Source organism: Streptomyces longispororuber (assembly GCF_024448165.1).
Classification (GTDB): Bacteria; Actinomycetota; Actinomycetes; order Streptomycetales; family Streptomycetaceae; genus Streptomyces; species Streptomyces longispororuber_A.
On the sequence record NZ_JAMOLN010000066.1, the window covers coordinates 1 to 43,381 of the forward strand.

A 43,381-nucleotide genomic window follows, 5' to 3' on the forward strand; every position below is an offset into this window, starting at 1 on the left:
TGCGCGGTCCGCCAGCCAGTACGTCTCGGGGTGCATGCCCCAGACCAGGACGCGGTCGTCCGGGGCCGTGCGGGCATGGACCGCTGCCGCGACGTGCCGGGCGTGGCCGAGCTCGGGGCGGGGAGCGAGCAGGCCCCAGGCCAGGAAGAGGGCGCAGGCGCAGGCCGAGGCGAGCAGGGCGTCCAGCAGGCGTTCGCGCGGCAGGATCTGCAGCGACGCCGTGGCCAACAGGGCCAGGGGCGGGATGAGTTGGAGGTAGTAGTGGCCGAAGAAGTGGAAGCCGGCCAGGACCGCGACCGCTGACGCGCCCAGCCACAGCCAGAGTTCGGCCGATCCGGTGCGGGCCAGCCGCAGCACCCGCACGATCGGCGGCAGGATGCCCGCGCAGGCCACCGCGAGGATCGCCGCGTTCGTCAACCCCCTCACCAGTACGTGGAGTTCGGAGCCGGTGAAGGAGGCGTAGGCGCCGGAGCCCGTCACCGTCCAGAACAGGAAGCCCGCCGGGTTCGTGGCGAGTGCCGCCGCGAGGACCGGCAGCGCCACCCCAACCGCGCACCGCAGCACGTCCGTTCGCGGTGCTCCGCCGCGCCACAGCAGCCAGGCGACGGGGAGCAGCACCGCTCCCCCGGTCTGCTTGGCCAGGAACGCCCCGGCGACCGCGACCCCGCACCACCCCCAGCGGCGCCGGTCCGCGCACCACAGCGCCGCCGCGGTCCACGGCAGCATGAACACCTCGAACGTCGCGGCCTGCGCGTCCTCCGGGTTGAGCCCGACGGAGGCCAGGAGGTACAGGACCCCGGCGGTGCGGCCGGCCGCGTCGGTCCAGCGGCGGCGGGCGATCGAGGCGAGCAGGACGGCGGTGCCGAGCTGCGCGGCGATCGCGGCCACCCGCAGCGGGGTGAGCGAGCCGGAGCCGAAGACCGCGAACGCGGCCTCGTACAGCCAGGGCACGAGCGGTGGCTTGCGGTCGACGACGGTCTCGTAGAGCGTGCCGCCGTGCGCCAACATCCGTGCCTGGACGGCGAGATAGCCCTCGTCCGGGTTCCACAGCGGGTGGGCGAAGGACGGGACGCGCGTCAGGCAGGCGAGCAGGGCGAGGAGCGGGACGAGGCGGCGCCAGTAGTGCGGGGCGGGCGGTCTGCGGGCCGAGGCGCTACGGCGGTTCCCGGATACGTACGGTAGTGACGGCGGTGCCTCGGTGAGCATGGGCGTCAAACTATCCGGCCCCGCAGTTCCCGTCGAAGCGGGACATACGGGGCCGGGTGAAAGCCGGGTGACAGCGGTGACGATTACCGGGAGTTGCCCCGTGCGGCGGCCGCCGCGCGGCTGTGGCCACGCCCGTACACGAAGTAGATGACGACGCCGACGACCATCCAGATCGCGAACCGCAGCCAGGTCTCCACCGACAGGTTGAGCATCAGCCAGACCGAGCAGGCCACGGAGGCGACGGGCAGGACCGGCACCCACGGCGCCTTGAAGCCGCGCGGCAGCTCGGGGCGGGTGCGGCGCAGGATCATGACGCCGAGCGCGACGACGACGAACGCGAAGAGCGTGCCGATGTTGACCAGCTTGGAGAGTTCCTCCAGGGAGATGAAGCCGGCGACCAGCGCGGTGAGGACGCCCAGGATGATCGTGGAGCGGTACGGCGTGCGGAACCGGGGGTGCACGGCGCTGAACACCGGCGGCAGCAGTCCGTCGCGGCTCATCGCGAAGAAGACCCGGCTCTGGCCGAGCAGCAGGATCATGCAGACGACGGTCAGGCCGACGACCGCGCCGAACGAGATGACGCCCGCCCAGAAGGGGTGGCCGACGGACTTGAAGGCCTCGGCGAGCGGGGCGCTCGGGTCGAGGTCCTTGTAGTTCTCCATGCCGGTGACGACGACCGCGACGGCGCAGTACAGCACGGTGCAGATGGCGAGGGAGCCGAGGATGCCGCGGGGGACGTCCTTCTGCGGGTTGCGGGTCTCCTCGGCGGCGGTGGCGACGACGTCGAAGCCGATGTAGGCGAAGAAGACGACGGCCGCGGCGGTGAAGATGCCCATCACGCCGAAGCTGGACGGGGTGAAGCCCGCGATGGCTTCGAGGAGAGTCCTGCTCAGGCCCGAGCCGCCCTCGGTCGGCTTGCTCGGCGGGATGAACGGGGAGTAGTTGGAGCCGTTGATGAAGAAGGCGCCGACCGCGATCACGATGAGGACGACGGTGACCTTGATCGCGACCACCACGGAGGTGACCCAGGCCGACAGCTTCATGCCGATGACGACGACCGTCATCACGGCGAGCACCAGCAGGAACGCGGCGATGTTGAAGCTGAAGCCGCTCTGTCCCGAGCCGGGGCCCTGCAGCGCCGCGGGCAGCGGGACGCCCCAGCTGTCGAGCAGCGACTGGACGTAGCCCGCCCAGCCGACGGCGACCGTGGCGCAGCCCAGGGCGAGTTCCAGGATCAGGTCCCAGCCGATGATCCAGGCGGGGAACTCGCCCAGCGAGGCGAAGGCGAAGGTGTACGCGGATCCGGCGACCGGCACCGTCGACGCGAACTCCGCGTAGCACAGGGCGGCGAGCGCGCACACGACGGCGGCGACGGCGAAGGAGAGGGTGACGGCCGGGCCCGCGTACTCGGTGGCGGCCGTACCGGTGATGACGAAGATGCCGGAGCCGATGACGACGCCGACGCCGAAGACCGTCAGGTCGAGGGCCGAGAGGGACTTCTTGAGCCGGTGCTCCGGCTCCTCGGTGTCCTTGATGGACTGCTCGATGGACTTGGTCCGGAACAGGCCGTTGCGGCTCCGTCCCTGGCCCGTGTCTGGCTGGGTGGTCACCGGCATACCTCCGTTGGCTTCGTCGTCCTCGACATGATCGAGACGAGTAGCCTCCGGCGTGCCGGTCAGTCCTGCAGGTTCACGCGAATGGGGCCGGTCGGACCCACCCGTTGGGTGAGTCCGGCCCCCCTCTCAGTCGCGGGCCGACTCCATCTCCTGGGCCGCGGAGCGCTCCAGGCGGCCGTCCAGCTTCGCCACCAGGCCGGTGACCTGGCGGGCGATGTCGGGGGACGTCAGACCGATCTCCGCCATGACCTCCTTGCGGGAGGCGTGGTCGAGGAAGCGCGGCGGGATGCCGAAGTCGCGCAGCGGGACGTCGACGCCCGCGTCGCGCAGGGCCTGGGCGATCGCCGAACCGACGCCGCCCACCCGGGAGTTGTCCTCGACCGTCACGACGACGCGGTGGCGCTCGGCGAGCGGGGCCATCGCCTCGTCGACCGGCTTGACCCAGCGGGGGTCGACGACGGTCGTGGTGATGCCCTGCTTGTCCAGCAGGTCGGCGATCTCCAGGCACATCGGCGCGAGGGCGCCGACCGAGACCAGGAGGACGTCCGGAGTGTCCGTGCCCGGCTCACGGAGCACGTCCATGCCGCCGACGGTGCCGACCGCCTCGACGGCGGGGCCGACGGCGCCCTTGGAGTAGCGGACGACGGTCGGGGCGTCGTCGACCTGCACGGCCTCGCGCAGCTGGGCGCGGACCTGGTCGGCGTCGCGCGGGGCGGCGATCCGGATGCCGGGGACGACCTGGAGGATCGACATGTCCCACATGCCGTTGTGCGAGGCGCCGTCGGTGCCGGTGACGCCGGCCCGGTCCAGGACGAAGGTGACGCCGCACTTGTGCAGGGCCACGTCCATCAGGAGCTGGTCGAAGGCGCGGTTGAGGAACGTCGCGTAGACGGCGAAGACCGGGTGCAGGCCGCCGGCGGCCAGGCCCGCGGCCGACGTGGCGCCGTGCTGCTCGGCGATGCCGACGTCGTAGACGCGCTCGGGGAAGGCGTCGGCGAACTTCTTCAGGCCGACCGGCTGCAGCATGGCCGCCGTGATGGCGACGATGTCCTCGCGCTCCTTGCCCAGCTGGACCATCTCGTCGCCGAAGACGGAGGTCCAGTCGGCGCCGGACGCCTTGATCGGCAGGCCGGTGTCGGGGTGGATCGGACCGATGCCGTGGAAGCGGTCGGCCTCGTCCTGGAGGGCCGGGGTGTAGCCGCGGCCCTTCTCGGTGAGGCAGTGCACGATGACCGGGCCGCCGAACCGCTTGGCGCGGGTCAGCGCGGACTCCAGGGCCTCGATGTCGTGGCCGTCGATCGGGCCGACGTACTTCAGGCCGAGGTCCTCGAACATGCCCTGCGGCGCGATGAAGTCCTTGAGGCCCTTCTTGGCGCCGTGCAGCGTCTCGTAGAGGGGCTTGCCGACGACCGGGGTGCGCTCCAGGAGGTCCTTGCCGCGGGCCAGGAAGCGCTCGTAGCCGTCGGTGGTGCGCAGGGTCGCCAGGTGGTTGGCGAGGCCGCCGATCGTGGGCGCGTACGAGCGCTCGTTGTCGTTGACCACGATGACCAGGGGGCGGTCCTTGGCGGCGGCGATGTTGTTCAGCGCCTCCCAGGCCATGCCGCCGGTGAGGGCGCCGTCACCGATGACCGCGACGACGTGGTCGTCCCGGTCCTGGATCTCGTTCGCCTTCGCCAGGCCGTCGGCCCAGCCGAGGACGGTGGAGGCGTGCGAGTTCTCGATCACGTCATGGTCGGACTCGGCCTGCGAGGGGTAGCCGGACAGGCCGCCCTTCATCTTCAGCCGGGAGAAGTCCTGGCGGCCGGTGAGCAGCTTGTGCACGTAGGACTGGTGGCCGGTGTCCCACAGGACCTTGTCCTTGGGCGACTCGAAGACGCGGTGCAGGGCGATCGTCAGCTCGACGACGCCCAGGTTGGGGCCGAGGTGGCCGCCGGTCTTGGAAACGGCGTCGACAAGGAAGGTCCGGATCTCTCCTGCCAGCTGGTCCAGCTGCTCCAGGCTGAGCCGGTCCAGATCGCGCGGTCCCGTGATGCGGGTCAGCAGCGGCACCCGTGCCTCCTTGCAGTAGAGCTGTGAGTAGCTGGTTGAGCTGTTCGAGCTTGCCGGGCTCGTCGAGTCTAATGTTCCGCCGCCGCGAGCGGCGGGCGGGCCGGGCGTTCGGAGCATGACTGTGCCCGGCGTCACCGTTGACGCCGGGCACAGTCAGTCCAGGTGGCCCCGGTCAGAAGCGGTCAGGTGGCGCTGGGCGCGGTCAGGCGCGGCCGGCCGACTTCTGGGTCTTGCGGGTGATCGAGTCGATGACGACCGTGGCGAGCAGCACACCGCCGGTGATCATGTACTGGATCGGGGTGGCGATGCCCTGGAGGGCGAGGCCGTACTGGATCGACGTGATGACCAGCACACCGAGCAGCGCGTTCCAGGTGCGGCCCCGGCCGCCGAAGAGGCTCGTGCCGCCGATGACGGCCGCCGCGATGACGTTCATCAGGAGGTCGCCGGCGCCGGCGCTCTGGTTGGCCGCCGCGATCTTGGAGGCCCAGAAGAGGCCGCCGACCGCCGCGAACAGACCCGCGACGGCGAAGACCGAGACGCGGACCGCGGTGACGTTGATACCGGCACGGCGGGACGCCTCGACGCTGCCGCCGAGCGCGAAGATCTTGCGGCCGTACGAGGTGCGGCGCAGCACGAAGTCGCTGCCGACCAGGACGATCGCGAAGAGCAGCACCGCGAGCGGCAGGCCCTTGTACTGGTTGAAGATGACCGCGACGCCGAAGACGGCGATGGCCAGCAGCACCGTGCGCATGACGATGTCGCTCAGCGGGCGGGACGGGATGCCGGCGGCCTCGCGGCGGCGGTTGCCGAGGAAGGTCGGCACGAAGTAGCCGAGGATCGCGACGACGGCCAGGGCGTACGCGGCGGCGACGTCGGAGAAGTAGTAGCTGGTCAGCTTGCCGACCACGCCGTCGCTGTCGATGTTGATCGTGCCGTTGGAGCCCAGGATCTGGAGCATGAAGCCGTTCCAGAACAGCAGGCCCGCCAGGGTCACGGCGAACGCGGGCGCGCCGATCCGGGCGAAGAAGAAGCCGTGCAGGGCGCCGATGACCGCGCCGGCGGCGAGCGAGGCCAGGACGGCGACCCACTCGTTGACGCCGTGCGTGACGCTGAGTACCGCGGTGATGGCGGAGGAGACGCCGGAGACGGAGCCGACCGACAGGTCGATCTCGCCGAGCAGCAGCACGAAGATGATGCCGACCGACATCATGCCCGTGGCCACCATGGCGACGAAGATGTTGTTCAGGTTCTCCGCGCCCAGGAACGCCGAGTTGAGGCTCTGGAAGATCGCGCAGATGACGATCAGGCCGATGACGACGGGGATGGCCCCGAGGTCGCCGCCCTTGATCTTGCGCTTGAACTCGCTCACGTACCCCGCGAAGCCCTGCTCGCGGACGAGGAGCCGGGGGTCGACGGCGGTCACGGACGCGCCCGCCGCGGCGGGGGCGGCGTCGACGGCGGTCTGCGGCTTGTCGGTCTTTTCGATGCTCACTTCTGAGCCTCCGCGTTGGTGCGCGCCGCACGACGGGTCACGGCGTTGTCCGTGGCACCGGTGATGGCGGAGATGATCTCTTCCTGGGAGGTCGTCTTGACCTCGAACACGCCGTTGTTGCGGCCGAGGCGCAGCACGGCGACCTTGTCGGCGACGGCCTTCACATCGGCCATGTTGTGGCTGATGAGGATGACCGCGTGCCCGCGCTCGCGCAGCCGCTCGACGAGGTCGAGGACCTGTGCGGTCTGCTCGACGCCGAGGGCCGCGGTGGGCTCGTCGAGGATGACCAGCTTGGGCTCGCCGAGCATGGAGCGGGCGATGGCCACGACCTGGCGCTGACCGCCGGAGAGCGAGGCGATCGGGATGCGCACGCTGGGGATGCGGATCGACAGGGTCTCGAGCAGCTGGCGCGAGCGACGCTCCATCTCGACCTCGTCGAGGACGCCGCGCCGCTTGATCTCGCGGCCCAGGAACAGGTTGCCGACGACATCGATGTTGTCGCACAGCGCGAGGTCCTGGTAGACGGTCGCGATGCCCAGGTTCTGGGCGTCGTGCGGCTTGTTGACCGCGACGGCCTTGCCGTCCCACTCGATGACACCGTCATCGATGGGGTGCACGCCGGCGATCGTCTTGACGAGCGTGGACTTTCCGGCGCCGTTGTCGCCGACCAGGGCGACCACCTCACCAGCGTGGACTTCAAGCTCTACGTCGGTGAGCGCCTGCACGGCACCGAATCGCTTGGAGACCCCGCGCAACGCCAGCACGGGCGTAGCGGACACGTGAACCATCTCCTTCGCCGCCAAAGGCCTGACCCGGCGGGAGGTTGAACAGAGAGAAGACTGAGGGGGGTGTTCCGTCCGGCGCCCCGCCGTTGAGCTTGCGGGGCTGTCGGCGGCGGGGCGCCGGACGTGCTTACACAGGAGCGCTACCGGAGGCGGTGCGCAAGTCCCGTGCGGGAGAGGGGAGTTGCCCCTGGAGGTGTTACTTCAGACCGATCTTGTCGCAGGCCGCCTTGTACTTGCCGGCGCAGATCTCGTCGAGGGTGTAGTAACCCTCCTTGACGACCGTGTCCTTGATGTTGTCCTGGGTCAGGGAGACGACCGGGACGATGACCGCGGGGATGGCCTTGTCGGTGTCGCTGTCGACGGTGCCCGTGGCGATGGAGCTGTCGAGCTTGCCGGTCTTGGCGATCGAGACGGCCATCTTGGCGACGGTCTCGGCCTCCTGCGGGTACGACTTGAACACGCTCATGTTCTGGTCGCCGGTGACGATGCGCTGCACGCCGGCGAGCTCGGCGTCCTGGCCGGTGACCGGCGGGATCTTGCTCAGGCCCGCGCTCTTGAGCGCGGTGATGATGCCGCCCGCCATGCCGTCGTTGGCGGAGTAGACGCCCTTGATCTTGTCCTTGCCGATCGCCGAGATCGCGGCCTCCATGTTGGAGTTGGCGTTCTCCGGCTTCCACTCCTTGGTGTCGTAGGACTTGGCGATGTCCACCTTGCCCTTGAGGACGGAGAGGGCGCCCTTCTTGAAGTCGGCGGCGTTCGGGTCGGTGATCGCGCCGTTCATCATGACGATCTTGCTGCTGGCCTTGGCGTCCGAGCCCATGGCCTTCAGCAGGGCCTCACCCTGCGTCTTGCCGACCTCCTGGTTGTCGAAGGAGGTGTAGGCGGCGATCGGGCCCTGCGCGAGGCGGTCGTACGCGACGACCGGGATGCCCGCGTCCTTGGCCTTCTTCACACCGCTGGCGACGGCCTTGTAGTCGACCGCGTCCAGGATCAGCACGTCGACCTTCTTGGTGATCATCGTGTCGATCTGCTGCGACTGGAGGGTCGCGTCCTGCTTGGCGTTGAGGTACTCGACCTTGCCCTTGCCGTTGGTCAGCGTGGATATCTGCTTCGAGATGATCGGCTTGTCGAACTTCTCGTAGCGGGCGGTCTGGTTCTCCGGCAGCAGCAGGCCGACGGTGATCGCGTCGCCCTTCTTCGCGGAGCTCTCCTTGTCGCCGCCCTTGTCGCCGGACTCCTTGGCGGAGCCGCAGGCGGCGAGCGAGACAGCCATACCGGTGGCACAGAACGCAATGGCGGCACGACGCATACGCGTGTTCACTTCACAAACCTCCCTGACGAGGCCGCGTCGTTGCGGCCGAGGTGGCTGGAAGTCAACTCGGCCGCAACCCCAGCGTCAAGGAGTAAATCCTTAACGAGATGGCAACGGTGTCATGCGTTCTCTAAGTGAAGGCAGGTGTAGGAGCGGGAACAGATCCGTCCAAAAGGGTCGAATCGCCCATCTCGCTGAGGGCCAGGGCGAGCGCCCCGAGCACCTCGGCGCGGCCGCCCAACGCCCCTGGAAGGACGGAGAGTTGACGGGCGGCACTGGGGATCGCGTAACGGCTCACGGACTCCCTGATGGGCCCCAGGACCAGCTCTCCGGCCTCCGCCAGATCACCCCCGAGGACGACCCGGCTGGGGTTCAGCAAGTTGCACAGGTTCGCGACGCCGGAGCCGATGTGCCGGCCCACGTCCGCGATCACCCTGCGGCAGCCCGGATCGCCGTCCCTGGCGAGCCGCACGACGCCCTCCATGGTCAGATCGGTGCCGTGGGAGGACTGGAGCAGGGGCAGGACGTACCGGGCCGCCGTGAAGGTCTCCAGGCAGCCGCGGTTGCCGCAGCGGCACACAGGGCCCGATTCGTCGAGGGTGATGTGCCCGATCTCCCCCGCCGTGCCGCCCGGGCCCCGGTAGATCTTCCCCGAGATCACCAGACCGGCGCCGACACCGCTGGCGACCTTGATGTACGCGAGGTCCTTGACGCCCCGCCCGCTGCCCCAGACGAGCTCGCCGAGCGCGCCCAGGTTCGCGTCGTTGTCGACGTGCACGGGGACGCCCAGGCGGCGGCCGAGCTCCTCGGCGGGCTTGGTGCCGGTCCAGCCCGGCAGGATCGACGTCGACCCGAGGGTGCCGCTCTCCACGTCGATGGGCCCCGGCACGCCGAGCCCCACGCCCGCGACCTTGGACCGGTCGACCCCGGTGGCCGCGACGAGGCGCTCGACCAGCTCCTCCGCCCGGTCGAAGCCCTGCGCGGCGCTCGCGTCCACGTCGAGCGGCTCGGACTCCTCGGCGAGCACCTGGTGCGCCAGGTTGCCGATCGCCACCCGCAGGTGGGTGTGGCCGAAGTCGACGCCGATCACGATGCCGGCGTCGCCGCTCAGCGACACGCTGCGGGCCCGGCGGCCACCGGCCGAGGTGGGCGTGACCTCGACGGTCCCGCCGTCCTTGAGCTCCCGGACGATGTTGGAGACCGTCGCCGCGGACAGGCCCGTCGTCCTCGCGATCTCCGCCTGCGTGAGCGAACCGGCGAGCCGCACGGCGCGTACGACCCGCTCCAGATTGGCCCGGTGCAGCGACGACTGCGACCCCGGAGTCTCCATTGACCCACCCTTATCCGTGGTCCGCGTCACCCAGGGTGACCGAACCTTGTACAAGTTATGAACTCCAAACTCCGCCGAACCGCCCAGTGGCGTCAAGCCCTTGACAGAAATCGGTTCCAGGCCGTGTCCAGCCGGGACTACCGGCGGTACGCACAGGGGTCCGGCCCCGGAGAGAGTGCTCTCCGGGGCCGGACCCCTGTGCGCAACGGGTGAAGCAGCGACTACGCGCCGACGGGCGTCAGCGGAAGGTGCCCTGCGACACCGAGCCCGCGATCCGGCGCTGGAAGATGACGTAGACGACCAGCACGGGCACGACCGTGACCACGATCGCCGCGAACAGTGCGCCGTAGTCGATGTCGTAGACCTGCGAGGACGCGTAGGCGGCCATTCCCTGCGTCAGCACCCATTTGTCCTGGTCCGTGTTGAGCGCCACCGGCAGCAGGAACTGGTTCCACAGCCCCAGGAAATTGAAGATCGCCACGGCCGCCATGCCCGGCCGCGCCATCGGCAGCATCACCTGGAAGAACGCCCGCCAGTCCCCGGCGCCGTCGATCAACGCGGCCTCGTAGACGTCGTGCGGCAGTGACCGGAAGAACGAATAGAGGAAGAACATCGTGAACGGCAGCGCGAACGCGACATAGGTCAGGATCAGTCCCGGACGCGTGTTCAGCAGCCCGAAGTTCTGCAGCTGGAAGAAGAGCGGCACGATCGCCAGGAAGACGGGGAAGGTCAGCCCGGCGAGCATCACGTAGTAGATGAGCCGGCGCCCGGGGAATTCGAACCGGGCCAGGATGTAGGCGCACATCGCGCCCAGCAGCATCACCAGGAACAGCGCGGAGACAACGACGATCACCGAATTCAGGAAGTACTTCCCGATGTTCGCGTCGGTCCACGCGTTCGCGTAGTTCTCGACCCGCCAGTGATCCGGCAGCGCGAAAGGCGACGACAGGATCTCGCTGGTCGACTTGAACGACGAGACCAGCACCCACAGCATGGGCACCAGCACGATCACGGACCACAGGATCAGCATGGTGTGCGCGATCGCCGCGAACCTGCGGTCGCTGCTCGCGACGGCGCGCGTCAGCTTCCGGTCCCTCGCCGGCTTGCGGTCACTGGCCGACTCACGGTCGGCGGCTATGGCGCTCACCGGGCACCTCCCATGGCTCCGGCACGCCGAGCCTTCGCCCCGCGTGCCTTCTTCTTGCCGTCGTTCTCGCCGCCGCCCGTCAGCCGGTTGACGAGGAACACCAGCGCCGCGAACACCAGGGTGACGACGGCGAGGACGACGCCCATCGCGGTGGCGTAGCCGAACTGCTGCTTGGCGAAAGCGACGTTGAACAGCCGCTGACTGATCGTCAGGGTGCCGTTGTTCGGTCCGCCGTTCGGCAGCATCGCCTGTACGTAGACGAACGAGTCCAGTGCGGCGATGCCCAGGTAGATGTACGCCGTCTGCACGCTGTCCCGGATCGCCGGCAGGGTGATCGAGATCGTCGTCCGGAACCGGCCGGCTCCGTCGATCTTGGCCGCCTCGTACAGCTCGCCGGGAACTCCCTTGATCGCGGCGATGAAGAGCACCGCGTAGAACCCGACGAGCCCCCAGACGATGACGAACATCAAGGCGGGCATCGCGCTCGCCGACTCGCCCAGCCAGGAGTCGAGACCGAGCTTGGGGAGCAGGCTCTTGAGCAGGCCGGCGTTCGGGTCGTACATCTGCGCCCAGATCAGGCCGACGATGATCGCCGGCACGACGTAGGGGAAGAACGAGATGATCCGGTAGAACGACGCTCCCTTGATGCCCCGGACGGGGCCCTTGCTGGGCCCGCCCAGGGTGATGGCCACCGCGACCCCGAGGGCGAGCGTCAACGTCACCAGCGGCACGCAGACCGCCAGCAGCGCGACGTTGCGCAGCGCCTTCAGGAAGACGTCGTCCTGGAACATCTTGGTGAAGTTGTCGAAGCCGATGAAGTTGTAGTCCGGACTGAAGCCGCGCCAGTCGGTCATCGCCCAGAAGATCGCCTGCCCGAAGGGGATCAGGACGAAGGTCACGAAGATGGCCAGCGGAATGCCGAGGAACGCGAGGAAGAACGTCACCCGGTCGAAGGTGAGCTTGCGGCGCCGGGGCCGCCCGCCGCGAGCGGCCGGCACGGGCCGGCTGCTCGCGGTGTCGGAGATGGTGGTCGTGTCTTTCATCGCAGTGCTAGCTGACCTTGATCTTGTCGACGGAGTCGTCTTCCCGGATCTTGTCGGAGATCTTCTGCAGGGCCGAGGTCAGGGCCTTGGCGTCGATGTCACCGGCGAGGAACGAGTTCCACGGCACCAGCATGTCGGTGTTCATGCCGTAGGCGGAGACGAAGTTCCAGGTGAAGATGTTCTCGCCGGCGTCGGCGAGCATCTTCGACTGCGAGACCAGCGCGGAGGATCCGTAACCGTCGGCGGGCACGGTGTCCTTGACGATGGTCGGGGCCAGCTTCGTCTTGGAGAAGTTGGCGGCCGCGTCCTTGGACAGCATCGCCCGCAGGACTTCCTTGCCGCCGGCCGGGTTCTTGCCCTGCTTGGGCACGATGAACGGCTCGCCCGCGGCCGCGTGCACGGCCTCGTAGGGCATCTTCGGCTTGGCGCTGAGCGTCATCTCCGGGATGCCGGTCATCTGGAAGTCTTCCTTGGTGGCCTTCTTCATCTCGTTCTCGATCCAGCCACCGGTCGGGTAGAGCAGCGCCTTCTGGTCGTTGCTCCAGATCGCCTGCGCCTTCTGGAACTGGGTGCCGGAGCCACCGGGGACGAACATCTTCTCCTTGACCATGGTCTCCATGATCTTGAGGATGCCCTGGATGGCCGGGTGCGACCAGGAGTCCTTCTCCAGGTTCTCGAGGGCGATGCGGACCTCGTCGCCGCCCTCCTTGATCGCTCCGCCGATGAGCAGCGTCTGGTAGTAGGTCGCCGCTTCCTTGCCGTGGACGAAGAGGTACTTGCCCTTCTTCTTCGCCTTCTGGCCGAGGTCGAGCGCCTCGTCCCAGGTCTTCGGCGGGGTCCAGCCGTTCTTCTCGAACAGGGTCTTGGAGTACCAGACGCCGTAGACCGTCATCACGTAGTTCAGCGCGACGAACTTGTCCTTGAACGTACCGGGGTCCTTGACGCCGGCGTAGACCGTGTCGGCGATCTTCTTGCCCTCGTAGTTCTGGGCCTCGAAGACGTCGTCGAGCTCCTCGAGCTGGTCGAGAATGCCGAGGAAGCCGATCTGGTCCTCACCGGAGTTGTCGATGAGGTCCGGCGGGTTGCCGCCGACGAAGCGGGGCTGGAGCTCGGGGGCGATGTCGACGACCGGCTTGACCTTCACCGTGACGCCCTTGACCTGCTTGCCCATGACCTGGTTGGCGTAGTCGACGTAGTCGGTGCCGTAACCGCCGTCGAAGATGGCCGCGTCGACCTTGGAGTTCGCGGCGACACCGAACGGGTTCTTGGCGCTCGTCTTGCCCTTGGGGGTGTCGCTGTTGCTGTCCTTGCTGGAGGGAGAGCCACACGCAACCGCGAACGAGCCCATGGCTGCCGTTGCGATCGCCCCGCGCAGGAGCGTCCGCCTGTCAAGAGAGCCGGCACGAATGGTCATCTCTGCATCCTCACTGATCGATTGGATCTGTACGGGTGTGCTGCGTGGTCGGCTGCCGGGCCTGGCTGGCCCCGTGCGTGCCGCACTTCTCGTGGAGCGCGTCCTGGTGCGGGTCTCCGCCTGAGATGTCGGCGGAGTTGCACACCGGGGCGTTTCGCCGTCGTCTCGGTGCCGATCGGCGGCACCGAGGGTGATCAGCTGAGCGATGCAGGAAAAGCAGTCGCCGCGGCCGGAGCGCCGGTGGCGCTCCGCTTGATCGGGTCGCGATGGCCTACGCCGGGTGTGGATCCCATGCTCAAGTCCTCGCCTTCTCCAGGACTCAGGCGGTGAACCGGATCCTCCCCGGCACCGCGGTGATGTGCTGTGTCGTGCCCCGCAGAGGGGAACGAAGGTGGAGCGGTGAAGCTGAATGGAGCTGTGGTGGAGCGAGTGGAGCCGAATGACGCTGCGTGGTGCGAATGACCGGGATCGCGGAGGGGACACGGATACGGGGACGCATGCTCCGCCCCCTGCCGATTTCCCCCGTCCCCCGTGCCCGACCTCGGCTTGCGTACGTTCCGGGCCGGACGCCGACAGGTATAGTCCACTCCCTGTGAGCTGGGCAAGATCGAATGCAGGTTTGGGTGTCGGTCTTTTCCGAGTTGAGACCTCCCGGAAATAAGCCGCACCACGGGCGATGTTGATCTTCCCAACTCCAGTGCCTACAAAGGGTGGAGAGTTATACGGGGGAACCGCCCCGGATTTTCCGTTCAGTTGTTGAAGGGTTCCGGGGACTCTTCCGGACACCGGCGGCAAATCCGGCGAAGCGCGGAGAGCCGGGCGTCCCACCCCGGCAGCGTGCGCGGACCCGCGCACTCCGGGGGCTCGCGGACGCTCCTCCAACACCCTTGACACCACCGGTCACTTACAGCCCTACTGGACCCTGTAATGCGAACTGACAACGTTGTCTGATTCTTGGCCGCGGGAGGGTGCACACCCATGCAAGGCTCGATGCAGGGAAGATCCAGCCGACACAGATACGGACTCGGCACCACCGCGGCCCTGGGGGCGGCCGCGCTGGTGCTCACGGCGGCGGGCCAGGGACCCGCGGTCGCCAAGACCGACCGGAAGGCGGGCGCGGAAAGGGAGTTCAGCTCCTCCTTCGAAGCGGGCCAGCCCGCACCGGACTGGCTCAACACCGTCGACACCGCCCCGGACGGCGGCAAGCGGTCGAGCGGCGTCGACGGCGGCTACACCGGCGGCATCCCGGGGAACGTCAACGGGCACGTCACCGACGTCCGCGCCAGCGACGAGAACACCGGCGGCGGCGAGACCAAGGAGAACCTCCTCGACGGCGAGTCCAGCACCAAGTGGCTGGCCTTCACACCGACCGCCTGGGTCGAGTACGACCTCGACGGCCCCGTCGAGATCGCCCAGTACGCGCTGACGTCGGCCAACGACCACGCCGAGCGCGACCCGAAGGACTGGACCCTCAAGGGCTCGACGGACGGCAAGGAGTGGACGACGCTCGACAGCCGCTCCGGCGAGACGTTCGGCGAGCGGTTCCAGACGAAGACGTACGAGATCAAGAGCCCGGCCGCGTACAGCCACTTCCGGATCGAGTTCACGGCGAACAACGGCGCGGACGACGCCACGCAGCTCGCCGACTTCCAGCTGTCGACCGGCGACGAGCAGGCGCCCGCGCCCGAGGACATGCTGTCGCTCGTGGACAAGGGACCGAGCGGCTCGCCGACGGCCAAGGCGGGCGCGGGCTTCACCGGCGTCCGCGCGCTGCGCTACGCCGGTACGCACAAGGCGGACGGGCGCGCCTACTCGTACAACAAGGTCTTCGACGTCGACGTGGCGGTCGCGAAGGACACCGAGCTGTCGTACAAGGTCTTCCCGCAGATGGCGGACGGCGACCGCGACTACGACGCCACGAACGTCTCCGTGGACCTCGCCTTCACCGACGGCACGTACCTGAGCGACCTGAAGGCCGTCGACTCCCACGGCGGGCTGCTGACCCCGCAGGGCCAGGGCGCCGCCAAGCGGCTGTACGTGAACCAGTGGAACGCGGTGGAGTCCGGGATCGGTTCGGTCGCGGCCGGCAAGACGGTCGACCGGATCCTCGTCGCGTACGACTCCCCGAAGGGCCCGGCGAAGTTCCGCGGCTGGCTCGACGACATCAGCCTCGCCAAGGCCGCACCGGCGCGCCCCAAGGCGCACTTGAGCGACTACGCGTCGACGACGCGCGGCACGAACTCCAGCGGCGGCTTCTCGCGCGGCAACACCTTCCCGGCGACGGCCGTCCCGCACGGCTTCAACTTCTGGACGCCGGTGACCAACGCGGGCTCGCTGAGCTGGCTGTACGACTACGCGCGCGACAACAACAAGGACAACCTGCCCACCATGGAGGCGCTGGCCGCGAGCCACGAGCCGAGTCCGTGGATGGGTGACCGCCAGACGTTCCAGATGATGCCGTCGGCGACGACGGGCGACGCGGTGGACACCTCGCGCGCCGGCCGCGCGCTGCCGTTCCGGCACGAGAACGAGACGGACCGCCCGTACTACTACGGCGTGAAGTTCGAGAACGGCGTGCGGGCCGAGATGACGCCCACCGACCACGCGGCCGCGCTGCGCTTCACCTACCCCGGTGACGACGCGAGCGTGATCTTCGACAACGTCTCCGAGCAGGGCGGTCTCACGCTCGACAAGGAGACCGGTGTCGTCACCGGCTACTCCGACGTGAAGTCGGGCCTGTCGACGGGCGCCACCCGGCTGTTCGTCTACGGCGTCTTCGACAAGCCGGTGAAGGAGGCCGAGTCCTCCGGTGTGAAGGGCCACTTCTCGTTCGACGCGGGCAAGGACCGCACGGTCACCCTGCGCCTGGCGACGTCCCTCATCGGCCTCGACCAGGCCAAGGACAACCTGGCGCAGGAGCTGCCGCGCAGCCGCTCCTTCACGGACGTCCGGGACGCGGCGCGCGCCCAGTGGGACACGCTGATGAAGAAGGTGGAGGTCGAGGGCGCGACGGAGGACCAGCGCACGACGCTGTACTCGTCGCTGTACCGCCTGTACCTGTACCCCAACTCCGGTTTCGAGAAGGTCCGTTCGGCCGACGGCAAGGGCACGTACAAGTACGCGTCGCCGTTCTCGCCGATGCCGGGTCCCGACACCCCGACGCACACCGGCGCGAAGATCGTCGAGGGCAAGCCGTACGTCAACAACGGCTTCTGGGACACGTACCGGACGACCTGGCCCGCGTACTCGCTCCTGACGCCGAAGAAGGCCGGTGAGCTGGTCGACGGGTTCGTGCAGCAGTACCGGGACGGCGGCTGGATCTCCCGCTGGTCCTCGCCGGGCTACGCGGACCTGATGACGGGCACGTCGTCGGACGTGGCGTTCGCCGACGCGTACGTGAAGGGCGTGGACGACTTCGACGTGGAGTCCGCGTACAAGGCGGCGGTCAAGAACGCGACGGTGGTCCCGCCGCAGTCGGGCGTCGGCCGCAAGGGCATGGAGACCTCGCCCTTCCTCGGCTACACGTCGACGGACACGCACGAGGGCCTGTCCTGGGCCCTTGAGGGATACCTGAACGACTACGGCATCGCGCAGATGGGCCAGGCGCTCTACAAGAAGACCGGCAAGAAGCAGTACAAGGAGGAGTCGGAGTACTTCCTCAACCGTGCCCGTGACTACGTCAACATGTTCGACGACAAGGCGGCCGGTACGGGCTTCTTCCAGGGCAAGGACGCGAAGGGCGACTGGCGCGTGAAGTCGGCCGACTTCGACCCGCGCATCTGGGGCTACGACTACACGGAGACCAACGCCTGGGGCTACGCCTTCACCGCCCCGCAGGACAGCCGTGGCCTCGCCAACCTGTACGGCGGCAAGGACGGCCTGGCCAAGAAGCTGGACACGTTCTTCTCGACGCCCGAGACGGCGACGAGCGAGGTGGCCGGTTCGTACGGTGGCGTCATCCACGAGATGACGGAGGCGCGGGACGTACGGATGGGCATGTACGGCCACTCGAACCAGGTCGCGCACCACATCACGTACATGTACGACGCGGCGGGCCAGCCGTGGAAGACGCAGGAGAAGGTCCGCGAGGTGCTGTCGCGCCTGTACACGGGCAGCGAGATCGGCCAGGGCTACCACGGCGACGAGGACAACGGCGAGCAGTCGGCCTGGTACCTGTTCTCCTCGATGGGCTTCTACCCGCTCGTCATGGGCAGCGGCGAGTACGCCATCGGCTCCCCGCAGTTCACGAAGGTGACGCTGCACCTGGAGAACGGCAAGGACCTGGTGGTCAAGGCGCCGAAGAACAGCGCCAAGAACATCTACGTCCAGGGCGTGAAGGTCAACGGCCGCACGTGGTCGAAGACGTCGCTCCCCCACTCGGTCGTCGCCAAGGGCGGGGTCATCGAGTTCGCGATGGGCGACAAGCCGTCGAAGTGGGGCACGGGCAAGGACGCGGCGCCGACGTCCATCACGAAGGACGACAAGGTGCCGTCGCCGCGCAAGGACGCGATCACGGGCTCCGGCCCGCTGTTCGACAACTCCTCGGCGACGAGCGCGAGTCCGTCGGAGCCGGTGGACCTGCCGGTCGGTGCGGACGGCGCGAAGGCCGTCCAGTACACGCTGACGTCGGCCGAGGCCGCGAAGGCGCCGACGGGCTGGAAGCTGGAGGCGTCGGACGACGGTTCGACGTGGCAGACGCTCGACGAGCGGTCCGGCGAGTCCTTCACGTGGAACCAGCAGACCAGGGCCTTCTCGGTCCCGTCCCCCGGTTCGTACCGGCACTACCGGCTGGTGTTCGCGGGCGGGGCGGCGACGGTGGCGGAGGTGGAGCTGCTGTCGTGATCCGCACCTGAGGGTGAAGTGACCGGCGGGCGTGGAGAGTTCACGCCCGCCCGTCGCGCGTCCGGGCGCGGTGGCGGGCCACTTCCGCGTCCTGCCAGGCCCGCGCTGGGGCCTGAACTTGTTGCGGCCCATGATCTGGGCGCCGATGTTCCGGTGGACTCATCGCACCGGCAGCACCCGGATCACCCCGTCGGCGTACGGGTGGGGCCAGGGGATCCCGGCACCCGACTCCAGCGCGTCGAGCCCGGCCAGCGCGTCGGACGCGGTCTTGCAGCGGGGGTGCCGCGCGGCGAAGGCCGTGACGCGGGGCCGGAGCACGGGGAGCCAGTCGGCGACCAGGTGCGGGTCGCCGTCGTACCACCAGGTGAACTCCAGCTCGCCCCGCAGCAGTTCGACGGTTCAGCCGGCCGCGAGGCGGACCAGTCCGGCGTCGGCCTCGGGGCCGGTGAGGCCCTGGAGGTGGTCGAGCCAGGGGTCCAGGGATCCCGTCACCTGGGCCATTCCCTCGATCAGTCCGGTGCACCGCCCGTGCGGGCCGCCGTCGGTCACCGCGAGGGTCAGCAGGGCACGGAAGGCCCGCTCGACCGCGCCGCGCTCGGCCACGGGCCAGTCCGCGAGGCGGGCGCCGTCGGGGCCGAGGCGGCCGATCTCGTACGAGGGGTCGGTGCCGTCCCCGTCCGGGCCCCACAGGCGCAGCGCACGGGGCACGAAGCGGCGCCACAGGACGGGGTACTGGTCGTCCTCCCAGTGGCTCGCCGGCTCGCGCATGAAGTGGCCGAGGAGGTCGTCGGAGACCCGGGCCGGGGCGCCGCCGAGCAGGACCAGCTCGGACTCGGGAGTGCAGTGCGTACAGCCGTCGACCGGGCGGTCGAGCGCGGGCGGGTCGGCGAAGGCGGCGTCGACGCCGGCGAGCGCCTGGCGCCACGTCACGTACGGGTCGAGCACGAGTGAGGCGGGCATACCGTGACCCCCGGGGACTCCGCGCGGCCGGCACCGGCGAAGAGCGCGACTCTACCGGCGGCCGGGATCCACCTCACATCCCTTGCGTCCGCGCGTCGTCGGCCTCGGGGCGCAGCAGCCACGCCACCGTGGCGCCGAGCACCAGGCACACTCCCGCGAGCCCCTGGAGCAGCCCGTGGAACGCCGTGTCGTAGGCGTGCCCCGCGCCGACCAGGCTCGCCATCACCGAGCCGTACACGGCGACCGCGACGGCTTCGCTGCCCAACCGGAGCGTGTTCACGAACCCGGCGGCCATGCCCGCCTGTCCGGGCGGGACGAGGGCGAGGGCCTGGCCGTCGACGAGGCCGGCCGACAGGCCCATCCCGGCGCCGGTGACGAGCATCGGCAGGGCGACGACGGCCACGGCCGCGTGCGGCGAGAAGAGGAGGAGGCCGAGGTCGCCGGCGACCAGACAGCCGAGGCTCGCGAGGATCAGCGCCCGGGCGGACACGCCGCGCCGGACGAGGCGCGCGGCCGCCACCGGTGCGACCAGGACCGGCAGGGTGAGCAGCAGCATGAGCCGGCCGGCCGCCGAGCTGTCGCGGCCGGTGACGGCGGTGAGGTAGCTGGGCAGGTACGTGAGGAGCGTGACGAAGCCGGCCGAGGCCGCGACCGGGACGAGGGCGAGCCCGACGAAGCGGCGCCGCCGCAGCAGGCCGAGGTCGAGGACCGGGTGCGGGCTGCGCCGCTCGACGCGGACGAACCCGACGAGTGCGGCCACGGCCCCCGCGAACAGCGCGAGCACCCCGACGCTCCCCCAGCCCCACTGGGAGCCCTGCACGATGCCCGTGGTCAGCAGCACCGCCGCCGCGACGAGGACGAGGCTGCCCGGTACGTCGATGCGCGCCGCGCCCCGTGCGGTGGCGGGCAGCGCGCGTGCGGCCGTCGGCAGCGCGAGCAGGGCGAGGACCAGGGCGGCGGCGTGCAGTGCGAACACCCAGCGCCAGCCGACCGACGCCACCAGCTGGCCCGCGAAGGTCGGGCCGAGCGAGACGCCGACGCCGGCGACGGTGCCGAAGAGCGCGAACGCCCGGGCCCGCGCGTGCCCTTCGTAGGCCGTGGAGAGGATCGCGGCGCCGGCCGAGAAGATCGCGGCGCCGCCGATCCCGGCGAGCGCGCGGGCGGCGTCGAGGACGTACGCGTTCCCCGCGAGGGCGCTCGCGGTGGCCGCCGCCGCGAACAGGGCGGCGCCCGCCGCGAAGACCCGCACCCGTCCCACGATGTCGGCGACGGAGCCCCAGACGAGGGTGCAGCAGGCGAAGGCGACGTTGAAGGCGTTCACCACCCACTGGAGCGCGGCGCCCGACGCGTGCAGATCGGCGCCGATGCCGGGCAGTGCGACGGCCGTGCCGGAGATCGACATGGGGACGACGAGGACGGCGAGGAGGACGACGGCGAGGGCGAGCCCCGGGCGCCGGCCACCTTCAACGGACTTATCAGGATGGGCAGTTGTGGTGGACATGCGTGAGGGACCCCCGATGCGGTCAGGCAGGCACGTACAGGTTCGCAATCGATCGAACCTTGGGACCCGACTGTCACACGGTCGCGAGGTACGATGCAAGTAGAACCTATGGAGAACCTGCGCAGCGGCTGCGACGAGAGGCGGAACCCCGTGCCGGACGAGGAAGGCCACCCCACACCCGAGGAGATGGACCTGCGCACGGTCCTGCACGCCCTCTCCGACCCCCACCGCTACCGGGTGATCGCCCGCTTCCTGCGCGAGCCCGACGGCACCGAACGCACCTGCGCCTCCTTCCAGTTGCCGGTGTCGAAGTCGACGACCTCGCACCACTTCAAGGTGATGCGCGAGGCGGGCCTGCTCCGCATGGTCGACCACGGCAACAGCCGCACGGCGGTACTGCGCCGCGCCGAACTGGACGCGCGCTTTCCCGGGCTCCTCGATCTGGTGAGCAAGGGCTGACCACGGCTACGATGCCCTTCCCGTGCGCGGGGAAGCACCTGGTCAGGAGTGGCCGATGTCGCCCGTACCGCCGCGCACCTGGACGTGCTGACCGGTACGGAGCAGTGCGGTTGGGCGTTCCGGGTCTCCTACGTCAACGCCGGGCAGCGGCGGACCAGGACCGTCCGCGACGACGCGTTCCACACCCCGGGGCTGCCGGCCACGCCGCAGCAGCTGATCGAGTTCCGGAGAACGTCGGCTGACGCACGAGGGCCGCATCCCCGGCACTGGGGATGCGGCCCTCGAACTGTCCTGCCCTGCCGCTTACTTGCGGATCAGGTTGCGCAGCACGTACTGCATGATGCCGCCGTTGCGGTAGTAGTCCGCCTCACCGGGGGTGTCGATGCGGACGACCGCGTCGAACTCGACGCCCGTGTCGGTGGTGACCTTCACCGTGGCCGGGGTGCGGCCCTCGTTCAGCTCGGTGACGCCGGAGATCGCGAAGGTCTCCTCACCGGTCAGGCCGAGCGAGTCGGCCGACTGGCCCGCCGGGAACTGCAGCGGCAGGACGCCCATGCCGATGAGGTTCGAGCGGTGGATGCGCTCGTACGACTCGGTGATGACGGCCTTGACGCCGAGGAGCGCGGTGCCCTTGGCGGCCCAGTCGCGGGACGAGCCGGAGCCGTACTCCTTGCCGCCGAGGATGACCAGCGGGGTGCCCTGCGCCTGGTAGTTCTGCGAGGCGTCGTAGATGAACGAGACCGGCGCGTCGGCCTGGGTGAAGTCGCGGGTGTAGCCGCCCTCGGTGCCCGGCGCGATCTGGTTGCGCAGGCGGATGTTGGCGAAGGTGCCGCGGATCATGACCTCGTGGTTGCCACGGCGCGAGCCGTAGGAGTTGAAGTCACGACGCTCGACGCCGTGCTCGCTCAGGTACTTGCCGGCCGGGGTGTCGGCCTTGATCGCACCGGCGGGCGAGATGTGGTCGGTGGTGACCGAGTCGCCGAGCTTGGCGAGCACGCGGGCGCCCTCGAAGTCGACGACCGGGGTCGTCTCCATCGTCATGCCCTCGAAGTACGGGGGCTTGCGGACGTAGGTCGACTCGCTGTCCCACTCGAAGGTGTTGCCGGTGGGGACGGAGAGGGCCTGCCACTGGGCGTCGCCGGCGAACACGTCCTCGTAGGACTTCGAGAACATGTCCTCGCCGATGGAGTTGGCGACGACGTCGTTGACCTCGGCCTCCGTCGGCCAGATGTCGGCCAGGAAGACGGGCTTGCCGTCCTGGTCGACGCCGAGGGCGTCCTTGGTGATGTCCACCTTCATCGAACCGGCGATGGCGTACGCGACGACCAGCGGCGGGGAGGCGAGGTAGTTCATCTTGACGTCGGGGTTGATGCGGCCCTCGAAGTTCCGGTTGCCGGAGAGGACCGACGTCACGGCCAGGTCGTGGTCGTTGACGGCCTTCGAGACCTCCTCGGGCAGCGGGCCCGAGTTGCCGATGCAGGTGGTGCAGCCGTAGCCGACGAGGTTGAAGCCGACCTTGTCGAGGTACGGGGTCAGACCCGACTTGTCGAAGTAGTCGGTGACGACCTTCGAGCCCGGGGCGAGGGTGGTCTTGACCCACGGCTTGCGGGTCAGGCCCTTCTCGACGGCCTTCTTCGCCACGAGGGCCGCGGCCACCATCACGTACGGGTTCGAGGTGTTGGTGCAGGAGGTGATCGCTGCGACCGTGACGGCGCCGTGGTCGATCTCGTAGGTCGAGCCGTCGGGGGCGGTCACGGTGACCGGGTTCGACGGGGTGCCGTTGGAGACGGCCGGGGCGTCGGAGGCCGGGAAGGACTCCTTGCCCGCCTCGGAGTCGTCCGAGACGTAGTTGCGCACGTCCTGGGCGAACTGCTGGGCGGCGTTCGCGAGGACGATGCGGTCCTGCGGGCGCTTCGGGCCGGCGATCGACGGGACGACCGTGGAGAGGTCGAGCTCCAGCTTCTCGGAGAAGTCGGGCTCGGCGGCCGGGTCCAGCCAGAGGCCCTGCTCCTTGGCGTACGCCTCGACGAGCGCGACCTGCTGGGCGTCACGGCCGGTCAGACGCAGGTAGTTCAGGGTCTCGTCGTCGATCGGGAAGATCGCGGCGGTGGAGCCGAACTCCGGCGACATGTTGCCGATGGTGGCGCGGTTGGCGAGCGAGGTGGCGGCGACGCCCTCGCCGTAGAACTCGACGAACTTGCCGACGACGCCGTGCTTGCGCAGCATCTCGGTGATCGTGAGGACCAGGTCGGTGGCGGTGGTGCCGGCCGGGAGCTCGCCGGTCAGCTTGAAGCCGACGACGCGCGGGATCAGCATGGAGACCGGCTGGCCGAGCATGGCGGCCTCGGCCTCGATGCCGCCGACGCCCCAGCCCAGGACGCCCAGGCCGTTGACCATCGTGGTGTGCGAGTCGGTGCCGACCAGGGTGTCCGGGTAGGCCTGGCCGTTACGGACCATGACCGTGCGGGCCAGCTTCTCGATGTTGACCTGGTGCACGATGCCGGTGCCCGGCGGGACGACCTTGAAGTCGTCGAACGCGGTCTGGCCCCAGCGCAGGAACTGGTAGCGCTCCTTGTTGCGACCGTACTCCAGGTCGACGTTCTGCTTGAACGCGTCCGAGGTGCCGAACTTGTCGGCGATGACGGAGTGGTCGATGACCATCTCGGCCGGGGACAGCGGGTTGATCTTCGCCGGGTCGCCGCCGAGGGCCTTGACGGCCTCACGCATGGTGGCGAGGTCGACGACGCAGGGCACGCCGGTGAAGTCCTGCATGATCACGCGGGCCGGCGTGAACTGGATCTCCTGCGAGGGCTGCGCCTGCGAGTCCCAGTTGCCGAGCGCACGGATGTGGTCGGCGGTGATGTTCGCGCCGTCCTCGGTGCGGAGCAGGTTCTCAAGGAGAACCTTCAGGCTGTAGGGAAGGCGCGCGGAGCCCTCGACCTTGTCCAGCTTGAAGATCTCGTAGGACTCGTCGCCCACGCTCAGCGTGCTACGGGCGTCGAAGCTGTTCGCCGACACGACAGTCTCCTTCATATATGTGCGCGTTCCACCACATCCTGCCGCCACGCCACGTTGCCGATCTGCTGAGGTAAGGCTAAGTTAGGTAACCCTTACCGCCAGATCGACGGTGCCGTGAGGCCGCGGTGCGCCTCGGCAGATATCTCGATGTCGAGATAACTCTAGTACATGGCTCGGCGCTGCCGTCGAGCCCCTCCCTGGCGTTCCCGCTCCCCCCATGGTCGTACGGTGCCCCCGGGACGGCGAGGCGACAGGCGGTCCGATAGCGTCCCGCAATGGCCAGTGACCTTCGTCTCACCGTGCTCGGCAGCGCCACCCCGTACCCCGAGGCCGGGAATCCCTGCTCCGGGTACCTCGTCAGCGGCGGCGGAACCCGGGTGTGGGTGGATGCCGGGAGCGGGACGCTCGGGGCGCTGCAGCGGCACGTCCGGCTCGACGAGATCGACGCGATCTGGGTGTCGCACCTGCACGCCGACCACACCGCCGACCTGCTCACCGCGTACTACGGACTGCTCTACGCGGACGTCCGGCTCGACGCGCCCCTCCCCCTGTACGCGCCGCCCGGCACCGCCGACCGGCTGGCCGGCTTCCTCACCAACGGGGAGCGGCGCAGTCCGGTCGAGGAGGCGTTCGCCGTGCGGGAGCTCGACGACGGGCACCGGGTACGGGTCGGGGCGCTGGACCTGACCTCGCGCGAGGTGGCCCACGGCATGCCCGCGTTCGCGCTGCGCGTCGAGCACGGGGGCCGCTCCCTCGTGTACTCCGGGGACACCGCGCCCTGCGCCGGCCTCACCGAACTCGCCGCCGGGTGCGGCACGTTGCTGTGCGAGGCGGACGGCGACGCCGGGGACGGCGTGCACCACTCGCCGGAGGACGCCGGGGACACCGCCGCCGCGGCGGACGTGCGGCGCCTCGTCGTGACCCACGTGGGGCGTGCGGTGGCGCCCGGGGACGCCGTGACGCGGGCGGCCGCACGGTTCGCGGGGCCGGTGGCGTACGCGGCGCCGGGCGCCGTGTTCCCGGTGGACGAGGGCGCGGCGCGCGACTGATCGGGGCGGGCCGGGGTACGCGTACGGCACCGAACGGAAGGGAGCCCCCATGCCGCTCACGTTCCGCAAGAGCTTCCGGATCCTGCCGGGAGTCCGCCTCAACATCAACCGGCGGTCCTGGTCCGTCACGACGGGCGGTCGGCACGGCCCGCGCCGGACGCACAGCAGCACCGGACGCCGCACGACCTCGATGGACCTGCCGGGCCCCTTCGGCTGGCGGCGCACCCGCAGCACCCGGCGTCACTGAAACCCCGTCAAGGTCCGTCACCCGTACGGACCCCACGGAATGCGTCATCTCATATCTGAGATAGCCTGCCGCTATGGCAGACGACTACCTCGTACGCATCGGCAAGCTCATCCGCGACGCCCGCCAGCACCGGGGCTGGACGCAGACGCAGCTTGCCGAGGCGCTCGGCACCAGCCAGAGCGCCGTCAACCGCATCGAGCGCGGCAACCAAAACATCAGCCTTGAGATGATCGCCCGAATTGGCGAAGCCCTGGACAGTGAGATCGTGTCGCTCGGGTACGCGGGTCCGATGCATCTGCGGGTGGTCGGCGGACGCCGGCTGTCCGGCTCGATCGACGTCAAGACGAGCAAGAACGCGTGTGTGGCGCTGCTGTGCGCGTCGCTGCTCAACAAGGGCCGTACGGTGCTCCGCCGGGTGGCCCGCATCGAGGAGGTCTACCGCCTTCTGGAGGTACTGAACTCCATCGGCGTGCGCACCCGCTGGGTGAACGACGGGGTGGACCTGGAGATCGTCCCGCCCGCCAAGCTGGACATGGGCGCCATCGACGCGGACGCGGCCCGCCGCACCCGCTCGATCATCATGTTCCTCGGCCCGCTGCTGCACCGCATGGACCGCTTCAAGCTGCCGTACGCGGGCGGCTGCGACCTCGGCACGCGCACGATCGAGCCGCACATGATCGCGCTGCGCCGCTTCGGTCTCGACATCACGGCGACCGAGGGGCTCTACCACGCCGAGGTGCAGCCGGACATCGCGCCGGACCGCCCGATCGTACTGACCGAGCGCGGCGACACCGTGACGGAGAACGCGCTGCTCGCGGCCGCCCGGCACGACGGCACGACGATCATCCGCAACGCGTCGTCGAACTACATGGTCCAGGACCTGTGCTTCTTCCTGGAGGCGCTCGGTGTCCGGGTCGACGGCATCGGCACCACGACGCTGACCGTGCACGGCGTGCCACACATCGACGTCGACGTGGACTACTCGCCGTCCGAGGACCCGGTCGAGGCGATGAGCCTGCTGGCCGCGGCCGTCGTCACGGAGTCCGAACTCACCGTCAAGCGCGTGCCGATCGAGTTCCTGGAGATCGAGCTGGCCGTGCTGGAGGAGATGGGGCTCGACCACGACCGTTCGGCGGAGTACTTCGCCGACAACGGCCGCACCCGGCTCATCGACCTCACCGTGCGCCCCTCCAAGCTGGAGGCGCCGATCGACAAGATCCACCCGATGCCGTTCCCGGGCCTGAACATCGACAACGTCCCGTTCTTCGCGGCGATCGCGGCGGCGGCCCAGGGCAAGACCCTCATCCACGACTGGGTCTACGACAACCGGGCGATCTACCTGACCGACCTCAACCGCCTCGGCGGCCGCCTCCAGCTCCTCGACCCGCACCGGGTGCTGGTCGAGGGGCCGACCCGCTGGCGGGCCGCCGAGATGATGTGCCCGCCCGCGCTGCGGCCCGCCGTGGTCGTGCTCCTCGCGATGATGGCCGCCGAGGGCACCTCGGTGCTGCGCAACGTGTACGTCATCAACCGCGGTTACGAGGACCTGGCGGAGCGGCTCAACTCCGTGGGCGCACAGATCGAGACGTTCCGGGACATCTGACCGGGCCGATACCGCAGGCGCCGCCGGGCCCCGGCGGCGCCTGCGGTCACTTGATGTCGCGCTGCTTCGGGACGACGACGCCGAACCGGTCCTGGATCGTGGCGAGCGCCGCCTCGTGGACCTGGCGTGCCGGGATGCCGCGCGGATTGCCGTTCACCGGCAGCGGCCGGGTCGCGGAGGCGTCGCCGACCACGGTCGGCCGGTAGCCCGCGTAGACCGCGCCCTCGGTGGTGAACAGGGTGCACATGTGGGTCATGAAGCCGGCGATGATGACGTTCTTGCGGCCGGTCTTCTTGAGTTCCGCGTCGAGGTCCGTCTCGTGGAACCCGTTCGGGACGGCCTTCTCGACGACGGCCTCGCCCTTGGCGGGCTTGAGGTCCGGAATGATCTGTCCGGCCTTCGACGTGAGGTCGTAGCCCTTCTCGACGATGTGCACGACCGGCGTGTGCGCCTTGCGGGCCCGGTCGAGGAGCGTCTTCGTCTCCTTCACCGCGGCGCGCCAGCCGGTGAGTTCCATCGGGCCGCCGGTGTAGACGTTCTGGTAGTCGACGAGGACCAGCGTCGCGTCGGACAGCTTCGCCGGGGTCTCGTCCAGCTTCATGAGCTGACGCAGCGTCGTCGTGTCCTTCGCGTGGTTCTTCGCCCCGCCCTTCGCGTGGCTCCCGGTGCGCGTGGCCGCCTGGGAGTCGCCGCCGCAGCCCGCGACCGTGGCGGCGAGCAGGGCGGCCGTGCCGAGCGCGACAGCCGAGCGGGTCAGCTTCCCCATCAGACGATCTCCTTCTGCGACGCGACGACGACCCCGTACAGATCGGCGACGGTGGCCAGGGCGCTGCGGTGCACCTGGTCGGCGGGGACGTCGTCGCCCGCGACCGGGAGCGAGCGGGTCGCGCAGGCGTCGGCGACGACGGTCGGGCGGTTGCCGTTCAGGAACGCGCCCTGCGCCGTGAACGCCACGCACATGTGGGTCATCCAGCCCGCGACGACGACGTCCTGGCCCTCCGTGAGGTGCGTCGCCAGGTCGGTGCCGACGAACGCGTTGGGGACCTGCTTCACGACGACCGGTTCGCCGTCGAGGGGCGCGACCTTCGGATGGATCGCGCCGATCTCCGCGCGGATGTCGTACGGGGTGCCCTCGCCGCCGTCGTTGACGACGTGCACGACCTTCGTGCCCTGCGCACGGGCCCGCTCCAGGAGCAGCGCCGCGGCGTCGAGGGACTCCGCCCAGCCGTCGAGTTCCATGACGCCGCGCGTGTAGGTGTTCTGGAAGTCGATCAGGATCAGCGTCGAGCCGGCCAGCTTCGCGGGCGTCGGGTCGAAGCCGTTGAGCTCGCGCAGCGTGGTCCTGGACATGGGTGTACCTGCCTTCGGGAGAGGTGGGAGAGGCGCGGCCCGCGCCGTCCGCCGGGCCACGTCCACCACGCTAGGACCGCACCCGGATGTCGGCAATGACGTCTAACATGCAGATACCGACATGCCGCCGACAGGGCGGTCCGACCGACCGGAGGGCCCGTGCAGAGCGCGAAGGACACCGTGAAGGACACCGCGAAGGGCACCGCCGGGCGCCTCATCGTGATCGTGCTCTTCGACGGCGTCGACCTGCTGGACGTGACCGGGCCGCCGGAGGTGTTCTCGCTGGCCCTGCGCGAGACCGAGGAGGCGGCGGGCTATCAGGTGGCGCTCGCCGCGCGGTCCATGGACCCGGTCACCACCGGCGCGGGCGTCCGCATCCTGCCGGACATGACGTTCGAGGAGGCCGCGGCCCGGTCCATCGACACGCTCCTGGTGCCGGGCGCCGTGGAGATCGACGCGGAGCGCCGGGTGCATCCGCTCGTCGACCCCGCGCTCGTGGCGTGGGTGAAGGTGCTCGCCGGCCGCTCGCACCGGATCACCTCCGTGTGCGTGGGCGCCCATCTGCTGGCCGCGGCGGGCCTGCTCGACGGCAAGCGCGCCACCACGCACTGGTCCACCGCGCAGCAGCTCGCCGCGGACCACCCGGCCGTACGGGTGGACGCCGACCCGATCTTCATCCGCGAAGGCGACGTGTGGACGGGCGCGGGGATCAGCGCCTGCCTGGACCTGTCGCTCGCCCTGATCGCGGACGACCTCGGCGAGGCGGTCGCCCTGCGCGTCGCCCGGCAGCTCGTGATGTACCTCAAACGCCCCAGCGGCCAGAGCCAGTTCAGCGTCCCGCTGGAGCAGGTCTCCACGACGCGGCGGATCGAGGACCTGCGCCATCACATCCTGCGGCACGTCGACGAACCGCTGACCGTCGCCGACCTCGCCGCGTACGCGCACGTCAGCGACCGGCACCTGACGCGGCTCTTCAAGACGGAGCTGGGCACGACCCCGTACGCGTACATCGAGTCCGTGCGGGTCGAGAAGGCCCGGCACGAGCTGGAGTCCTCCGACGCGACCCTCGAACGGATCGCGTCGCTCTGCGGGTTCGGCACGACGGACACGCTGGTACGGGCGTTCCGCCGCCGCCTGAGCACGACGCCGACGGAGTACCGGCGCCGGTTCAGGACCACGGCCCACTAGGGCCGGGGTCAGGCGCTGTCGCGGGTGAAGTCGCCGATCGCCGAGGCCAGTGCCTTGGGCCGGTCCAGCGGGATGAGCGTGCCGCACTCGTCGAGCTCCACCAGCCGTCCCTGCGGCAGCAGTTCGGCGAGCCGGCGGCCGTGGGCCGGGGGCATCATCCGGTCCTGCCTGCCCCAGACGACCAGCGCGGGCCGGTCGTACGTGCGCAGTGCGTCCGCCGCCTCCATCATCTCCGTGCGCACGGTCGACCTGAGGTAGTGGTGGAGGAGGGCGCGGGCCGTCGGGTCCGTGCGCAGCGGCTCGACCCAGCGGTCGATCAGGTCGTGCGGGACGGGACGGTGCGACATCACCGCGTACCCGGTGCCGGGCACCCGGCGCAGCGGCCGTACGGACAGCACGTGCGCGAGGAACGCGAGGCCGCCGGGGACCCGGGAGGCCACGTCGAGGAGCTTGCCGCCGGGGCCCGGCGGATAGTTGTCGAAGGCCTCGCAGCCCGCGACGACCATCCGGCCGACCCGGTCGGGCCGCAGTGCGGCGAGCTGCTGGATGCGGCCGGCGTCGTTCTCCACGAAGACCGTGTCGCCGCCGAGCTCCAGCGCGTCGGCGAACTCGCCGATGAGCAACGCCATGGTGTGCGGCGAGAGTTGGGCCCCGGGCCGCAGGGGTGTGCGGTGGCTGCCGTACGGCAGGGTGGGGACGATGCACCGGACGGACGTGCCCAGTTCGTCCACGACATGCCGCCACACCGTGCCGTCCTGGGCGAGCCCGTGGAGGAGGACGACGGGGGTCCCGTCACCCCCTGTGTCGTCGTACGCGATCGGACCTACGGAGAGTTCGGCCTGCTGCGTCGTCGTCATGGGACGAGCCTAAGCCGCCCCCCGTCAGCCGCTACCGCAGGACCGCCGTGCCGTCCAGTTCCACGAGGGCCTGCTCGTCCCAGAGCCGGGTCACTCCGATCACCGCCATCGCCGGGTAGTCGCGTCCGGCCAACTCCTTCCAGATGCGGCCCAGTTCGCGGGCGTGGGTGCGGTAGTCGGCGATGTCCGTGGCGTAGACGGTGACGCGGGCCAGGTCCGCGGGGGTGCCGCCCGCGTGCCGCAGGGCGGTGAGCAGGTTCGTGAGGGCCCGGGTGAACTGCTCGGGCAGGGTGCTGCCGGCGATCTTGCCGTCGCCGTCCAGGGACGTCTGGCCGGCCAGCATCACGAGCCGGCTGCCGGTGGCGACCACGGCGTGCGAGAAGCCGGTGGGCGGGGAGAGTTCGGGCGGGTTGATCCGGTCCAGGTCACTGCTCACCGGGGATCTCCTTGTACAACTCGCGGGCGATGATGGTGCGTTGGACCTCGCTGGCGCCCTCGTAGATCCGGGGCGCCCGGACCTCGCGGTACAGGTGCTCCAGGAGGTGGCCGCGGCGCAGGGCCCGTGCGCCGTGCAGCTGCACGGCGGCGTCGACGACCTGCTGGGCGGTCTCCGTGGCGAGGAGCTTGGCCATGGCCGCGCGCCGGGGCACCCCGTCGGCCCCCGCGTCGTACGCGGAGGCCGCCGCATGGACCATGAGGCGGGCGGACTCCACGCGCAGCGCCATGTCGGCCACCGCGTGGTTCACCGCCTGGAGGTCCTTCAGCTTGCCGCCGAACGCGTCGCGCCGGGCGGTGTGCGCGAGGGTCGCGTCGAGTGCGGCCTGTGCCATGCCGACGGCGAAGGCGCCGACGCTCGGCCGGAACAGGTTCAGGGTGTTCATGGCGACCCGGAACCCGCCACCGGTCTCCCCCAGCACGTCGGCGGCGGTCACCGGCACGTCGTCGAAGGCGAGGGCGCCGATGGGGTGCGGCGAGAGCATGTCGAGGGCGGAGCCGGTGAGGCCGGGGCGGTCCGCGGGCACCAGGAAGGCGGTCACGCCGCGGGCTCCCGCGTCGGGTCCCGTGCGGGCGAAGACGGTGTAGAAGTCGGCCTCCGGCGCGTTCGAGATCCAGCACTTCTCGCCGGTCAGCCGCCAGCCGGCCCCGTCGGGGCGGGCCGCGAGGGCGAGGGCGGCGGCGTCGGACCCGGCGCCCGGCTCGCTCAGCGCGAACGCGGCCACGGCCCGGCCCGCACCCACCTCGGGCAGCCAGCGCGCCCGCTGCTCCGCGGTGCCGTACGCGTGCACGGGATGCGCGCCGAGCCCCTGGAGGGCGAGCGCGGTCTCGGCCTCGGTGCAGACCCGGGCGAGGGACTCCCGCATCAGGCAGAGGTCGAGCGCACCGGACGTGAACAGGCGCTCCAGCAGCCCGAGTTGACCGAGTTCGGCGACAAGCGGGCGGTTGACGTGACCCGGCTCGCCCTTCTCGGCGAGGGGGGCGAGCCGGGTCCGCGCCTGCTCGCGCAGCTCGGCACACCAGGCGAGTTGTTCGGGTTCGAGGGAGAATGTGCCCATATGCCGATGCCCCTCTCGGATCGTCGGGCGAGGACCGGGCGGCCCGCCCTCAGGAACCGTATCGCGCCCCGTTGACTGTCGTCACCATCACGATACGCTCGATGCGCGACGACCTCGCGACCATGCGAAGGCAAGGGGGCATCCGGTCATGACCCACCCGCTCAGCCCGTCCGCCCATGTCGACACGTTCGCGCGCGACCATCTGCCGCCCGCGGAGCTGTGGCCCGGCCTGGTCCTCGACCCGGCGGGGCCCGAGGTGCTCAACTGCGGCGCCGAGCTGCTCGACACGACGATCGAGCGGTTCGGCGCGGACCGGCCCGCCTTCCACTCCCCCGGCGAACCACCCTGGTCGTACGGGGAGTTGCGGGCGAGAGTGGACCGGATCGCGCATGTCCTGGCCGACGACCTCGGTGTGGTGCCCGGCAACCGGGTGCTGCTGCGCGGCCCCACCACCCGTCATCTCGCGGCCTGCTGGCTGGCCGTGATGAAGGTGGGCGCGGTCGCGGTGACGGTGCTCGCGCAGCAGCGGGCGGCCGAGCTGGCGACGATGTGCGAGATCGGCCGGGTCGGGCACGCCCTGTGCGACGTGCGGTCGGTCGACGACCTGGCGAAGGCGGAGGTGCCGGGGCTGCGGATCACCACGTTCGGCGGCGACGGCTCCGACGACCTGCTGCACCGGGCCGCCGCGAAGCCGTCGTCGTACGAGGCCGTGCCGACCGCCGCCGACGACGTCGCCCTGATCGCGTTCACCTCGGGGACGACCGGGCGGCCCAAGGGGTGCATGCACTTCCACCGGGACGTGCTCGCGATCGCCGACACGTTCTCGCGGCACGTGCTGCGGCCGGCGCCGGACGACGTGTTCGCGGGGAGTCCGCCGCTGGGCTTCACGTTCGGCCTCGGCGGCCTCGTGATCTTCCCGCTGCGGGCCGGGGCCAGCGCGCTGCTGCTCGAACAGGCGGGCCCGCGGCAGCTGCTGCCCGCGCTCGCCGAGCACCGGGTGTCGGTCCTCTTCACCGCGCCGACGGCGTACCGCGCGATGCTCGCGGACCCGGACCGGGACGCGTACGACCTGTCGGCCCTGCGCCGCTGCGTCTCCGCGGGCGAGAACCTGCCCGCCGCCACCTGGCAGGCCTGGTACGACGCGACGGGGCTGCGGATCATCAACGGGATCGGTGCGACCGAGCTGCTGCACATCTTCGTCTCGGCGGCCGACGACGCGATCCGGCCGGGGACGACGGGCGTGCCCGTGCCCGGCTGGCAGGCCCGGATCGTCGACGACGCGGGGGCCGAACTCCCGGACGGGGAGCCCGGGTTGCTCGCCGTGCGCGGCCCGGTGGGCTGCCGGTACCTGGCCGACGAGCGGCAGACGGTGTACGTCCGGCACGGCTGGAACATCACGGGCGACACCTACGTCCGCGAGCCCGACGGCTACTTCCGGTACGTCGCCCGCGCCGACGACATGATCATCTCCGCCGGGTACAACATCGCGGGCCCCGAGGTCGAGGACGCGCTGCTGCGCCACCCGGACGTGACCGAGGCGGCCGTCGTGGGCCGGCCGGACGCCTCGCGCGGCCAGATCGCGGTCGCGTACGTGGTGCTGCGGGCGGGCGCGCGCCAACAGCCGGACGCGCTGCGGGAGTTCGTGAAGGCGGAGCTCGTGCCGTACAAGTGCCCGCGCGAGATCGTGTTCCTGGACGCGCTGCCGCGTACGGCGACGGGAAAGCTCCAGCGGTTCCGGCTGCGCGAGCCCGGAACCGTAAAGTGATCACGTGTCCGAGCACTCCACCCACACGCCCCGCTCCCTCATCGTCACGCTGTACGGCGCGTACGGGCGCGGTTTTCCCGGCCCCGTCCCGGTCGCCGAGCTGATCCGGCTCCTCGGCGCGGCCGGGGTCGACGCGCCGTCCGTGCGCTCGGCCGTGTCCCGGCTCAAGCGGCGCGGCCTGCTCGTCCCGGCCCGCACGGCGGCCGGGGCCGCCGGGTACGCGCTGTCGGACGACGCCCGCCAGCTCCTCGACGACGGCGACCGCCGCGTGTACGGGACCCGGGGCGCGCAGGACGGCTGGGTGCTCGCGGTCTTCTCGGTCCCGGAGTCCGAGCGCGCCCGGCGGCACGTCCTGCGCTCGACGCTCGCCGGACTGGGCTTCGGCACGGCCGCCCCCGGGGTCTGGCTGGCACCCGCGGGACTCTACGAGGAGACCCGGCACACCCTGGAGCGGATCGGCTGCGCGGCGTACGTGGACCTGTTCCGCGGCGACCACCTCGGCTTCGCGGCGACGGCCGACGCGGTGGCCCGCTGGTGGGACCTGGCGTCCCTGGCCAAGCTCCACGAGGCGTTCCTCGACGAGCACGAGCCGGTGCTGCGCGGCTGGGAGGGGCGCACGGACACCCCGCCGCGCGACGCCTACCGGGACTACCTGCTCGCCCTCGACTCCTGGCGCCACCTGCCCTACGCCGACCCGGGCCTGCCCGCCGCGCTGCTGCCGCGGGACTGGCCGGGGGCGCGGTCGGCCGCGGTGTTCCGGGGTCTGCACGAGCGGCTGCGGGACGCGGGTCTCGGGTTCGTGAACGCTCCGTGACACGAGTGGTGGGAGCGGCGGGAGTGATGCCCGTCACCTGAAGAGGTGCTAAGGGAACCCTCAGCTTTCTCCGGCCCTCTTCTCAGAATGCGCGCTTAGCGTCGGGACGCATGAGCCTCAAGCGCAATCTGAACCGGGCCCTGTCCGCGGCCACGGGACTGGAGGTCCGCCGGGCCGGGAGCGCACCGCGGGTGACGCCGGCGCCGGTCACGACCCCGAAACCCGTGAAGCGGCCGGCCCCCGAGTACCGATGTACCGACGACCCGGCGACCGACCGGCTGCTGCGCGGGCCCGTCTTCATCATGTCCCCGGTGCGCTCGGGCTCGACGCTGCTGCGGATGCTGCTGAACGCGCACTCCCGGCTGCACGCGCCGCACGAGCTGCACATCCGCCGCCTTGAGGTCGGCTACGGCAGCAAGCTGTCGGAGCGGGCCATGGACGCCCTCGACCTGAGCCGCGGCGATCTGGAGCACCTGCTGTGGGACCGGGTCCTGCACCGGGAGCTGGTGCGGTCCGGCAAGGACGTCGTCGTCGAGAAGACGCCCAGCAACGCCTTCGTCTACCGGCGCATCCGGGACTGCTGGCCGGACGCCCGGTTCGTCTTCCTGCTGCGGCACCCCGTCTCCATCGCCCGGTCCTGGCACGAGGGCGATCCGGAGAAGCGGACCTACGAGGAGGCGTGCGCCGACGCGCTGCGCTACATGACGGCCGTGGACCACGCCCGCAAGGGGATCACCGGCGGCCACACCCTGCGCTACGAGGAGCTCACCACCGACCCCCAGGGGCGGCTGCGCGCGCTGTGCGCCTTCCTCGGCGTCGACTTCGAACCGTCGATGCTCGCGTACGGCGAGCGGGACGCGACGCAGCTCCAGAAGGGTCTCGGCGACTGGCGCGACAAGATCCGCACGGGCAGCGTGCAGGCGGGCCGCCCGCTGCCGGAGGACGACGAGGTGCCCGAGGTCCTGCGGCCCATCAGCAAGGCTTGGGGGTACCTCAAGTGAAGCCGCAGGCCGAGGTCGAGCAGGTGTGGCCGCGGGACGGGCGGATCCGGGTCGTCGGACGGCTGCACGGCGTGCCGCCGGACGCCGGGTCGCGCTGGCGGCTCCAGCTCACCCGCCGCTCGCGCACGGACCACGTCCTGCGGTACGACGCGGACCTGGACGGCGCGCGGTTCGCGTGCGGCTGGGACGTGGGCGGTCTCGCCGCGTACGACGGGTTCGGCGCGGCCGACCAGTGGGACCTCCATCTCACGGACGGGGCACGGACGTTGCGGGTCGGGCGCAAGCTCGACGACATCCGCGGCAAGAAGGCCGTCATGGTCTACCCGGAACAGCGGGTGCCGGGCGCGGACTTCGGCGTACGGCCGTACTTCACGGTCGAGGACAACCTGTCGCTGGAGTGCCGCTCGTGAACCACCCCAGGATCAGGTATCTGCTGCTGCACGCCTACGGGCGCGGCGGCACCATCCGCACCGTCTTCAACCAGGCCAACTCCCTCGCCGCCGCGGGCTGGGACGTCGAGATCGTCAGTGCCGTGCGGCGCCGTGACGACGTGCAGTTCCCGCTGGACGACCGGGTGCCCGTGACGACCGTCGTCGACCTGCGCGAGGGCGTCGCCGCGCCCCGCGAGCGCGGGCTCGCCGGCCGGTGGCGGGCCCGGCGCCGGGACCGGCTGAGCGAGGCGCCCGCGCGGGAGGTACCGCGCGGCGAGTTCGGCCACCGGTACTTCGACCGGCGCCTCGAACTGGCCCTCGGCGCGTACCTGCGGTCGCTCACGGACGGGGTGCTCGTCACCACCCGGCCCGCCCTGAACTTCCTCGCCGCCGCGCACGCCACGCACGGCGTGGTGCGGGTGGCGCAGGAGCACATGAACCACGGGACGCACCGCCCCGACGTGCAGCGGCGCATCGTCGAGACGTACCCGCGCTTCGACGCGGTCGCCGTGCTGACCGAGCGGGACCGCGTCGAGTACGCGCGGCTGCTGCCCGGCACGCGCGTCGTGCGCATCCCCAACGCCGTGCACTCGCTCGACCAGGTTCCCGCGCACCACGACGCGAAGATCGTGGTCGCGGCCGGCCGGCTGTTCCCGCAGAAGGGCTTCGACCTGCTGATCCCGGCGTGGGCGAAGCTCGTCGAGGCGTACCCCGACTGGCAGTTGCGGATCTACGGCAGCGGCGAGAAGAAGGCCCAGCTGCGTGCCCTCATCGAGGAGCACCACCTCTACAACCATGTGCTCCTGATGGGCCACACCGACCGGCTCGACGACGAGCTCGCCAAGTCCTCGGTGTACGTGCTGAGTTCACGCTTCGAGGGGCTGCCGATGGTGATGATCGAGGCGATGAGCCACGCACTGCCGGTGGTCTCCTTCGACTGTCCCACGGGCCCCGCCGACGTGCTCACGCACGGCGTGGACGGGCTGCTCGTGCCGGAGCAGGACCCGGACGCCCTCGCCGACGCGCTCGGCCGCCTCATGGGCGACCGCGACCTGCGCGCACAGATGGGCACGGCGGCCCTGCTCACGGCCGCGGCCTACGGCCCCGACGCGGTGCACCCGCGCTGGGAGGCCCTCTTCTCCGATCTGACGACCCCCGATGGCACACGGCGCGGCACCGGCGCCCCGGAAGGACTTCACGTATGACTACGGCCAACCCGGCCCGCACCCCAGGAGCCCGCGCCCAGGGAGCCACGATCTGGCTCACCGGTCTGCCGAGCTCCGGCAAGACCACCGTGGCGCGCGCCCTCGCCGGACGCCTGCGCACGGAGGGGCACCGCGTCGAGGTGCTCGACGGCGACGAGATCCGCCGCTTCCTGTCGGCGGGCCTCGGCTTCAGCCGCGCGGACCGCCACACGAACGTGCAGCGCATCGGCCTGGTCGCGGAGATCCTCGCGCGCAACGGCATCCTCGCCGTCGTGCCCGTCATCGCGCCGTACGCCGACAGCCGCGAGGCCGTCCGCAAACGGCACGCGGCGAGCGGCACCCCGTACCTGGAGGTGCACGTGGCGACGCCGGTCGAGGTGTGCAGCGAGCGCGACGTGAAGGGTCTGTACGCCCGGCAGGCCGCCGGTCAGCTCAAGGGGCTCACCGGGGTCGACGACCCGTACGAGCCGCCGGCCGACCCGGACCTGTTCCTGGAGACGCAGCACCAGACGCCGGCCGAGTCGGCGGGCTCGGTGCACGCGGTGCTGACGGCGAGGGGGCTGCTGTGACGACGACCGCCGAAACCCCTTACGGACTGGGCCACCTGGACGCCCTGGAGTCGGAGGCGGTGCACATCTTCCGCGAGGTGGCGGGCGAGTTCGAGCGGCCGGTGATCCTGTTCTCCGGCGGCAAGGACTCGATCCTCATGCTGCACCTGGCGCTGAAGGCGTTCACGCCGGCGCCGGTGCCGTTCCCGCTGCTGCACGTCGACACCGGGCACAACTTCCCCGAAGTCATCGCGTACCGGGACCGTGCGGTGGCGGCCCATGGGCTCACGCTCCATGTGGCCTCCGTACAGGAGTACATCGACCGGGGTGTGCTGCGCGAACGTCCGGACGGGACCCGCAATCCGCTCCAGACCGTGCCGCTGACGGAGGCCATCCAGCACGAGCGCTTCGACGCCGTGTTCGGCGGCGGGCGCCGCGACGAGGAGAAGGCCCGCGCCAAGGAACGCGTCTTCTCCCTGCGCGACGAGTTCTCCCAGTGGGACCCGCGCCGCCAGCGCCCCGAACTGTGGCAGCTCTACAACGGCCGCCACGCGCCCGGCGAGCACGTCCGCGTCTTCCCGCTCTCCAACTGGACCGAGCTGGACGTCTGGCAGTACATCGCCCGCGAGAACATCGAGCTGCCCGAGATCTACTTCGCCCACCGGCGCGAGGTGTTCGACCGGGGCGGCATGTGGCTGACCGCCGGCGACTGGGGCGGGCCGAAGGACGACGAGACGGTCGAGAAGCGGCAGGTCCGCTACCGCACCGTCGGCGACATGTCCTGCACCGGCGCCGTCGACTCCGACGCCGGGACGCTCGACCAGGTCATCGCCGAGATCACCGCGTCCCGCCTCACCGAACGCGGCGCCACCCGCGCCGACGACAAGCTGTCCGAGGCGGCGATGGAAGACCGCAAGCGCGAAGGGTACTTCTAGTCATGTCTGCTGTTGCCACGGAAGTCGGCACGCTGCGCCTGGCCACGGCCGGTTCGGTCGACGACGGCAAGTCCACGCTGGTGGGCCGTCTGCTGCACGACTCCAAGTCGGTCCTCGCCGACCAGCTGGAGTCGATCTCCCGCACCGGCACGCCCGACCTCGCGCTCCTCACGGACGGGCTGCGGGCCGAACGCGAGCAGGGCATCACCATCGACGTCGCCCACCGCTACTTCGCCACGCCCCGGCGCCGGTTCATCCTCGCGGACACCCCGGGCCACGTGCAGTACACCCGCAACATGGTCACCGGCGCGTCCACCGCCGAACTCACGATCATCCTGGTCGACGCGCGCAACGGCGTCGTCGAGCAGACCCGCCGGCACGCGGCCATCGCGGCGCTGCTGCGGGTGCCGCATGTGGTGCTGGCCGTGAACAAGATGGATCTCGTCGGCTACGAGGAGTCCGCCTTCGCGGCGATCGCCGCGCAATTCGACGCCCTGGCCGCCGAGTTGGGCATCACCCGGGTCACGGCGGTGCCGGTCTCGGCGCTCGCCGGAGACAACGTCGTCGAGCCGTCGGCGCGCATGGACTGGTACGGCGGGCCGACGGTCCTGGAGCACCTGGAGACGGTCGAGGTGGCGGCCGAGTCGCCGGACGCGCCCGCCCGCCTCCCCGTCCAGTACGTCATCCGGCACGACGGAATCCGCTACTACGCGGGCCAGTTGGTGTCCGGGACGCTCCGGGTCGGCGACGCCGTCACCGTGCACCCGTCGGGGCGTACGTCGACGGTGACGGCGCTCGACGTCCTGGGTGCGGCCGTCGACGTGGCGCCCGCCGGGGCGTCGCTCACGGTACGGCTCGCCGACGAACTCGACGTAGCGCGCGGCGACTTGATCGCCCCGGACGAGCGGGCGCCCACGGCCACGCGGGATCTGCGGGGCGCCGTGTGCCACCTCGCCGACCGGCCGCTGGTGGTCGGGCAGCGGGTTCTGGTGCGGCACACCACGCGTACGGTGCGGGCGGTCGTCCGGTCGCTGGGCCCCGCGGAGCGGCTGACCGCGAACGATCTCGGGGAGGCCGTGCTGCGCACGGCTGAGCCGGTTGTCGTCGACGACTATGCGGCGATTCGGCGGACCGGGGCGTTCCTGCTGGTCGACCCGGTCGACGGGATGACGCTGACGGCCGGGATGGCGGTCTGTTAGGCGCGACGGCGTGGGGGCGGCTCGCGCAGTTCCCCGCGCCCCGTCAGGGGCGCGGGGAACTGCGCGACCAGCCCCCGCCGGACCCGCAGACGCCCACGCCCCCTCAACCCGGCAGGACCAACCTCGGCTTCGGTGCGTCCAGGCGGCCGGTCTGGGGGCGGCGGCTGCCGGCCAGATACGGATCCGGCCACACCACACCCGGCCCCGAATACCCTTGCTCCGCCGCCGCGTGCAACGTCCAGTGCGGGTCGTACAGATGCGGCCGCGCCAACGCACACAGATCCGTACGCCCCGCCAGGACGAGCGAGTTGACGTCGTCCCACGACGAGATCGCGCCGACCGAGATGACCGGAACCCCGGCCTCGTGCCGGATCCGGTCCGCGTACGGCACCTGGTAGGAGCGCCCGTACGCGGGCCTCTCCTCCGCCACCACCTGCCCGGTCGACACATCGATCGCGTCCGCACCGTGCGCGGCGAAGGCACGCGCGACGACCACCGCGTCCTCCGCGGTCGTCCCGCCCTCGGCCCAGTCGGTCGCGGAGATGCGGACGGTCATGGGCCGGTCGTCCGGCCACACACCGCGCACCGCGTCGAAGACCTCCAGCGGGAACCGCAGCCGGTTCTCCAGCGACCCTCCGTAGGCGTCCGTCCGCCGGTTCGTCAGCGGCGAGAGGAAGCCGGACAGCAAATAGCCGTGCGCGCAGTGCAGTTCGAGCAGGTCGAAGCCGGAGCGCGCCGCCCGCCACGCGGCGGACGTGAACTGTTCCTTGATCTCCTCCAGTTGAGCGGGCGTCAGCTCGGCCGGTGTCTGGCTGTCCGCCTTGTACGGGAGCGGGGAGGCGGCCACCAGTGGCCAGTTGGCCTCGGGGTCGGGCAGCGGTTCGTCGATGCCCTCCCACATCAGCCGGGTCGAGCCCTTGCGGCCCGAGTGGCCGAGCTGCAGCCCGATCGCCGCACCGGGTGCGCGGGTGTGCACGAACTCGGTGATCCGGCGCCAGGCGGCGGCCTGTTCGGGGGTGTAGAGACCGGCGCAGCCCGGGGTGATGCGCCCCTCGGGGCTGACGCAGACCATCTCCGTCATGACCAGCCCGGCGCCGCCCATGGCCCGCGCCCCGAGATGGACCAGGTGGAAGTCGCCCGGCACCCCGTCCACCGCCGAGTACATGTCCATCGGCGAGACGACGACCCGGTTGCGCAGCCGCAGCCCGCCCAGTCGGAACGGCGTGAACATGGGCGGCGTGCCCTCCGGGCAGCCGAACTCCCGCTCCACCGACTCCGTGAACCGCGCGTCGCGCAGCCGCAGGTTGTCGTGCGTGACCCGGCGCGAGCGCGTCAGCAGGTTGAACGCGAACTGCCGCGGCGGCTGGTCCAGGTAGCGGCCGAGCTCCTCGAACCAGGCGAGGCTGGCCCGTGCGGCGCGCTGCGTGGAGGCGACGACGGGCCGTCGCTCGGCCTCGTACGCCTTCAGCGCCGCGCCGGTCGTGGGGTTCTCGTGCAGGCAGGCGGCGAGCGCGAGCGCGTCCTCCACGGCGAGTTTGGTGCCGGAGCCGATGGAGAAGTGCGCGGTGTGCGCGGCGTCCCCGATGAGCACGCAGTTTCCGTGCGACCAGCGGTCGTTGACGACGGTGCGGAAGGTGAGCCAGGAGGAGTTGTTGGACTTCAGGGCGCGGCCGCCGAGCGCCTCCGCGAAGACCTTGGCGCTGTGCTCGACCGACTCGCGCACGTCCATGTCGGCGAAGCCCGCCGCCTGCCACACCTCCTCGCGCATCTCGACGATGACGGTCGACTCGTGGTCGCTGAACGGGTAGCCGTGCAGCTGCATCACGCCGTGCTCGGTCTCGGCGATCTCGAAGCGGAACGCGTCGAAGGCGAAGTCGGCGGCGAGCCAGATGTAGCGGTTGCGGTGCTCCTCGACGCGCGGGCGGAACGCGTCGGCGTACGCCTCGCGGGTGCGGCTGCGCACGCCGTCGGCGGCGACCACCAGGTCGTACGCCGCGCAGAGCTCGGCGGCCGGGGGCGCCTCCGTGCGGAACCGGAGCTCGACACCGAGCTGGCGGCAGCGGCCCTGCAGTATCTCCAGGAGGCGGCGGCGGCCGAGGGCGGCGAAGCCGTGGCCGCCGGAGGTGTGCCGGGTGCCGCGGTGCACGATGTCGATGTCGTCCCAGCGCACGAACTCGTCCTGCAACGCCGCGTACACGACCGGGTCCGCGTGCTCGATGCCGCCGAGCGTCTCGTCGGAGAGGACGACGCCGAAGCCGAAGGTGTCGTGCGGGGCGTTCCGCTCCCACACGGTGATCTCGCGCTCCGGGTCGAGCCGCTTGAGCAGGGCGGCCGCGTACAGGCCGCCGGGGCCACCGCCGATGACGGCGATCCGCTGCGGGCGCACCGCGGTCACCTCCCCTGCCACTTGGGCGGGCGCTTCTCGGTGAAGGCCGCGTGGAACTCGGCGTAGTCCTCGCCGTTCATGAGCAGCGCCTGGGTGGCCGCGTCCATCTCGACGGCCGCGGCGAGGGGCATGTCGAGCTCGGCGGTGAGCAGGGCCTTCGTCTGCGCGTACGCGAGGGCGGGGCCCTCGGCGAGGCGGTGGGCGAGGGCGAGCGCGGCCTCGTCGGCGCTGTCCTCGTCCGTCAACTGGCTGATCAGGCCGATCCGTTCGGCCTCGGGTGCGCGGACGGGGTCGCCGAGCATCAGCAGCCGGGTGGCGTGACCGAGGCCGACGACGCGCGGCAGCAGATAGGCGGCGCCCATGTCGCCGCCGGACAGGCCGACCTTCGTGAACAGGAACGCGAAGCGGGCGCTGGGATCGGCGACCCGGAAGTCGGCGGCGAGCGCGAGGACGGCGCCGGCGCCCGCGGCGACCCCGTGCACCGCCGCGATCACCGGGAACGGGGCCTCGCGCACCGCTCGTACGACCTGCCCGGTCATCCGGTTGAAGTCGAGCAGCTGGGCCGTGTCCATGCCGAGGGTGGCGCCGATGATCTCGTCGACGTCACCGCCGGAGCAGAAGCCGCGCCCCTCCCCGGTCAGGACGAGGGCGCGGACGGACTTCTCCCGGGACAGCTCGGCGAGCAGGTCACGCAGATCGGCGTACGCGCCGAAGGTGAGCGCGTTGAGCTTCTCGGGCCGGGCGAGCGTGACGGTCGCGACGCCGTGCGCGTCCACGGCGTACGCGAGGTGGTGCCAGGTGTCGGTGCGGGGGGCGGAGCCGGTGAAGGGACTCATGCGCGTGCGGCCTCCTACGGACGGGGCGTGCTCCTACGGACAGGCGGTTCCCGGCGGCTACTCCCCGAAGTTATCACTGCTTTGTGACTGCCGTCAGCAGGGCGCGATAAACCGTTCGACAGGATGTGACGAAAGACTGACGGAACCGGCATAAGCGCCGGGTCGTGTCATAGAGCCCAATGTCCCGAGGAACACCACCGGGAGCCTCTATCGGCACACGCCGTACCATTCATAAGGTTG

At 70.7% G+C, this 43,381-nt stretch carries 35 protein-coding genes; 14 read left to right on the forward strand and 21 right to left on the reverse strand.

The genetic code is table 11. The annotated features are described in order from the left end of the window. The 10 genes from M4J07_RS19695 to ngcE form a co-directional block, all read right to left on the reverse strand. A partial coding sequence (locus tag M4J07_RS19695) for an ArnT family glycosyltransferase (RefSeq protein WP_255973690.1) occupies positions 1-1,206 on the reverse strand: 1,206 nt, incomplete at its 3' end. Positions 1,207-1,289: 83 nt separating this feature from the next. Next, a complete protein-coding gene (locus tag M4J07_RS19700) occupies positions 1,290-2,822 on the reverse strand; it encodes an amino acid permease (protein WP_255973692.1) in 1,533 nt (510 codons plus the stop codon). 126 nt (positions 2,823-2,948) lie between these two features. Continuing rightward, entirely contained in the window at positions 2,949-4,871 is a 1,923-nt protein-coding gene (gene dxs, locus M4J07_RS19705; protein ID WP_255973694.1) for a 1-deoxy-D-xylulose-5-phosphate synthase, read from the reverse strand. A 202-nt stretch (positions 4,872-5,073) separates the two neighbouring features. After that, the gene (locus tag M4J07_RS19710) at positions 5,074-6,363 is read right to left on the reverse strand and encodes a sugar ABC transporter permease (RefSeq protein WP_255973696.1); all 1,290 of its coding nucleotides are present in this window, start codon (positions 6,361-6,363) and stop codon (positions 5,074-5,076) included. After that, the gene (locus tag M4J07_RS19715; RefSeq protein ID WP_255973698.1) at positions 6,360-7,151 is read right to left on the reverse strand and encodes an ATP-binding cassette domain-containing protein; all 792 of its coding nucleotides are present in this window, start codon (positions 7,149-7,151) and stop codon (positions 6,360-6,362) included. Before M4J07_RS19715 ends, M4J07_RS19710 begins: the two co-directional genes overlap by 4 nt. Positions 7,152-7,344: 193 nt before the next feature. Next, entirely contained in the window at positions 7,345-8,457 is a 1,113-nt protein-coding gene (locus M4J07_RS19720; RefSeq protein WP_255973751.1) for a sugar ABC transporter substrate-binding protein, read from the reverse strand. Positions 8,458-8,590: 133 nt separating this feature from the next. Further along, positions 8,591-9,790, reverse strand: coding sequence for an ROK family transcriptional regulator (locus M4J07_RS19725; RefSeq protein ID WP_255973700.1), 1,200 nt, complete (start codon positions 9,788-9,790; stop codon positions 8,591-8,593). Between the two features lie 238 nt (positions 9,791-10,028). Beyond that, positions 10,029-10,937 carry a carbohydrate ABC transporter permease gene (locus tag M4J07_RS19730; protein ID WP_255973702.1) on the reverse strand — a complete coding sequence of 303 codons (909 nt, stop codon included), beginning with the start codon at positions 10,935-10,937 and terminating at the stop codon, positions 10,029-10,031. Continuing rightward, on the reverse strand, positions 10,934-11,980 hold the full coding sequence (locus tag M4J07_RS19735; protein ID WP_255973704.1) for a carbohydrate ABC transporter permease: 1,047 nt from the start codon (positions 11,978-11,980) through the stop codon (positions 10,934-10,936). Before M4J07_RS19735 ends, M4J07_RS19730 begins: the two co-directional genes overlap by 4 nt. Positions 11,981-11,987: 7 nt before the next feature. Continuing rightward, complete coding sequence (ngcE, locus tag M4J07_RS19740) at positions 11,988-13,394, reverse strand: N-acetylglucosamine/diacetylchitobiose ABC transporter substrate-binding protein (protein ID WP_255973706.1); 1,407 nt, start codon at positions 13,392-13,394, stop codon at positions 11,988-11,990. 990 nt (positions 13,395-14,384) lie between these two features. Here ngcE and M4J07_RS19745 point away from each other — a divergent pair. Further along, entirely contained in the window at positions 14,385-18,236 is a 3,852-nt protein-coding gene (locus M4J07_RS19745) for a GH92 family glycosyl hydrolase (protein ID WP_255973708.1), read from the forward strand. Positions 18,237-18,395: 159 nt separating this feature from the next. Here M4J07_RS19745 and M4J07_RS19750 read toward each other — a convergent pair whose 3' ends face one another. The 3 genes from M4J07_RS19750 to M4J07_RS19760 form a co-directional block, all read right to left on the reverse strand. Next, positions 18,396-18,554 carry a hypothetical protein gene (locus M4J07_RS19750; protein ID WP_255973710.1) on the reverse strand — a complete coding sequence of 53 codons (159 nt, stop codon included), beginning with the start codon at positions 18,552-18,554 and terminating at the stop codon, positions 18,396-18,398. Positions 18,555-18,635: 81 nt separating this feature from the next. Next, positions 18,636-19,196: a hypothetical protein gene (locus M4J07_RS19755; protein ID WP_255973712.1), complete on the reverse strand. Its 561-nt coding sequence runs from the start codon at positions 19,194-19,196 to the stop codon at positions 18,636-18,638. A gap of 73 nt (positions 19,197-19,269) precedes the next feature. Continuing rightward, on the reverse strand, positions 19,270-20,697 hold the full coding sequence (locus M4J07_RS19760; protein ID WP_255973713.1) for an MFS transporter: 1,428 nt from the start codon (positions 20,695-20,697) through the stop codon (positions 19,270-19,272). 150 nt (positions 20,698-20,847) lie between these two features. Here M4J07_RS19760 and M4J07_RS19765 point away from each other — a divergent pair, with 150 nt between their 5' ends. Then, positions 20,848-21,156, forward strand: coding sequence for an ArsR/SmtB family transcription factor (locus M4J07_RS19765; protein ID WP_255973753.1), 309 nt, complete (start codon positions 20,848-20,850; stop codon positions 21,154-21,156). A 303-nt stretch (positions 21,157-21,459) separates the two neighbouring features. Here the strand turns inward: M4J07_RS19765 and acnA are convergent, their stop codons facing one another. Then, complete coding sequence (gene acnA / locus M4J07_RS19770; RefSeq protein ID WP_308284757.1) at positions 21,460-24,174, reverse strand: aconitate hydratase AcnA; 2,715 nt, start codon at positions 24,172-24,174, stop codon at positions 21,460-21,462. Between the two features lie 275 nt (positions 24,175-24,449). Between acnA and M4J07_RS19775 the strand changes: the two genes are divergently transcribed. From M4J07_RS19775 to M4J07_RS19785, 3 genes are all read left to right on the forward strand, one after another. After that, positions 24,450-25,223, forward strand: a complete 774-nt coding sequence (locus M4J07_RS19775) for an MBL fold metallo-hydrolase (RefSeq protein WP_255973717.1) — start codon at positions 24,450-24,452, stop codon at positions 25,221-25,223. A gap of 49 nt (positions 25,224-25,272) precedes the next feature. Further along, positions 25,273-25,470 carry a DUF4236 domain-containing protein gene (locus M4J07_RS19780; RefSeq protein ID WP_255973719.1) on the forward strand — a complete coding sequence of 66 codons (198 nt, stop codon included), beginning with the start codon at positions 25,273-25,275 and terminating at the stop codon, positions 25,468-25,470. A 73-nt stretch (positions 25,471-25,543) separates the two neighbouring features. Beyond that, positions 25,544-27,073: a helix-turn-helix domain-containing protein gene (locus M4J07_RS19785; RefSeq protein WP_255973721.1), complete on the forward strand. Its 1,530-nt coding sequence runs from the start codon at positions 25,544-25,546 to the stop codon at positions 27,071-27,073. Between the two features lie 46 nt (positions 27,074-27,119). Here the strand turns inward: M4J07_RS19785 and M4J07_RS19790 are convergent, their stop codons facing one another. Continuing rightward, positions 27,120-27,839: a cysteine hydrolase family protein gene (locus M4J07_RS19790; protein WP_255973722.1), complete on the reverse strand. Its 720-nt coding sequence runs from the start codon at positions 27,837-27,839 to the stop codon at positions 27,120-27,122. Then, positions 27,839-28,423 carry a cysteine hydrolase family protein gene (locus M4J07_RS19795; protein ID WP_255973724.1) on the reverse strand — a complete coding sequence of 195 codons (585 nt, stop codon included), beginning with the start codon at positions 28,421-28,423 and terminating at the stop codon, positions 27,839-27,841. The genes M4J07_RS19790 and M4J07_RS19795 overlap by 1 nt, the downstream gene beginning before the upstream one ends. A gap of 159 nt (positions 28,424-28,582) precedes the next feature. On the opposite strand from M4J07_RS19795, the gene M4J07_RS19800 reads away from it, so the two are divergent. Then, a complete protein-coding gene (locus tag M4J07_RS19800) occupies positions 28,583-29,611 on the forward strand; it encodes a GlxA family transcriptional regulator (protein ID WP_255973726.1) in 1,029 nt (342 codons plus the stop codon). 8 nt (positions 29,612-29,619) lie between these two features. On the opposite strand, the gene M4J07_RS19805 is transcribed toward M4J07_RS19800, so the two are convergent. The 3 genes from M4J07_RS19805 to M4J07_RS19815 are packed head-to-tail and all read right to left on the reverse strand — an operon-like array spanning position 29,620 to position 32,021. Next, positions 29,620-30,468 (reverse strand): alpha/beta fold hydrolase, encoded by an 849-nt coding sequence (locus M4J07_RS19805; protein WP_255973728.1) that lies wholly within the window; start codon positions 30,466-30,468, stop codon positions 29,620-29,622. A 31-nt stretch (positions 30,469-30,499) separates the two neighbouring features. Then, positions 30,500-30,904, reverse strand: coding sequence for a RidA family protein (locus M4J07_RS19810; protein WP_255973730.1), 405 nt, complete (start codon positions 30,902-30,904; stop codon positions 30,500-30,502). Beyond that, complete coding sequence (locus M4J07_RS19815) at positions 30,894-32,021, reverse strand: acyl-CoA dehydrogenase family protein (protein WP_255973732.1); 1,128 nt, start codon at positions 32,019-32,021, stop codon at positions 30,894-30,896. The genes M4J07_RS19810 and M4J07_RS19815 overlap by 11 nt, the downstream gene beginning before the upstream one ends. Before the next feature lie 148 nt (positions 32,022-32,169). Between M4J07_RS19815 and M4J07_RS19820 the strand changes: the two genes are divergently transcribed. The 8 genes from M4J07_RS19820 (at position 32,170) to M4J07_RS19855 (ending at position 39,919) form a co-directional block, all read left to right on the forward strand. Beyond that, positions 32,170-33,786 carry an AMP-binding protein gene (locus tag M4J07_RS19820; protein WP_255973734.1) on the forward strand — a complete coding sequence of 539 codons (1,617 nt, stop codon included), beginning with the start codon at positions 32,170-32,172 and terminating at the stop codon, positions 33,784-33,786. A 4-nt stretch (positions 33,787-33,790) separates the two neighbouring features. Next, entirely contained in the window at positions 33,791-34,600 is an 810-nt protein-coding gene (locus M4J07_RS19825; protein ID WP_255973736.1) for a PaaX family transcriptional regulator, read from the forward strand. Positions 34,601-34,710: 110 nt separating this feature from the next. After that, positions 34,711-35,601 (forward strand): sulfotransferase family protein, encoded by an 891-nt coding sequence (locus tag M4J07_RS19830; RefSeq protein ID WP_255973738.1) that lies wholly within the window; start codon positions 34,711-34,713, stop codon positions 35,599-35,601. Continuing rightward, positions 35,598-36,011: a hypothetical protein gene (locus tag M4J07_RS19835; RefSeq protein ID WP_255973740.1), complete on the forward strand. Its 414-nt coding sequence runs from the start codon at positions 35,598-35,600 to the stop codon at positions 36,009-36,011. Before M4J07_RS19830 ends, M4J07_RS19835 begins: the two co-directional genes overlap by 4 nt. Beyond that, positions 36,008-37,237 (forward strand): glycosyltransferase family 4 protein, encoded by a 1,230-nt coding sequence (locus M4J07_RS19840; protein ID WP_255973741.1) that lies wholly within the window; start codon positions 36,008-36,010, stop codon positions 37,235-37,237. Before M4J07_RS19835 ends, M4J07_RS19840 begins: the two co-directional genes overlap by 4 nt. Continuing rightward, a complete protein-coding gene (gene cysC / locus M4J07_RS19845; RefSeq protein WP_255973743.1) occupies positions 37,234-37,806 on the forward strand; it encodes an adenylyl-sulfate kinase in 573 nt (190 codons plus the stop codon). Before M4J07_RS19840 ends, cysC begins: the two co-directional genes overlap by 4 nt. Further along, positions 37,803-38,720, forward strand: coding sequence for a sulfate adenylyltransferase subunit CysD (cysD, locus tag M4J07_RS19850; RefSeq protein WP_255973745.1), 918 nt, complete (start codon positions 37,803-37,805; stop codon positions 38,718-38,720). Before cysC ends, cysD begins: the two co-directional genes overlap by 4 nt. 2 nt (positions 38,721-38,722) lie before the next feature. Continuing rightward, positions 38,723-39,919, forward strand: a complete 1,197-nt coding sequence (locus tag M4J07_RS19855; RefSeq protein ID WP_255973747.1) for a sulfate adenylyltransferase subunit 1 — start codon at positions 38,723-38,725, stop codon at positions 39,917-39,919. A 103-nt stretch (positions 39,920-40,022) separates the two neighbouring features. Here the strand turns inward: M4J07_RS19855 and M4J07_RS19860 are convergent, their stop codons facing one another. Together M4J07_RS19860 and M4J07_RS19865 are read right to left on the reverse strand one after the other, a co-directional pair. Beyond that, a complete protein-coding gene (locus M4J07_RS19860; protein ID WP_255973748.1) occupies positions 40,023-42,326 on the reverse strand; it encodes a bifunctional salicylyl-CoA 5-hydroxylase/oxidoreductase in 2,304 nt (767 codons plus the stop codon). After that, positions 42,311-43,141 (reverse strand): enoyl-CoA hydratase family protein, encoded by an 831-nt coding sequence (locus tag M4J07_RS19865; RefSeq protein WP_255973750.1) that lies wholly within the window; start codon positions 43,139-43,141, stop codon positions 42,311-42,313. The genes M4J07_RS19860 and M4J07_RS19865 overlap by 16 nt, the downstream gene beginning before the upstream one ends. Positions 43,142-43,381: the final 240 nt, after the last annotated feature.

Bases quoted from the DNA above. Each gene is read 5' to 3' on its own strand.
- M4J07_RS19755 (WP_255973712.1), bottom strand. From the start codon at position 19,196: ATGCCCGCCTCACTCGTGCTCGACCCGTACGTGACGTGGCGCCAGGCG.
- M4J07_RS19830 (WP_255973738.1), top strand. From the start codon at position 34,711: ATGAGCCTCAAGCGCAATCTGAACCGGGCCCTGTCCGCGGCCACGGGA.
- M4J07_RS19790 (WP_255973722.1), bottom strand. From the start codon at position 27,839: ATGGGGAAGCTGACCCGCTCGGCTGTCGCGCTCGGCACGGCCGCCCTG.
- M4J07_RS19745 (WP_255973708.1), top strand. From the start codon at position 14,385: ATGCAGGGAAGATCCAGCCGACACAGATACGGACTCGGCACCACCGCG.
- M4J07_RS19720 (WP_255973751.1), bottom strand. From the start codon at position 8,457: ATGCGTCGTGCCGCCATTGCGTTCTGTGCCACCGGTATGGCTGTCTCG.
- M4J07_RS19775 (WP_255973717.1), top strand. From the start codon at position 24,450: ATGGCCAGTGACCTTCGTCTCACCGTGCTCGGCAGCGCCACCCCGTAC.
- M4J07_RS19785 (WP_255973721.1), top strand. From the start codon at position 25,544: ATGGCAGACGACTACCTCGTACGCATCGGCAAGCTCATCCGCGACGCC.
- M4J07_RS19815 (WP_255973732.1), bottom strand. From the start codon at position 32,021: ATGGGCACATTCTCCCTCGAACCCGAACAACTCGCCTGGTGTGCCGAG.
- ngcE (WP_255973706.1), bottom strand. From the start codon at position 13,394: ATGACCATTCGTGCCGGCTCTCTTGACAGGCGGACGCTCCTGCGCGGG.
- M4J07_RS19855 (WP_255973747.1), top strand. From the start codon at position 38,723: ATGTCTGCTGTTGCCACGGAAGTCGGCACGCTGCGCCTGGCCACGGCC.
- M4J07_RS19780 (WP_255973719.1), top strand. From the start codon at position 25,273: ATGCCGCTCACGTTCCGCAAGAGCTTCCGGATCCTGCCGGGAGTCCGC.
- M4J07_RS19760 (WP_255973713.1), bottom strand. From the start codon at position 20,697: ATGTCCACCACAACTGCCCATCCTGATAAGTCCGTTGAAGGTGGCCGG.
- M4J07_RS19700 (WP_255973692.1), bottom strand. From the start codon at position 2,822: ATGCCGGTGACCACCCAGCCAGACACGGGCCAGGGACGGAGCCGCAAC.
- cysC (WP_255973743.1), top strand. From the start codon at position 37,234: ATGACTACGGCCAACCCGGCCCGCACCCCAGGAGCCCGCGCCCAGGGA.
- M4J07_RS19715 (WP_255973698.1), bottom strand. From the start codon at position 7,151: ATGGTTCACGTGTCCGCTACGCCCGTGCTGGCGTTGCGCGGGGTCTCC.
- M4J07_RS19795 (WP_255973724.1), bottom strand. From the start codon at position 28,423: ATGTCCAGGACCACGCTGCGCGAGCTCAACGGCTTCGACCCGACGCCC.
- M4J07_RS19820 (WP_255973734.1), top strand. From the start codon at position 32,170: ATGACCCACCCGCTCAGCCCGTCCGCCCATGTCGACACGTTCGCGCGC.
- M4J07_RS19735 (WP_255973704.1), bottom strand. From the start codon at position 11,980: ATGAAAGACACGACCACCATCTCCGACACCGCGAGCAGCCGGCCCGTG.
- M4J07_RS19725 (WP_255973700.1), bottom strand. From the start codon at position 9,790: ATGGAGACTCCGGGGTCGCAGTCGTCGCTGCACCGGGCCAATCTGGAG.
- M4J07_RS19805 (WP_255973728.1), bottom strand. From the start codon at position 30,468: ATGACGACGACGCAGCAGGCCGAACTCTCCGTAGGTCCGATCGCGTAC.
- M4J07_RS19865 (WP_255973750.1), bottom strand. From the start codon at position 43,141: ATGAGTCCCTTCACCGGCTCCGCCCCCCGCACCGACACCTGGCACCAC.